Genomic DNA, 57058 nt, shown 5'->3' on the forward strand with positions numbered 1-57058 from the left:
GCGTCAGGCGGAAGTCAGATATGGCAGTGAAAAAAGCAGAATTGATTTCCTGCTCAGAGCAGAGGGCCGACGCAACTGCTATATTGAGGTGAAATCCGTAACCCTTTTACATGAAGGTAAAGGTTATTTTCCGGATGCGGTGACGATTCGAGGACAGAAACACCTGCGCGAACTGGCGACGGTTGCGGCAGAGGGTCATCGGGCCGTTTTGTTGTTTGCCGTTCTGCACTCGGGGATTGAGGACGTTTCCCCGGCACGCCACATTGATGCGGCGTATGCAGAACAACTGGCTCAGGCGCAGCGAGAGGGTGTAGAGGTTTTCGCGTATCAGGCAGACTTATCCGCGGCGGGAATAGTTCTTAAAACGCCGGTTAACGTAACCTTGTAATATCTTTTGCAATTTTATGTGGTAAGAATGCTCAGAATCGGGGGCCAACTACGCTGTTCCTCACAGGCTTGTCAAGGTGTGTTCACGAAGAATTGCCAACCCTGACTGCTTCTGTTATTTATAGCGGCCTGTTTTTTTCCCCAATGGGGGATCGATGTACCCCGCAGATGTCAAATGCAGGCTGGCAGCAACGCCCCTGCGAGACGCAAGTCGAAGGGTATAGTGCGTGTTATCCAGGAGAAGCAACATGCAAGAAGGTCAAAACCGTAAAACATCGTCCCTGAGTATTCTCGCTATCGCCGGCGTCGAACCTTACCAGGTGAAACCGGGCGAAGAGTATATGAACGACGCGCAGCTGACCCATTTTCGCAAGATTCTGGAAGCCTGGCGTAATCAATTGCGGGACGAAGTCGATCGTACCGTATCGCACATGCAGGATGAAGCTGCTAACTTCCCGGACCCGGTAGACCGTGCCGCGCAGGAAGAGGAGTTCAGCCTGGAGCTGCGTAACCGCGATCGCGAACGTAAACTGATTAAAAAGATCGAGAAGACGCTGAAGAAAGTGGAAGATGACGACTTCGGCTATTGCGATTCCTGTGGCGTAGAGATCGGTATCCGCCGTCTCGAAGCGCGTCCTACCGCCGATCTCTGCATCGACTGTAAGACCTTAGCAGAAATTCGTGAGAAACAAATGGCCGGCTGATGCCGCGTCCAGCCTGTTGCCACGCAGCGGTACACCTGTTGTCCTGTCCGCTGCGTGGTCACTTCTGAAACCTATGTCATCCTCCTGTATCGGTCGCTTCGCCCCCTCTCCTTCTGGTGAACTCCATTTCGGCTCGCTGATTGCTGCGCTGGGCAGTTACCTGAGCGCGCGTGCGCAGAACGGGCTCTGGCGGGTGCGGATTGAAGATATCGACCCGCCACGCGAAGTGCCGGGGGCTGCAGATCGTATCCTGCATCAGCTGGCGCACTATGGACTGGCGTGGGATGGTGAGGTGCTGTGGCAGTCGCAGCGTCATGAAGCCTACCGGGAAGCGCTGGCCTGGCTGCAGCAGCATCGTCAGAGCTATTTCTGCACCTGCCCGCGGCGCCGCATTCAGGAGATTGGCGGTTTCTATGATGGCTACTGCCGCGATCGGCATCGCGGGCCGGAGAATGCTGCGCTGCGTTTACGTCAGCATGCCCCGATTTTTGCCTTTGAGGATCGGCTGCGCGGTCACGTTGAGGCGGACAGGGGGCTGGCAGAGGAAGATTTTATTATTCACCGGCGCGACGGGCTGTTTGCCTATAACCTGGCGGTGGTGGTTGACGATCACTTTCAGGGGATTACTGAAGTGGTGCGCGGCGCCGATCTCATTGAGCCGACCGTGCGGCAGATTGCGCTTTATCAGCAGTTCGGCTGGACGGTGCCCGCCTGGCTGCACCTGCCGCTGGCGCTTAATCACGACGGTAATAAGCTGTCGAAGCAGAATCATGCGCCGTCGCTGCCGGATGGCGACGCCCGGCCGCTGTTAGTGGCGGCGTTGCGCTTTCTCGGACAGCCTGTTTCACCCGGCTGGCAGGACTTAACGCAGGACAAACTGCTGTCTGATGCGGTGTCGCAGTGGAATATCGCTTTGATGCCGCAGGAGAACGCCCTGAAACCGGATGCATAGACAACAGCATTCTCAAACGGTTCTCAACAGGCTATGATTAGCCGCTGATTTTACCTACACCCTTTTTATGCCACTGTCGAGGTGTCCCATTTTTACCCGAGTAGCTAATTTTTGCCGGAAAGTCCTGAAGCGTGATGAAGAGGAAGCCCCAGCAGAGGTTGAACCAGAGCGTCTTATGACCATCATCCCTCGTGAAAGCCATACCATCTCACGTAAAGACATCAGCGAAAATGCCCTCAAAGTGCTCTATCGCCTCAATAAAGCCGGTTATGAAGCCTATCTGGTAGGCGGTGGCGTGCGCGATTTGCTACTGGGGCAAAAACCGAAAGATTTCGATGTGACGACCAACGCCACGCCTGAGCAGATGCGCAAGCTGTTCCGCAACTGCCGTCTGGTCGGTCGCCGTTTCCGTCTGGCACACGTGATGTTTGGCCCGGAAGTGATCGAAGTTGCCACCTTCCGTGGACATCATCAGGCGGAAGAGATGGCCGAGGATCGCAACAGCTCGCAGCGCGCCCAGAGCGGCATGCTGCTGCGCGACAACATTTTCGGTTCGATTGAAGATGATGCTCAGCGCCGCGATCTCACCATCAACAGCCTCTACTACAGCGTGGCGGATTTCACAGTGCGTGACTACGTGGGCGGCATCAGCGATCTGGAACAGGGCATCATCCGCCTGATTGGCGATCCGGAAACCCGTTACCGCGAAGACCCGGTCCGTATGCTGCGCGTGGCGCGCTTTGCTGCGAAGCTTAATATGCGCATTGCGCCGGAAACGGCAGAGCCGATCCCGCGTCTGGCCTCGCTGCTGCGTGATATTCCACCGGCTCGCCTGTTTGAAGAGTCGCTGAAGCTGCTTCAGGCGGGCTACGGCTACAGCACCTATCTGAAGCTCTGTGAATATCAGCTGTTCCAGCCGCTGTTCCCGACGCTGGCGCGCAACTTCACGGAAAACAGCGACAGCCACATGGAGCGCATGCTGGCGCAGGTGCTGAAAAACACTGATAACCGCATTCAGAATGACATGCGCGTGAATCCGGCGTTTCTGTTTGCCGCGATGTTCTGGTATCCGCAGCTGGAAGCGGCAGAGCGCATTGCGCAGGAAAGTGGCCTGACCTACTTTGAAGCCTTTGCGATGGCGATGAATGATACGCTGGATGAAGCCTGCCGTGCGCTGGCGATTCCGAAGCGCATCACCTCGCTGATCCGCGATATCTGGCTGCTGCAGCTACGCATGTCGCGCCGTCACGGTAAACGCGCCTGGAAACTGATGGAGCATCCGAAATTCCGCGCCGCTTACGATCTGCTGGCGCTGCGGGCGGAAGTAGAAAATAACCCGGAACTGCTGCGTCTGAGCCAGTGGTGGGGCGAATTCCAGGTCGCCGCGCCGCCGCAGCAGAAAAACATGCTGAACAACCTCGGCGACGATCCGGTGCCGCGCCATAAATCGCGTCGTCCGCGCCGCCGTTCTTCCGCGCCGCGTCGTGACAACCAGAACGCCTCATGACCCGGGTTTACCTGGCATTAGGCAGTAACCTGGCCGATCCGCTGCATCAGGTTGATGCAGCGCTTCGCGCCCTGGATGCGTTGCCGCAGACGCAGCGCATTGCCACCTCGCCCTTCTACCGCACGCCGCCCTATGGCCCGCCTGATCAGCCCGACTTCCTGAATGCCGCCGTGGCGCTGGAGACCGATCTCAGCGCAGAAGCGCTGCTGGACCACACCCAGCGCATTGAGCAGGAGCATGGCCGGGTGCGAAAGGCGGAGCGCTGGGGACCGCGCACGCTGGATATCGATCTGATGCTGTTTGGCGAGGCGGTGATCAACAGCGAACGGCTGACGGTGCCGCACTATGACCTGCTGAATCGGGCGTTTATGCTGGTGCCGCTGCTGGCGATTGCGCCGGATGTTCGCCTGCCGGATGGCCGCGCGCTCAGCACGATTCTGGCCACGCTCGACAGCCGCAGCATCACCCTGTGGCCGCGCTGAGCAGACAAACACAACTCTCTGATTCCGCTCTCTGACGCTATCCAGTAAACTGCGCCCATCAGAATTCCTGAGTTGAGAGCGCCATGAAACCCACCACGATTTCACATCTGCGTCAGGCGAAAGCCAGCGGTAAAAAATTCGCGACGCTGACCGCCTACGATTTCAGTTTTGCCCGCCTGTTTGCCGATGAAGGCATTCAGGTGCTACTGGTTGGCGATTCGTTAGGTATGACGATTCAGGGGCATGACTCAACGCTGCCGGTGACGGTCAGCGACATCGCCTATCACACCGCCGCCGTGCGCCGTGGCGCGCCGCAGGCGCTGCTGCTCGCTGACCTGCCCTTTATGAGCTATGCCACGCCGGCACAGACCTTTGACAACGCTGCGCAGCTGATGCGCGCCGGAGCCAACATGGTCAAACTGGAAGGCGGCAGCTGGCTGGCTGAAACCGTCCGGATGCTGACCGAGCGGGCGGTGCCGGTGTGTGGTCACCTGGGGCTGACGCCGCAGTCGGTCAATATCTTTGGCGGTTATAAAGTCCAGGGGCGTGATGAAGCGGGAGCCGAGCAGCTGCTGGCCGACGCGCTGGCGCTGGAAGCCGCGGGCGCACAGCTGATGGTGCTGGAGTGCGTGCCGGTCTCGCTGGCCCGGCGGATCACCGCCGCCCTCACTATTCCGGTGATCGGCATTGGTGCCGGTAACGTCACCGATGGACAGATTCTGGTGATGCATGACGCCCTGGGCGTGACCGGCGGCCACATCCCTAAATTTGCCAAAAATTTCCTGGCGGAGAGCGGCGATGTTCGCGCGGCGATTCGCCACTATATCGCTGAAGTTGAAGCCGGCACCTACCCGGCGGCCGAGCACAGTTTTCAGTAATTCGGGAGAGTCACCGTGTTGATCATTGAAACGCTGCTGATGCTGCGCCAGGAAGTCCGTCGCTGGCGTCAGCAGGGTAAACGTATTGCGCTGGTGCCGACCATGGGCAACCTGCATGAAGGGCATCTGACGCTGGTGGATGAGGCGCGGGCGCGCGGCGACATCGTGATTGTGTCGATCTTCGTGAATCCGATGCAGTTTGACCGGGCAGACGACCTGGCCCGTTATCCGCGCACGCTGCAGGAAGATTGCGAAAAGCTGAACCGCCATCAGGTGGATGTCGTCTTTGCCCCCTCGCCGGCTGAAGTCTATCCGCAGGGCGCGCAGAATCAGACCTTTGTTGAGGTGCCGGTGCTCTCCTCTCTGCTTGAGGGCGCGACCCGTCCGGGCCATTTTCGCGGCGTGGCCACCATCGTCAGCAAACTCTTTAATCTGGTGCAGCCCGACATTGCCTGTTTCGGTGAAAAGGATTTTCAGCAGCTGGCTATCATTCGTAAGATGGTGGCCGATATGGGCTTTGACATTGAAATTGTCGGCGTGCCTACCGTACGGGCTGCGGATGGTCTGGCGCTGAGTTCGCGCAACGGCTACCTGACGGCCGATGAGCGTCAGCTGGCCCCGGTGCTGAGCCAGGTGATGCGTCAGATGGCGACGCGGCTGGAAAACGGCGAGCGCCATGTTGAAGAGATTATCGAGGCGGCCAGTGAGGCGCTGGTCGCGCAGGGATTGCGTCCTGATGGCCTGGCGATCTGCGATGCGGAAACGCTGCAGCCGCTGACGGTGGACAGCCAGCGCGCTGTCGTGCTGATGGCCGCCTGGCTGGGCAATGCCCGCCTGATTGACAACCAAACCGTTGACCTGACGCTGTAAGCTCACCCGCTACAGATTACTTTATTTCTCTGACAAGGTTTCTGGCTATGATTCGCACTGTTCTGCAAGGCAAATTACACCGCGTGAAAGTGACGCAGGCGGACCTCAATTACGAAGGTTCCTGCGCAATCGATCAGGATTTCCTGGATGCTTCCGGCATTCTGCAATATGAAGCGATCGATATTTATAACGTCACCAACGGTCAGCGTTTTTCCACCTATGCTATCGCGGCTGAGCGTGGCTCAAAGATCATTTCGGTGAATGGTGCGGCCGCCCGCTGCGCCTGCCAGGACGATATTTTAATTATCTGCTCCTATGTGCAGGTTGAAGATGCGGAAGCGCGTCAGTGGCAGCCTAAGGTCGCCTATTTTGAGGGTGACAACCAGATGAAGCGTCTGGCAAAAGCGCTGCCGGTACAGATCGCCTGATAAAAAAAGGGCCGCCCGTGATACGGCCGGCCCTTTTTCTTTGCGGTTATTTCCGTTAAACCGGTTTGGCCGCCAGCGGCTTCGACGGTTTTTTCATCGTAAAGAGGAAATTAAACCAGCCACGTTTTCTCATCAGACAGAGCGTCCAGGGTAACGCCAGCGCCACCAGGAAAGCCGAAATAAACTTCAGATCGTTAACCCAGGCGGACGGGCTTTCAAATTTCACAATCTTGCTGAAGAACTGAATCGCCAGATAATGCGACAGGTAGAAGACGATAGAATTGACGCCGATATAATAAACCAGTTCAGACTTCAGCTTCAGCGCAATCCAGACAAAGAACGGAACCGACAGCAGTGCCAGCGGTGAGAGTAATGCCTGCGAATGACGATCCAGCACAAAAATATTCAGGCAGGAGAGCAGCGCAAAACTGGCCACCGAAATGAGCAGGGTCGGACCGTGCTGCACTTTCTCCGCGATATCCACCTGCTTTCTCACCACGTAATCGCCCAGATAGAAGAAAACAAACAGATAAAGGGATTTATTAATGTGGCTGTTATCGAAACTGGCAAACACGCCGTCCGGGTCAATGGCTGGCAATGCCCAGCTCAGCGCCATACAGATGCCGAACACCAGCAGGAACGGCAGATGGCGGGCAAAGATAATCACAATAAAGAAGATAAACAGCGAATGCAGGAACCAGGTCATATCGCCGCCGCCGGTCAGGTGAGAGAGAATAATATTCATCGGCGATTGCGGCGTATTGGCCATTGAGCTGAACAGAATTTTCAGCCCGCCATAAACTGCCACCCAGACCACGAACGGATAGAGAATACTGCGCACCTTGTTATTAAAAAAAGGACCCAGGCCTTTTCTTAATCCGGCATCGACAAATAAGCCCGACACAAAAAACATCAGCCCCAGCCTTACCGGTGCCAGCATCTCATTTAGCAGGCTGCTGAAGGCGGTAAAATGACCGGCATTGTTATGGACAGCGATAGTACTGTGCAAAAAAATGATTGCGAGAATACTCAATCCCCGCAGATTGTCGATCCACGTTATACGATTCATCTTTTCCTGCCTTTGATTAAAAACTGGCCCTGAATGTGCGACCATTCTTCTTATTACAGACACTCCATTCCCGCCCTTTCGTCCCTGAGCAGAGGAATAACCTTATTCGGCGGTATTCTGATCACTCGCGCTGAAATAAACAACAGTCGGGGCTTAAGGCTAATCTTAAAAAAAATTTAACAGTGGAGAATCATTAAGATAGAAACCGGTTCCACTTTAATATCAGATAATGCTTAGGGTTATTTTTTATCAGGAGGGCGAAAAAGGCGGCTATTTTCCGCAATCGCGTGAAAAAAGAGAGGCGGAGCAGAAGAAAGGATCGTTTTTTAAGGCCAGTGACAACCGGAAAAGGCGGCGATTTTTTATCCAGCAATAAAAAAGCCACGCGCGTTTCGCTGCGTGGCTTCGGTAAAGGTTTCGTCAGGTGCGTAATCCGCGTCCGCGCTGAATCAGCGCATAGACCAGCCCGTAAAAGACCAGAATAAACGCGATCAATACCGAAAGCGTAAAGGCCAGCGGCACGTCATTAATGCCCAGGAAGCCATAGCGGAAACCGCTGATCATATAGACGATAGGGTTCAGCTTCGAAACGGCCTGCCAGAATGGCGGCAGCAGACTCAGCGAATAGAACACGCCACCCAGATAGGTCAGCGGCGTCAGCACAAAGGTCGGGATCAGGCTGATATCGTCAAAGGTCCGGGCAAACACGGCGTTCAGCAGACCGGCCAGTGAAAACAGAATCGCGGTCAGCAGCAGCGTCACCGCCACCATCGTCCAGGAGTGAACGTGAAACGGCACGAAGAAGAGCGAAATGGCCGTGACCAGAACCCCGACGCAGACACCACGCGCCACGCCGCCGCCGACATACCCCGCAATAATGATGTGGGTCGGCACCGGCGCGACCAGCAGCTCTTCAATGTTGCGCTGGAATTTGGCACTGAAGAATGAGGATGCGACGTTAGCATAGGCGTTGGTAATTACCGCCATCATGATCAATCCCGGCACGATAAACTGCATATAGCTGAAGCCGTGCATCTCACCAATGCGTGACCCGATCAGGTTACCGAAGATGATGAAATAGAGCGTCATGGTGATCACCGGCGGCACCAGCGTCTGGATCCAGATGCGGGCAAAACGGTTAATCTCTTTGGCCCAGATACTTTTCAGCGCCACCCAGTACAAATGTGTCATGCTTTTGCTCCTGTTTTTCCCTGCGTCGTCAGGCCAACGAACAGCTCTTCCAGACGGTTCGCTTTATTTCGCATACTCAGTACCTGCACCCCCTGCGCACTCAGCTGGCTGAAGACGCTGTTCAGCCCCTGCTCACGCAGCACTTCCACCTCCAGCGTGGAGGTATCCGTCAGGCGATACTGGAATCCTTCCAGCGCGGGCAGCGGACTGCGCGGCGCCAGATCGAGGATAAAGGTTTCTGATTTCAGCTTGGACAGCAGCCCTTTCATCGAGGTGTTTTCCACCAGCTCACCGCTCTGGATGATGCCGATGTTGCGGCACAACATCTCCGCCTCTTCCAGATAGTGGGTGGTGAGAATGATGGTGGTGCCTTTGGCATTCAGATCTTTCAGGAACCCCCACATTGAGCGCCGCAGTTCGATATCGACCCCCGCCGTCGGCTCATCCAGAATCAGCAGTTTGGGCTCATGCATCAGCGCGCGGGCGATCATCAGACGGCGTTTCATCCCGCCGGAGAGCATGCGCGCCCGTTCACTGCGTTTTCCCCACAGATCGAGCTGTTTCAGGTACTTCTCCGCCCGCTGATTGGCCTCACGCCGTCCGACGCCGTAGTAACCCGCCTGGTTAACGACGATCTGCATCACCGTCTCAAACGGGTTAAAGTTAAACTCCTGTGGCACCAGGCCGAGCTGGCGCTTGGCATTCACCACATCTTTTTGCAGGTCGTAGCCAAACACCCGCACGCTGCCGCCGGATTTATTGACCAGCGAACTGATAATCCCGATGGTGGTGGATTTACCGGCACCGTTTGGCCCCAGCAGCGCATAAAAGTCACCCGCTTCAACGTTAAGATCGATGCCCTTCAGCGCCTGTACGCCGCCGGGATAGGTCTTGGTCAGCTGAGAAAGTTCCAGTGCATATGTCATTCTGCATCCATACCCTGTTTTGGTGGCATCGTAATGCCGTTTAAATTTAGTCAGCCCTGGCATATAGTACGCGCGCGCACCTTGCGCAGTAACCGGTCGCTCAACGCCATGACAGACATTAACACCCTGATCAGTAACAACCGCGAATGGTCAAAATTACTGATTGAAGAAGATCCCGGCTTTTTTGAGCGGCTCGCCCAGGCACAAAAACCGCGCTTCCTGTGGATCGGCTGCTCAGACAGTCGTGTTCCTGCCGAACGCCTGACCGGACTTGAACCGGGCGAACTCTTTGTTCACCGCAACGTCGCCAATCTGGTGATCCACACCGATCTGAACTGTCTGTCCGTGGTGCAGTACGCTATTGAAGTGCTGGAAGTTGAACACGTCATCGTGTGCGGCCACTACGGCTGCGGCGGCGTGCAGGCCGCGATGGATAACCCGGAGCTGGGGTTGATCGACAACTGGCTGCTGCACATCCGCGACCTCTGGTACAAGCATAGCGTGTTGCTGGGGGAACTCCCGCCGGATAAGCGCCTGGACAAACTGTGTGAAATCAACGTGATTGAACAGGTCTATAACCTGGGACACTCGACCGTAGTGCAATCTGCCTGGAAACGCGGGCAGAAAGTCTCACTGCACGGCTGGGTTTACGGCATTCAGGACGGCTGCCTGCGTAACCTTGATGTCACGGCAGACAGTCGGGAGATCCTGGAACAGCGCTACCGCAACGGCATCGCCAGTCTGCAGATGAAGGTCGAAGCCTGAACCGATCGCGGCGCAAAACGCGACATAGCCTACACCAGTCGGAGGGTGCAGGCCTTGGAAGAATGTGCGGTTATGCGCTGTCAGGATTCCAGCGGCACCACTTTGCCGATGTAAGGCAGATGGCGATAGTGCTGGGCGTAGTCGATACCAAAGCCCACCACAAATTCATCGGGAATGGCGAAGCCGACATACTCAACGTTAACCTCGACTTCGCGGCGTTCAGGCTTATCCAGCAGGGTGCAGATCGCCAGTGATTTTGGCTGACGCAGCTGCAGGATCTCCCGCACTTTGCTCAGGGTGTTGCCGGAATCAATGATATCTTCGACGATCAGCACATCCTTGCCGCGAATGTCCTCGTCCAGATCTTTCAGGATTTTCACATCACGTGAGCTGGACATGCCGCTGCCGTAACTGGAGGCGGTCATAAAATCGACTTCATGCGGCACCTCAATGGCGCGACACAGGTCAGCCATGAACATGAATGAGCCGCGCAGCAGCCCCACCAGCACCATATCGCTGCCGCTGTCGCGGTAGTGATCGGTAATCTCTTTGCCCAGTTCAGCGATGCGCGTGGCGATTGCCTGTTCAGGGATCATCACTTCAACAGTGTGTTTCATTGCGTTCAGCCCGGTTACGTCAGAAAAGCCCCGAAGTCTATCACAGACGCCGCCGCGTCGGCTGCGCCGCAGCGCAGGCAAACGATTACGTCGCGAAAATTGTTCACGGCCGTCTGCGGCTGGCTCAAATGCGCATTACCTTAGAACATTACGGCATTTACCAGCATGATTCGCTGCATGGTAGCCTTTATCCAACATATCGTTACCCTACTCGCGCCGCAGGCCGGAGATCACAATGACTTCACCTTCAAGCAAGAAAACGCATATCGGCGACAGGCCGCTGCACCCTGAAACGCAGATGCTGAACTATGGCTACGATCCCCGCCTGTCAGAAGGCGCGGTGAAGCCGCCGGTCTTTCTGACCTCCACCTTTGTCTTCGACAGCGCCGAAGAGGGACGCGATTTCTTCGATTACGTCTCCGGCCGGCGCGAGCCGCCAGAGGGCAAATCGGGCGGGCTGGTCTACTCCCGCTTTAACCACCCTAACAGCGAAATCGTGGAGGATCGGCTGGCCGTCTATGAGCAGGCGGAGAGCTGTTCGCTTTTCTCCTCCGGCATGGCCGCTATCGCCACCACCCTGCTGACCTTTGCCCGTCCCGGCGAGGTGATCCTGCACTCCCAGCCGCTGTATGGCGGCACCGAAACCCTGCTCAGCAAGACGCTGCACAATCTGGAGATTGGCGCGGTCGGCTTCAGCGACGGCAATGATGAGGCCAGAGTGCGTGAGGCGGCACAGCAGGCGATGGCGCAGGGCCGCGTGGCGATTATCCTGATTGAAACCCCGGCGAATCCCACCAACAGCCTGGTCAACATTCGTCTGATGGCGCGTATCGCTGATGAGATTGACCAGCAGCAGGGCTCCCGACCCATTATCGCCTGTGACAACACGCTGCTCGGCCCGCTGTTCCAGCAGCCGCTGACCCTGGGCGCGGATCTCTCGCTCTACTCGCTGACTAAATATGTGGGGGGACATTCGGACCTGATTGCGGGGGCGGCGATGGGCAGCAAAGCACTGATGGCAAAAGTGCGCGCCCTGCGCAGCGCCATCGGCACCCAGCTGGATCCGCACTCAAGCTGGATGCTCAGCCGATCGCTGGAAACGCTGTCGCTGCGCATGGAAAAGGCCTGGCAGAATGCGGAAGCCGTGGCGGCGTTTCTGCGCGATCACCCGAAAGTGGCGAAGCTGCACTGGCTGCCCTATCTCGACGCGGAGAGCGCCGAGGGCAAAACGTATCGCGAGCAGTGCAGCGGCGCCGGTTCGACCTTCTCGTTCGATATCGTCGGCGGCCAGCCTGCGGCGTTCCGTTTCCTCAACGCGCTGTCGCTGTTCAAGCAGGCGGTGAGCCTGGGCGGCACCGAGTCGCTGGCCAGCCATCCGGGCAGCACCACCCACTCCGGCGTGCCGCAGGCGGTGCGTCAGCGAATCGGTATCACTGACGCCACGGTGCGGCTGTCGATTGGCATTGAGAACGCGGGCGACCTGATTGAAGATGTGAAGCTGGCGCTGGAGCAGGCGTAATCAGCTCACGGTAAAGCCCAGCATCATGCCGGTATCTTCATGCTCCAGCAGATGACAGTGGGCCATATAAGCGTGTTCGGCGGCGGCGACATAGTTGAAGCGCACCAGCACTTCACTGCGCCAGCCGTCGACATTGACCATATCTTTCCAGCCCTGGCGATGGGGCGCTGGCGGTTTGCCATTCTCGGAGAGAATGCGGAACTGCGTGCCGTGAATATGAAACGGATGCAGCATCGCATCGCCTTCGCCGGAGATCGTCCACTTCTCATAGTCGCCCAGTTTCACCGCAAACGACGGTTTCATCATATCAAATGCCTGACCGTTGATTTTATTGCCGTTTCGGAAATCATAACCCGCTGGCTGCGCCATACCCGCCATACCGTGCATGCTGTGATCCATTGGCGCGGCGGATGAGCCGTGCGCCTGCGCCATCGCCGGATGGTCGCCCGTCTCCCCGGCTTTTCCCTGCGTCTGCGGCATCGCGTGATGCCCGCCTTTCCCCATCGCTTTCTCGCCATAGCGCTGCATCAGCGCCTGCATCCCCTGCTGGTCCAGCTGCGGGTCCATCATCAGCTGCAGCCAGCGGGTGTGCAGCCCCTCTGTCGCGGGCAGAGCGGGCAGCGTCGCCAGCCGATCCGGCAGCGTGGCACTGGCCATCACCCGCAGCGGCAGGATCTGCACCAGCGGCAGCGGCTGATCGAATGGCGGCAGCGTCATCCCCATCTGATCGGTGGGCAGCGTCACCAGATCAAAGGTTTTGCCGTCGGAGGTGTCGATCATCACCTCAAAGCGCTCGCCCGGCAGGATCGGCAACGCGTCGACGCTGACCGGCTCCGCCAGCAGACCGCCGTCGCTGGCGATCACATAGAGAGGGCGTTTATCGCTGGCGGCAACGTGCAGCGACCGGGCATTACAGCCGTTGAGCAGGCGCAGACGCAGCCAGCCGCGCGGCACCGCATGCTGCGGATAGTGCGCCCCGTTAGTCAGCATCATGTCACCAAACCAGCCTACCGCCGCGCGCATTACGTCGAGCTGATAGTCGATATGGCGGCCATCCTGAGTCAGCTGCTTATCCTGAAAAATCAGCGGCACATCATCCACGCCCCACTGCACAGGCAGCCGCAGTGTGCCGCTCTCTTTATCTTCCAGCAGGATCAGGCCCGCCAGCCCCTGCGCCACCTGATGCCCGGTTTTGCCGTGCAGATGGGGGTGATACCAGCAGGTTGCGGCGGGCTGATCGGGCGTGAAGGAGACCTGACGCGAGCCGCCGGGGGCTATCGCCGCCTGCGGTCCGCCATCCACCGCGCCAGGGATTTCCAGCCCGTGCCAGTGCAGCGTGGTCGCTTCGCTGAGCCGGTTATGAATGTTCACCGTCACCGGCTGGCCGCGCTGCAGCCGCAGTACCGGCCCCAGCAGGCTGCCGTTGTAGCCCCAGGTCGGCACCGCTTTGCCGTTCCACTGCGTGCTCCCCTGCATGGCGGTAAGGCTGTATGTGCCTCTGGCGTCGGGTTCCAGCAGAGAGGGAATCGGCAGCAGCGGACGGGGTGCCGCCATCAGCGAACGGCTCCAGAGCGGTAACGCTCCGGCTGCACTCAGTGCGGCGGTGAGTTTCAGGAAGTGGCGACGTTGCATGGTGATCATCCTTGTGGCATCAGAGCGCACAGCCTAAACCCTGACCTTATGGGAAGGTCAAGCGCTACCCGTGAGAATCTGACGAAAAAAGGCGGCGCAGCGGCTCACCACGGCAAATTAATCGAAAACCTGAGAGCAACTATGCTAACGTCATTAACAATATCCATTGAAGAGAACGACTATGAAGCAAAGCATCAAGATCCTGCTGCTGACGGGACTCCTTGGCTTCTCCTCCACCAGTTTTGCCCTGAGTGAATCCGAAGCGGAAGATCTGGCGGATCTCACGGCGGTTTTCGTCTATCTGAAAAATGATTGTGGCTATCAGGATCTTCCGGACGCGCAGATTCGCAAAGCGCTGGTCTTTTTTGCTCAGCAGAACCGCTGGGATTTAAGCAACTACAGCAACTACAACATGAAAGCGCTGGGCGAAGAGAGCTATCGCGACCTCAGCGGCATCGCCATCACCAACGACAAAAAGTGCAAGTCTCTGGCCCGCGATTCACTGAGCCTGCTGGCTTACGTCAGGTAACGCCCCCCGCCCTCTGCTGCCGGACATTTGACCGTGCAACCACGGTCAGTGTTAGCTATGATGTGCCGCCCATCTTCATGGCGACATCAGAGGAGAGCACCATGGCCCACAATGAAACGTGGCATGAAACCCTTCATGCCGGTTTTGGCCAGTATTTTACGGTAGACAAAGAGCTGTACCGTGAAAAGACTGCGCATCAGGATTTAATCATTTTCGAAAATGCCGCGATGGGTCGCGTCATGGCGCTGGACGGTGTGGTTCAGACGACCGAGCGTGACGAATTTATCTATCATGAAATGATGACTCACGTTCCCCTGCTGGCGCACGGCGCCGCGAAGAGCGTGCTGATCATTGGCGGTGGTGACGGTGCGATGCTGCGTGAAGTGTCGCGTCATTCTCAGATCGAAAAGATTACCATGGTGGAGATCGATGCGGGCGTCGTGACCTTTTGCCGCCAGTACCTGCCGAACCACAGCGCAGGCGCCTATGACGATCCGCGCTTTACGCTGGTGATCGATGACGGGGTAAACTTCGTCAATCAGACGCAGGAAAAATTCGATGTGATCATCTCCGACTGTACCGATCCGATTGGTCCGGGCGAGAGTCTGTTCACCTCTGAATTTTATGCCGGCTGCAAAGCGGCCCTTAATGAAAATGGCATCTTTGTGGCACAGAATGGCGTCTGTTTCCTGCAGCAGGATGAGGCGGTAAACAGCCATCGCAAGCTGGGTCACTACTTTGCGGATGTCAGCTTCTATCAGGCCGCGATCCCGACCTACTACGGCGGCATCATGACGTTTGCCTGGGCGAGCGACAATCCGGCGCTGCGCCACCTGGATACCGCCACGCTACAGGCGCGTTTCGAGGCCGCTGGCCTGGCCTGCCGTTACTACACGCCAGCCATCCATACCGGCAGCTTTGCCCTGCCACAATATCTGTTGAATGCGCTGTCTGCCGCGTGCTGACAGCACATTTCTAAGGGGGTGAATGAAATTGCAAAAGCTAAAACTACATGGCTTCAACAACCTGACAAAAAGCCTGAGTTTTTGTATTTACGATATCTGCTATGCGAATACTGAAGCTGAACGCGATGGGTACATCGCCTATATCGATGAACAATATAACGCGAATCGCCTGACGGAGATCCTGACCGAGACCTGCTCCATCATCGGTGCCAACGTGCTGAACATCGCGCGTCAGGATTATGAGCCGCAGGGAGCCAGCGTCACGATTCTGGTCAGCGAAGAGCCGATCGATCCAAAAGATATCGATAACTCAGAACATCCGGGTCCCCTGCCCAACTCGGTGGTGGCCCATCTGGATAAGAGCCATATCTGCGTGCACACCTACCCGGAGAGCCACCCTGAAGGCGGACTCTGCACGTTCCGCGCGGATATTGAAGTCTCCACCTGTGGCGTGATCTCACCGCTGAAAGCGCTGAACTACCTGATCCACCAGCTGGAGTCAGACATCGTCACCGTCGATTACCGGGTGCGCGGCTTTACCCGTGACGTGAAAGGGATGAAGCACTTTATCGACCACGAGATTAATTCGATTCAGAACTTCATGTCTGAGGATATGAAGGCGATGTATGACATGGTGGATGTGAACGTCTATCAGGAAAACATCTTCCACACCAAGATGTTGCTGAAAGAGTTTGAGCTGAAGCACTACCTGTTTAACACCCGTCCGGAAGATCTCAGCCCGCAGGAGCACAAACGCATCACCGACCTGCTGTGGAAAGAGATGCGTGAGATCTACTACGGCAGAAACATCCCTTCTGTCGGTCTGAAGACGCTGTAATCACCAGGCGCGCAGCGTTACCGGCGGTAACCTGCGCGTACTGTCTCTCAGGCTGTCAGCGCGAGCGCAATGCCGCGCTCGCGCAGCGTGCGGCAGACCGCGTCCTCTAAACCGCTGTCTGTAACCACGTCGGTCAGCTCATCCAGCGGTGCCGCGCAGAACAGCGACCAGGAACCATATTTGCTGCTGTCCGCCAGCAGAACCCGGCGAGCCGCATTGGCCAGCAGGTCATGTTTCAGCCCCGCTTTCTCCTCGGTCGGCGTGGTGATGCCGCGCTCCAGGCTCCAGGAGTTACAGCTGACGAAGGCGATATCGGGATTGATGCTGCGCAGCAACCGGCGTCCATGTTCGCCCACGCAGGACTGACTGGAGTCATCAATCCGCCCGCCGATAATCGTCACCTCAATCTGCTTAAATTCCGACAGAAACAGCGCAATGTGCAGATCGGCCGTGATCACCCGCAGCGGCAGATGCGTCAGCTGACGCGCCAGTTCCAGCATGGTGGTGCCGGCATCCAGCACGATGGCATCGCCTGCCCGGACAAAGCTGGCGGCGCACTCCGCAATGGCCTGCTTCTCCGCCAGGTGACGCTGCATCTTCTCCAGGGTGGTCGGCTGGGCGGGAATAAACCGATTCAGGGTGACACCACCGTGACTGCGGCTGATCACGCCCTCTTTATCCAGCTTGATCAAATCACGGCGAATCGTGGCGGGTGAGGCGGAGATCGCACTGACCAGTTGCTCAACAGTCACCAGATTATGGCTTTTCAGATAATCCATAATCTGGTCAAGACGGCTCTGTCCCTTCATATTTCCCTATGCGAGCTGCATCGCGAGTTTGATGGAGATCGCCATGCTCTCAGACTTCGCTTTACCTGTCCAGGCGATATCAAAGGCGGTGCCGTGGTCCGCGGAGGTGCGGATAAACGGCAGGCCGGCAGTAATGTTGACGCCGTCATAGAAGCCCAGCAGCTTCAGCGGGATATGCCCCTGATCGTGGTACATCGCGACCACCATGTCATAGTGCCCCTCCTGGCATTGCAGGAACACCGTGTCCGGCGGGCACGGTCCGGCGACATCAATCCCCTGCGCTTTCATCGCCTGAATGGCAGGTGCAACGGTGGTGATCTCCTCATCGCCAAACAGCCCGTTCTCTCCGGCATGGGGATTGACGCCCGCCACGGCGATGCGCGGAGCCTGATAACCGACGCGCCGCAGGAAAGTGTCCGCCATACCAATGACCGTTTTAATGCGCGGCTGGTTCAGCGTGTCGAGGAACTTACGCAGGGCAATGTGAGTGGTGACGTGAATCACCTTCAGCTTATCGGTGTAGAGCACCATGGCGTAATCCCGGGTGTCAGTGAGGTGGGCCAGCAGCTCCGTATGCCCCGGGTAGAGATGGCCGGCCGCATGCATCGCCTCTTTGTTCAGCGGCGCGGTGGCAATCGCCTGCACGTCGCCCGCCAGCGCCAGCGCCGTGGCACGTTTCACACAGCGCCACGCCAGATCGCCCGCCTCTTTCTGCACCACGCCGGGTTTCAGCGCGTCGGGGTCAGCCAGCGGCTCGTCAATCACGTTGATGATGCCAGGAGCAAAGCGTGCATCCTGCACCCGGTCAAGCACCCGCAGCTCGGCCTGGGGCGTAATGTTCATCGCCAGAATGCGGCGCAGCGTACTGGCGCAGCCAATCACCACGGCAGGAATGCCATTCAGCTCACCTTCAGAGAGCGATTTAATGATGATTTCCGGGCTGATGCCCGCCGGGTCGCCCATGGTGATCGCAATAATTTTACTCACTCGATTTCTCCTCAATAAAATCAATGGCTGCTACCAGGGTATTTTCATCACCAAAGCCACCCGCTTTGGTCATCACCGGCAGAGTAAATTCACTGTTAAGCAGAACCCCGTGCGGCACACAGCCCGCCACCAGACCCTGAATGGTAAAGCCGCTGGCACCCAGTGCCCGGGCGACGGCCATCGCCACATCCCCTCCCGACAGATAGAGCGCATGCGGCTGCGCGCTGCGGCAGAGCCGGTAAGTAATCTCGCCGAGAAACTGACAGATCGCCTCCCCCAGCTGCTGGCGCGTCATGCTGAAGTGCTGACAGAGCTGCGCAATCTCGTGCCGCTGCGCCTCGTGCTGGCAGGTGGTGATCACCGTATGGCGACCGGCCCGCAGTGCCGCAGCCGCCTCATCGATCCAGCGATCCCGATCGGGCCAGGCGGGCTGCCGGAACAGCTGCCGGATATCGACATCCACTCTCGCTGCGTCACGCCGGCTGATCAGCGTGGCAACCTGCTGCTGCCCGCTCTCGCTCATCGATCCCACCACCGCCAGCACCGGCCGGGGCGTTCGCACCCGGAGCGCGGCGCCCAGCGCATCGCTTAATCCGGCGGCCCCGACCAGCAGCGGCGTCTCGCGCAGCCGCGCAGCCGCGGCGATCAGTCGCGCCAGGTCCGCCCCGGTTTCGGCATCCACGACGACGATGCCGTGCGCCGCCGCCAGCACCGCATCAAGCCGGTCGCTGCGCAGCGTGGCAAGATCGAGCACGCTGCCGGCGATCTGCATCTGTTCAAGAACGCTGGCGCTGGCGATCGGGGTTTTCGGATCGCTGGCAAATTCGGTGTCCGTGAGCAGACGCTGATGGACCCGGACGTGACCTCCGCACGTGGTGCGGCCCAGTCGTGGCACCGCCGGTGCAACCAGCGCCAGCGTTTTCGCACTGGCCTTCAGTGCCGCCGCCGTTTCAGCGCCGATATTGCCGCGCAGCGTGGAGTCGATCTTTTTGAACAGCCAGCCGTGCTGAAACTGCGCCGCGAAGTGGCGCACCGCCTGCGTGACGCGCTCTGCCGCCTGGGTGGCGCTGATCGCCCGACTCTCCGTGCTGACGACCAGCACATCTGCCGTCTCTGGCAACGCGCCCCGGGTGTCGAACAGCACCTGAACGCCTGCGCCGGCCTGCGCCAGTCCGCTTCCCGCATCGTTGGCACCGGTAAAGTCATCGGCGATGACCAGTACCGGCGTTTTCCATAAAGATGAGCCCATCCTCACTCCTGTCACGCAATTGCCGCTGACATTGATTATATTCAATCATAATTGATTATATGTGAGCAACTTCAAATTAATCGAAATCGATATGCCCTATAAAATGAGCCATACAGAGTGACTGACCTCGCATTGATATGAGCAAAGTTAATCATCTGCTCAGACGCGATCGACATAAGGGTATGAAATGAACATTAACAGCACGGTGATCAGCGGCTATCAGGCGTTAAACGACATGCGCTATCTGCTGGAGGGGGTTTCATCCGCGGTAGTGGTAACTGACCGGAACATTGAAGCGATTCCGGCTGTGCAGGCGCTGCTGGGGCAACTCCGGGAGCAGATCCCCCAGATCAGCGTGGTGAACAGTGTTCCCCCCGAGCCGAGCCAGCATGATGTGGCCGCCCTTCTTGCCGCACTCACGTCGCGCAGGGCTGACATGGTGATCGGTATCGGCGGTGGCAGCGTGCTGGATGTGGCAAAGCTGCTGTCGGTGCTGTGCGTGGATGCGGCCCCGTCGCTGGAAGCCCTGCTGGCGGGGGAGAAACCGCAGCACCGCACCCGCTCCATGCTGATTCCGACCACCGCGGGTACCGGCTCAGAAGCCACGCCCAATGCGATTCTGGCGATCCCGGAGAAAGAGACCAAAGTCGGCATTATTTCCCCGATCATGCTGCCCGATGTCGTCGCGCTGGTGCCGGAACTCACCACCAGCATGCCCGCACACATCGCCTCCTCAACCGGTATTGATGCCCTCTGCCACCTGATCGAGTGCTTTACCGCCTGCGTCGCCAATCCGGTCAGCGATAACTATGCGCTGATCGGGATGAAGAAGCTGTTCGCCAATCTCGAAACCACCCTGCGGGAGCCGGAGAATCTGCAGGCACGACTGGAGATGTTGTGGGCCTCTTATTATGGCGGCGCGTCGATTGCCCATGCCGGCACGCATCTGGTGCACGCCCTCTCCTACCCGCTCGGCGGCAAATATCATCTGCCGCACGGCGTGGCGAATGCCATTCTGCTGGCCCCCTGCATGCGCTTTGTCCGTCCGGCGGCGGTGAGTAAATTCGCTCAGGCCTATGACCTGCTGCCTGATGCTGACCACCGTTTAAGTGATGAAGCGAAGTCCCATGCGCTGGTCGACTACTTCACCGCACTGGTGGCGCGTCTGCAGCTGCCTGCCAGTCTGGAAGCGCTGGGCATCGGCCCGGATCACCTGCCCTATCTGGTGGAAGCCGCGCTCGACGTGCAGCGCCTGATGAAAAATGTCCCGATGGCGGTCACCGCTGACGATGTACGCGCGGTCTATCTGACCCTGTTTCCTTCCTGCCAGGCGTAATGAGGATTGTCATGAATAAGAAAATAAGCGGCGTACTGACCGCCATCGTCACCACCTTCGATCGTGACGGCGCTTTTGATCCGGTGAGACAGCGTGAGCAGGTCAGACGACAGCTCCGGGCCGGTAACGGCATCTTCTGCGGCGGCACCAACGGCGAATTCTTTGTGCTGAACGAGCAGGAAAAGCTCGCCGTCACCGCCACCTGCGTGGATGAAGTCAGCGGCCGCGCGGCAGTAGTGGCGCATATCGGCGAAATCTCGACGCGTGAAACGATCCGGCTCGGCACACAGATCGCCCGCCTGGGCGTGGATGCCATCTCCGCGATCACCCCCTGGTTTGTGCCGCTGAAACAGCAGGAGCTGATCGATCACTACCGGCGCGTGGCTGACGCGCTGACGGTGCCGCTGTTCCTCTACAACATCCCGGCGCGCACCGGCAATACGCTGCAGCCGGAGACGGTGCGCACGCTGGCCGCCCATCCCAACATCATCGGCATCAAAGATTCGGCGGGCAGTTATGACAGCCTGCGCGGCTTCCTGCAGGCCACCGCCGACTGTGACGGTTTTGATGTGCTGAATGGCCCCGACTCGCTGATCCATCAGGGGTTTGTTGAGGGCTGCTCCGCCGCCATTTCCGGGCTGGCCAACGTGGCCCCGGAGGCGATTAACGCTATCTGGGCGCGCTTCGCTGCCGGCGATATTGCCGGTTCGCAGCAGGCTCAGGAGAACGTCACCGCTCTGCGCACGGCGCTCTACAGCATCGGTTTCTCACCGGCCGCCGTGAAAAAAGCGGTCAGCCTGCTGGGCTTCGAGGTGGGTGAAAGCCGCTATGCGGTGCAGTTCAGCGCCGAAGAGCAGCAGCAGATCCGTCAGATCGTCACCCACTACCTGCAATAAACGCCATCGCCTTTGTCTCCTACCGGTCAGATGAGAACGAACCTGATGGTCGCCATCTGCCAGCACAATCGAGGTTATGATGAACGCATTTTCAACTGAGAGCACCTTACTGATCGTAGGCATGGTGGTCGCCTATATCCTGTTCACCACCTGGCTGACCTGGCGGCTGCGCAGTAAAAGCAGCGGTGACTTTATGGAAGGCTCCCGCGCCATGCCCGCCTTTATTGTCGGCATCATGCTGATGTCGGAATATATCGGGGCAAAATCCACGATCGGCACTGCGCAGGCCGCCTTTGAAAATGGCTTCGCCGCTTCCTGGTCAGTGATCGGCGCGGCGATTGGCTTCCCGCTGTTTGGTCTGATCCTGGTGAAGCGCATCTACAACACCGGTAAGATCACCATCTCCGGGGCGATTGCCGAAAAATATGGCAGTTCGACCAAAAACATCATTTCGCTGATCATGATCTATGCGCTGCTGCTGGTGAACGTCGGCAACTACATCAGCGGCGCAGCGGCGATCTCTACCGTGCTGAAGATCGACCTGACCCAGGCGGCCTTTATTACCGCGGTGGTGAGTACCTTCTACTTCGCATTTGGCGGCATGAAAGGGGTGGCCTGGGTGACGCTGCTGCACAGCGCCATTAAGTACATCGGGATCCTGATTATCCTCTACGTGGCGCTGAAGATGACCGGCGGCGTGGCCCCGATGATCGAGAAAATGCCCGCCTTCTACTGGACGTGGGACGGACACGTCGGGGCCAGTACCATTGTGGCCTGGCTGATCGGAACCGTGGGCTCGATCTTCTGCACCCAGTTTGTGATCCAGGCGATCTCCTCGACCAAAGATGTCAAATCCGCTAAGCGTGCCACGTGGGTCGCCTTCTTCTTCTGCCTGCCTATCGGCCTGGCGATGGCACTGATCGGCGTGGCGGCGAAGTTTGCTCATCCCGACATCAAGAGCCTCTATGCCCTGCCGGTGTTTTTGCAGGATATGTCACCCTGGCTGGCGGGCATCGTGACGACCTCGCTGGTGGCATCGATTTTCGTCAGCGTCGGCACCGTGGCGCTGGCGATCGCCTCGCTGGTGGTGAAAGATTTTTATGTTCCTTACCGTCACCCTACGCCAGAGCGCGAGTTCAAAGTGACGCGCTGGTTCTCGATTGCCATCGGCTTCTTTCCGCTGCTGTTTGTGCTGTTCTTCCCGGAAGTGCTGAAGCTCTCCTTCTTTACCCGCGCGATTCGCCTGTCGATCACCGTCGTGGCGATCATGGCGTTCTATCTGCCCTGGTTTAAGAGCACTCGCGGTGCCAACGCCGGTCTGATTGGTTCCTGTCTGGTCACCTCCGTCTGGTTCCTGATGGGGAATCCGTTTGGCATCGATAATATGTATGTGGCGCTGGCCACGCCGGCGATCATTATGGTGATTGACCGCTGCATCCCGTCACGCCAGTCTCAGCCTCAACCGCAACGCAATGCACAAAAGAGTGGAGCCTAATATGACTCAGGAAACCGTCACCGCCGAACGCACCGGCCAGCTTGCGCCGCATCCGCAGGATAGCGCGCAGCAGGTTGCGATGCTGCCCTCCTCCTGCCCGCAAAACCATGCGGCTAACCTGCTGCCGCTGCCGGATGGCGATCTGCTCTGCGTCTGGTTTGGCGGCACCCAGGAGGGGATCGCCGATATCTCTGTCTGGTGTTCACGGCTGCAGAAAGGCAGCGATCGCTGGAGTGAGGCGCAGAAACTCTCTGAGGATCCGACGCGGTCCGAGCAGAATCCGGTGCTGTTCCTCGATCCCGATCAGGTCCTGTGGCTGCTCTGGACGGCGCAGAAGTCCGGTAATCAGGACACCGCCATCGTGCGCTATCGTCAGTCTCACGATCTGGGCCGGAGCTGGGGCGCGATCGACACCCTGCTGGATAAGCCTGGCACCTTTATTCGTCAGCCGATCGTGGTGCTGCCGAATGGCAACTGGCTGCTGCCGGTCTTTTACTGCCTGACGCCGCCCGGTGAAAAATGGGTGGGTAACTATGATGTCAGCGCCGTGAAGATCTCGGAGGATAAAGGCCGGAGCTGGCGCGATGTCAGCGTGCCTGACAGTACCGGCTGCGTCCATATGAACGTCACCCTGCTGGAGGATGGCTCGCTGCTGGCGCTCTACCGCAGTCGCTGGGCCGATCACATCTACCAGAGCCGCTCGTTTGATCAGGGAGAGAGCTGGAGCGCACCCGAAGCGCTGTCGCTGCCAAATAACAACTCCTCTATTCAGGTCACGACGCTGCGCAACGGTCATCTGGCGCTGGTGTTTAACGCCATGAGCGCTGAAGGTGCCAGCGAACGTCGCCTGTCGCTCTATGACGAAATTGAAGATGATGAAGAGGACGGTGAGGTGGCGGTGGCCGCCGAAGCGGTGGTACACAGCGGCCGTACCGCCTTCTGGGGTGCGCCCCGAGCGCCCATGACGCTGGCGATCTCAACAGATGGCGGCAAAAGCTGGCCGCTGCAGCGCAATCTGGACGAAGGCGATGGCTACTGTATGACCAATAACTCGCAGCAGAAGTTAAACCGTGAGTTCTCCTATCCCAGCATCAAAGAGGGTCTGCATGGCGAACTGCATATCGCCTATACCTGGTATCGTCAGGCGATCAAATATGTGCGGATTGAGGAGTCATGGGTGCAGGGAGGTGACGCGTGAATGAACGGATGGCGCTGGTGACCGGTGCCAGCTCCGGCATCGGTCAGGCGATTTGTGACCGCTTACTGAGTGACGGCTGGCAGGTGATCGGCCTGAGCCGTTCGGCGGTCTGCCGCACAGAACCGGGCTGGCAGAGTCATCAGATCGATATCAGTGACAGCGCTGCCCTGCAGGTGCTGCTGGAACAACTGCCTGTGCCGCAGGCGGTGATCCATGCCGCGGGTATGATGCAGGCCGCGCCGCTGGGGGAACTGGATTTGGCGACCAGCGCCCGTCTGTGGCAGCTGCACGTGGCCGCTGCGGAACAGCTGGCGAACCATTTTGCGCCGCGGATGGCGGCAGGCGGGAGAGTGCTGCTGCTGGGGAGCCGTACGTCAGGCGGTGCCGCAGGCCGCAGTCAGTACGTGGCGACCAAATCAGCGATGATCGGCATGGTGCGCAGCTGGGCGGCAGAACTGGCTCCGCGTGGCATTACCGCCAATATCGTGGCCCCCGGTGCGACCGAAACACCGATGCTGCACCAGCCGGGCCGCGCCAGTTCACCGCCGCGCCTGCCGCCGATAGGCCGCTATATTCAGCCGCAGGAAGTGGCCGATCTGGTGGCGTTCCTGCTCTCTCCCTCAGCAGCGGCAATCACCGGGCAGCAACTGGTGATCTGCGGTGGCGCCTCGCTGAGCTAACCTGCCCCGGCCGCCGGGCGGTTTCACATCCCGGCCAGACATGAAGCGCCACCTGTCCGGCATTTAGCGCCGGACGGGATTGCCATACTGGTTCACAAACTGGCGGTACGCGGCGATGACCAGCAGAAAATCTTCAATGCCGCAGAATGAGAGGCTCTCTTCGTCGTAGTAGTTCATCCCCTCCTCCATGCCGTCATCTTCCAGCGCCAGCAGGTTGGCGCGAATCATCACCTCCTCCTCATCCACCAGGATGGTGTATTCGCTGCCGATGCGCTGCCACTGTCGCACGCTGCCCTTGACGTCTTCGATAGCAGCTTCGACTTCATCCAGCAGACCCGGATCGTTTTTCACCTCTTCGTTGAACCAGTGGCCGACCGCTTCATGATCCATCGACATGCGGACCTTAATCTGTCCGGTCACATCGCGTAAAAATTCATATTCCATCGCCCGTTCCTCTCAACGTCGTCGCGTCACTCAATGAGTGTCACGGCTGGCTTTGCAGCATAATGTGACACGTCGCGCATTATTACAGGCTGTCAGGCGAAATCCAGCTTTTGATCGTGCCGGTGACCGGCGCGAAGACGAAAAAAAGGGGCGAATCATCGCCCCTTATGCATGCTGACAAGGTGAAGGATCAGACTGCGGTCTGGAAAATCACGCCTTCCGCTTTGTCGGTGTACTGCGCCAGCTGGTCGAAGTTGAGATAGCGATAGGTGTCGCTGGCCGTTTTATCGACCTGCGCCATAAATTGCTGATACTCATCAGGCGTGGGCAGCCGGCCCAGCAGTGACGCAACGGCAGCCAGCTCGGCAGACGCCAGATAGACGTTAGCGCCGGTACCGAGACGGTTCGGGAAGTTACGGGTCGAGGTGGAAACCACTGTCGAACCGTCTGCCACACGTGCCTGGTTACCCATGCAGAGTGAACAGCCCGGGATCTCGATACGCGCACCGCTTTTACCGAAGACGCTGTAGTAGCCCTCTTCAGTCAGCTGTGCGGCATCCATCTTGGTTGGCGGTGCCACCCACAGGCGGGTTGGCAGCTGACCTTTGTGGCTGTCCAGCAGCTTACCGGCAGCACGGAAGTGACCGATGTTGGTCATGCACGAGCCGATAAACACTTCGTCGATCTTCTCGCCCTGAACGTCCGAGAGCAGACGGGCATCGTCAGGATCGTTAGGGGCACAGAGGATCGGCTCTTTGATATCAGCCAGATCGATCTCGATCACGGCGGCGTATTCCGCATCCGCATCGGCTTCCAGCAGCTGAGGATCGGCCAGCCATTTCTCCATGCTCTCCACGCGACGCTCCAGCGTACGACGATCGCCGTAACCTTCTGCGATCATCCACTTCAGCAGCACGATGTTGGAGTTGAGATATTCGATGATTGGCGCTTTATCCAGCTTAATGGTACAGCCCGCCGCAGAACGCTCTGCTGACGCATCGGACAGTTCAAACGCCTGCTCAACTTTCAGATCCGGCAGACCTTCAATCTCCAGGATGCGGCCAGAGAAGATGTTTTTCTTACCTTTCTTCTCAACGGTCAGCAGGCCCTGTTTGATGGCATAAAGCGGAATGGCGTGAACCAGATCGCGCAGGGTAATACCGGGTTCCATCTTGCCTTTGAAGCGCACCAGGACCGATTCCGGCATATCGAGCGGCATGACGCCCGTTGCCGCGGCAAACGCCACCAGGCCCGAACCGGCCGGGAAAGAGATGCCGATAGGGAAACGGGTATGGGAGTCGCCGCCGGTTCCTACGGTATCCGGCAGCAGCATACGGTTCAGCCAGCTGTGAATAATGCCGTCACCCGGACGCAGTGAGACACCGCCACGGTTCATGATGAAGTCTGGCAGCGTGTGGTGCGTGTTCACATCGACCGGCTTAGGATAGGCGGCGGTGTGGCAGAAGGACTGCATCACCAGATCGGTAGAGAAGCCCAGGCAAGCCAGATCTTTCAGCTCGTCACGGGTCATCGGACCGGTGGTATCCTGCGAGCCCACGGAGGTCATCTTCGGTTCGCAATACGCGCCCGGACGCACACCGGTTACGCCACAGGCGCGGCCGACCATTTTCTGCGCCAGTGAGAAGCCACGGGTGCTCTCCGCAACATCTTTCGCCTGACGGAATACGGTGCTGTGCGGCAGACCCAGCGACTCGCGCGCTTTGGTGGTCAGGCCACGGCCGATGATCAGCGGAATACGGCCACCGGCGCGCACTTCGTCAATCAGCACTTCGGTTTTCAGTTCGAAGCTGGCCAGCAGGTCGTTGGTTTCGTGGTTACGCACTTCCCCTTTGTAAGGGTAGATGTCGATCACATCGCCCATGTTCAGGTCGTTGACGTCCACTTCGATAGGCAGTGCGCCCGCATCTTCCATGGTGTTGAAGAAGATAGGCGCAATTTTGCTGCCCAGCACCACGCCGCCGCCTTTTTTGTTTGGCACGTTCGGGATGTCGTCGCCCATGAACCACAGCACCGAGTTGGTGGCGGATTTACGGGATGAGCCGGTTCCGACTACGTCACCGACGTAAGCCAGCGGATAGCCTTTGGCCTGCAGCGCTGCGATCTGTTTGATCGGGCCGATATTGCCCGGCTCATCCGGCTCAATGCCTTCGCGGGCATTTTTCAGCATCGCCAGGGCGTGCAGCGGGATGTCAGGACGTGACCAGGCATCCGGGGCCGGAGAGAGGTCGTCGGTGTTGGTTTCGCCCGTTACCTTGAATACCGTGACCGTGATCTTTTCGGCCAGCTCAGGACGTGACAGATACCATTCCGCATCGGCCCAGGATTGCATGACCTGCTTCGCGTATTCATTGCCCGCTTTGGCTTTCTCTTCGACATCATAGAAGTTGTCGAACATCAGCAGGGTGTGTGAAAGGGCTTTGGCCGCGATGGGGGCCAGTCGGCTGTCGTCCAGCGCCTCGATCAACGGATGAATGTTATAACCGCCCTGCATGGTACCGAGCAGTTCGACCGCTTTTTCAGGAGAGATCAGAGGAGAGGTTGCTTCGCCTTTGGCAACAGCCGCCAGGAAACCAGCTTTGACATACGCCGCTTCATCGACGCCAGGTGGGACTCGGTTGACCAGTAAATCGGTCAGAAATTCTTCTTCACCCGCAGGTGGATTTTTCAGCAGTTCAACCAGCGCGGCCATCTGGGAAGCCTCTAAAGGCTTAGGAACAATTCCCTGGGCAGCACGCTCGGCAACGTGCTTACGGTATTCTTCTAGCACGACGTTATCCTCGCTCTCATTATGTAGGGCTTTCCGACCACCTTGCTCACTTATGGAGAACAACCTTCCCTTTTCTTGTCCAGGTTGAGGTGCCCGGTTTCGCGGAGGGCAGAATAGCAGGATTTCGTCTGTTTGTTAATCTGTTTACAAAAATACAACATAATCGACTACGCCCATTCTGCCCGTCCGGTTCGCCGTCTGCGCGGGCTGACTGTGCGTAAACGGACGGTCCCGAGCGTACCGCATGCCGGGGAAATTAGCCCCGAAAAATGTCAGGTTTATCGCGGTTTAAGAGAAGTATCAGGGCAGAATCGATAACGGGCAGGAATAGAAAGGTGCGGTTTGTGGGGCTGGCCATCGATGCCACCGGCCAGACACAGCGGTGCAGAAGAGGCCTTAATGGCCTCTTCTGCCTGCTATCAGTTTTTCAGATTTTCCGGGAAGTCAGCGGGCAGCTGATCGGGCGGGCAGTCGATCACGCTTTCGTTATTTTCGCCCACATCGCGGATCACGGTCAGCGTCGCGAACTCGTCAATGACTTCGGTTGGGTAAGCCGGACCCGCTTCGCGGAAGGCGGCCATCTCTTCCAGATGGTCATTCTGGAAACAGACGGTTTTTTCCGGATTGTTCATTACCCAGCGCGGGAAGAAGATGGTGCCGTGGAAGATTTTATCCGCCAGGTTGACGGCCAGGCTGACATCGGTGCCGGTAGGTTCAGTCCAGGAAACTTTATAGACATCCTGCGCCAGACGGACGACATAGACATGCTGATTTTTAACCCAGCGATTACCCACCATGCCGCTGTGGATGCGATAGTCGATCGTGCTGGCATTTTTGATGTAGAGCTCGTAATTCCAGCCGTTGTCGTAGGTGTAAACCAGGTGTTTGCCAACGATGCCTGACAGATCATGTTTATCAAAAGTGCTCATGGTCAATTCCTCATTTATTTGCCTTGAGGAGATTATTACGCGTTACAGATGAGATGAATAACGCTATTTTTAGCACTGAATAATCCAATTTTTCGATGAGTTACCATGTATAAAACGACACTGGAACAGTGGGCGCTGCTCGACGCGGTGGTGAATGAAGGGAGCTTTGCGCTGGCTGCAGAAAAGCATCATCGCAGCCAGTCTTCACTGAGCTATCAGCTTAGCCTGCTTCAGCAGCGGCTGGGTCTGACTCTGCTGCAACAGGAGGGGCGTCGCGCCGTCCTCACTGCCGAGGGACATCAGCTACTGGCTCAGGTTCGTCCATTGCTGGAGGGATTCAGCGCGCTGGAAGCTAAGGCACATGCGCTGCAGCGGGGCGAACGTTCGCGCATCGATCTGATGGTGGACGCGACACTGCCTAAACCTCTGCTGTTTGATGTGCTGCAGACCTTTCAGCAGCACTACCCCCATGTCCGCATCTGGTTCAGCGAAATTGTTCGCAGCGAAACGCCGGAAAGGCTGGCTGAGCAGCAGGCCGACCTCTGGCTGGTTGCGCAATATGGCGATGCCCCTGTTGCCGGGGAAAGCCTGATGAGCGTCGATTTCGTGGCCGTTGCCCATCGGGATCACCCCCTGCACAGTGAACCTGCCCCACTGAGTGCCGCCACGCTGGCTCGCTGGCCCTGCATCACCATCCTGGATCGGCAGCAACAGCAGCAATCCGAGGTCAGTGGCGATCAGGCGGAGAACTGGTCCTTCACGACGCTCTCCGCTGCGATTGAAGCAGTCCAGCATCAGCTGGGCTATGGCTGGTTACCGGAACAGAATATCGCCGGGCTGCTGAAGAGCGGTGAACTGCGCCCTCTGCCGCTGTTGCAGGGCCGCCGACGCAGCAGTTCGCTGGTGATGTATATCAATGAAGAGAGACTGCCCGGCAACAGCGCCATTGCGGTCCTGGCGCAGATGTTTGTGGAGCGGGTGGCGCAGGAGAAGCGCATAGCTGAGCGCTAAGGAGGCTGAGTTTGTTTCCATTGACGCGGGGAACACGTAAAAAACACGCATTCCAATGATTAAGCTGCGGTTTATCCCCCTAAAGCGTGGAACACCAGCGTTCTCATACGATCAGATTGCTGGCCCAAAACGGCAATCTTTGGACTATCCGGGACTATACGAAGCAGGTGTCATCAGCAAAGCAACTGCTCGTGAAACCTTTAAGCAAGAAGGCCTCATAGACTTTAGGCAGAGCCTTCACCAGCTTGAGTTTAACCACTGCTATGACCGAGTGGTGGTTTACTCTCTTAGAATCCCTGCTGACAGCAACTTTACTGTATCAAGGGTTGATAAAATCGCAATACAGGACAGCGAGAATCGTTGGCACTTACTCAATATTGAAAGCATTGAGATAGACCGTCTTCCTTACGATGCGGTCAACAGTGGCACAGTCGGCATCAAGGTTGATAGGATAGTGCCGGGAGCAAGGGACTACTATGTAGTCAAAGTAAGCAAGGATAAGGGGCTTAAGGATGCGTAGCTACAGTGAGATCGCGAAGCGTATAGCCAAAATCATTATATCGCCTGAGTCAGCAATAGGATTAATGCATGGAGTCCTGTCTGTGCCTACAGACATTGGCTATCTTGCCTACGGATTTCTTGATACGGACAGCCGCTATCAACGTGAAACAGAAAAAATCAGGATGGTTAGTGCCATCAGGCATGGCATTCTTGAAAATCACAACTTCATGAAGACTATTGAGACTGTGCTCAATATCTTCAACAAGAATGTGCCTGAAGTCAGGCAGAACGCTATCTATAGCAAAACGATGGCTTCAGTTGCTGGCCGGACGCTTACGAACTCATTAATAGCAGGAAGGTTAGCAACTACCATTGCGCAGCGTAGCTCGTTCCTTGTTGCGGTCAGAGGTGGTCTGATTGGTAATGCCCTGCTTATTGGTGGCATGACAGAGAGATGTATCTATACCTCTGAAAAGCTGCAAAAGAGCAATCCTGAAGTCTATAACGCATTACGCGTGAGGAACTATGATTTACTCTACTTCCTACTTGAGCCAGCTCTGAACCCGTTCTTAGAAGCTCTCAATGTGAAGCGAACGCAAGGGCAACCGGCTTTTGAACGGATCATTGAAATGGTAGAGAAGGAGGTAAACGCTAATGCAAGATAATGGGCCTGCTAAGCTGAGCTTAGGTAAACGCATCATGTATAGCCTTATAGAGGTGTCAGGTGCCATCATAGGCGGGTTGCTGCTCCTTCTGTGCTGCTACTGGTTCTTTCACTATGAAACCTGGCATGAGCGGCTGATGGCGATTGGTCTGTCTATCGGAGTTGTCTATCTGATAGGTAAGGTCTTACCTGAACGGCCAAATCAGTAAGCCCCTCATGGGGCCATACTCAGTTTTATCAGCTCAGACTTCATCTGAAAGTTACCCGTTATTTATACAGGTATTTATCAGAGTACATTTGGATTGAATTCTTCTCAGCCCAGAGGCTTTTTCCATCAGGTAATATTTCCATAAGCGTCCGGCCAGGGCACATTTTCCCCTGATGAGTTCGCTGATTATTAAGTGAGCCAGCCAGTCATCAAGATCAGATTGTAATGTGTCGGGTTCACCATACCGCTTTTGCGGAACGTCGCCTGATATAATTCCTGCAATATCGTCATGTGGAAGCGCATCGCAGATGCCGTTAGTCTGTGGTGACATCGCTTTGGTCTTCGTATAATCCAGACCAAAAAAAAGCCTCCATATTGGAGGCTTTTTCGTCAGCAGCGGAAACTTACTTCTTCTTCGCTTTCGCGTTAGGCAGATCGGTGATGCTGCCTTCGAAGATTTCTGCTGCCAGACCGACTGACTCATGCAGGGTCGGGTGAGCATGGATGGTCAGCGCGATATCTTCCGCATCACAACCCATCTCAATCGCCAGACCGATTTCGCCTAACAGCTCGCCGCCGTTAGTGCCGACAATCGCGCCACCGATAACACGGTGCGTCTCTTTGTCGAAAATCAGTTTGGTCATACCGTCTGCACAATCTGAAGCGATAGCACGGCCAGAGGCAGCCCACGGGAAGGTGGAGGTCTCGTAGCTGATGCCCTTCTCTTTCGCTTCTTTCTCGGTCAGACCGACCCAGGCAACTTCTGGCTCAGTATAGGCAATGGATGGGATCACTTTCGGGTCGAAGTAGTGCTTCAGACCGGAGATCACTTCCGCCGCAACGTGGCCTTCATGCACGCCTTTGTGCGCCAGCATTGGCTGACCGACGATGTCGCCGATAGCATAGATGTGTGGCACGTTGGTACGCATCTGCTTGTCGACACGGATAAAGCCGCGATCGTCCACTTCCACGCCCGCTTTACCGGCATCCAGACCTTTACCGTTCGGCACACGACCGATAGCCACCAGCACGGCGTCATAACGCTGCGCTTCACCCGGTGCCTTTTTACCTTCCATTGAAACGTAAATGCCATCGTCTTTTGCTTCAACGGCGGTCACTTTGGTTTCCAGCATCAGGTTGAACTTCTTGCTGATTTTCTTGGTAAAGACTTTCACGACATCTTTATCCGCAGCCGGGATAACCTGGTCAAACATCTCAACCACATCGATCTCTGAACCCAGCGCATGATACACCGTCGCCATTTCCAGACCGATGATACCGCCGCCCATAACCAGCAGACGCTTCGGCACTTCTTTCAGTTCCAGCGCATCGGTTGAATCCCAGACGCGGGGATCCTCATGAGGAATGAAAGGCAGTTCGATTGGGCGTGAACCCGCAGCGATGATGGCATTATCGAAGTTGATGGTGGTCGCGCCGCCTTCACCTTCCACCACCAGGGTGTTAGCACCGGTGAATTTGCCAAGGCCATTAACCACTTTGACTTTACGACCTTTTGCCATTCCTGACAGGCCGCCAGTCAGCTGGTTAATCACCTTCTCTTTCCAGCTGCGAATCTTGTTGATATCAGTAGAGGGCTGACCGAACACAATGCCGTGCTCTTCAAGGGCTTTCGCCTCTTCGATCACTTTGGCAACGTGCAGCAGCGCTTTAGAGGGGATACAACCGACGTTCAGACACACACCGCCAAGGGTGCTGTAACGCTCTACCAGTACGGTTTCCAGACCTAAATCCGCACAACGGAAGGCTGCAGAGTAACCTGCAGGACCTGCCCCAAGTACCACGACCTGGGTTTTAATCTCTGTACTCATCATGACCTCTTATTTGATATCCGGCGGGTCAGACGTTCTTATAATGCCCTTGTTCCACCGGGACTTTCACCGCAAGAGTTTACAGAATTGTTAACAAACTGCCAACCGTGACGCGACGAAACGTTAAAGGAAGGCCGGCATCCGCCGGCCTTCTTCACATTTACATAACTAAACGACGTATGTCAGAGAGCATATTGCCAATAATGGTGATGAATCTTGCACCATCAGCTCCGTCGATCACGCGGTGGTCGAAGGAGAGAGAGATTGGCATCATCAGACGCGGCGCAAACTCTTTACCGTTCCACACCGGCTCCATCGCCGACTTAGAGACACCCAGGATAGCCACTTCCGGCGCGTTAACAATCGGCGCGAAGTGCGTGGTTCCCAGGCCGCCCAGGCTGGAGATGGTGAAGCATCCGCCCTGCATATCGCCCGCAGTCAGCTTACCGTCACGCGCTTTCTTCGACACCGCCATCAGCTCACGCGACAGCTCGGTAATGCCCTTTTTGTTCACGTCTTTGAAGACCGGAACCACCAGGCCATTTGGCGTATCGACCGCCACACCGATGTTGATGTATTTCTTCAGCGTCAGCTTCTGCGCATCTTCGGAAAGCGAGCTGTTGAAGCGTGGCATCTGCTCAAGCGCGGCAGCGACAGCTTTCATGATGAACACCACCGGGGTGTACTTCACATCGAGCTTACGCTTCTCTGCTTCGGCATTCTGCTGCTTACGGAACGCTTCCAGATCGGTGATATCGGTTTTGTCGAAATGCGTAACGTGCGGGATCATCACCCAGTTACGGCTCAGGTTCGCACCCGAAATTTTCTGGATACGACCCAGTTCGACTTCTTCGACTTCGCCAAACTTGCTGAAGTCCACTTTCGGCCATGGCAGCATGCCTGGCAGGCCGCCACCGCTTGCCGCAGCCGGTGCCGCTTCAGCGCGTTTCACCGCCTCTTTCACGTAAGTCTGCACGTCTTCTTTCAGAATGCGACCTTTACGGCCGGTGCCTTTGACTTTCGCCAGGTTCACACCGAACTCACGCGCCAGGCGACGGATCACCGGGGTGGCGTGAACGTATGCATCGTTCTCGGCAAACTCACCTTTGCTGTCCGCTTTGGCTGCCGGAGCAGGCGCCGCAGATTTAGCTTCTGGTTTCGCAGCCGGGGCCGGTGCGGCTTCCTGCTTCGCTGCCGCCGGGGCAGCCGGCGCGGCACCTTCGACTTCAAACACCATGATCAGTGATCCGGTGCTGACTTTGTCGCCGGTCGCCACTTTCAGCTCTTTGACGGTACCCGCGAATGGCGCAGGCACTTCCATTGACGCTTTATCGCCTTCCACCACGATCAGTGACTGCTCAGCGTCAACTTTGTCGCCCACTTTCACGAGGATCTCGGTGACTTCGACTTCATCACCGCCGATGTCCGGGACGTTAACCTCTTTTGCGCCCGCCGCTGCGGCGGGTGCCGATGCCGCTTCTTCTTTCAGTTCTGGCTTCGCGTCAGCGGCCGGTGCAGCCCCTTCCGCTTCAAAGACCATGATGGCAGAACCGGTGCTGACTTTGTCGCCGGTCGCAATGGTGATCTCTTTAACCACACCCGCGAACGGAGCCGGCACTTCCATTGACGCTTTATCACCTTCCACCACAATCAGTGACTGTTCGGCTTCAACTTTATCGCCAACCTTCACCAGAATTTCAGTCACTTCGACTTCGTCACCGCCGATATCCGGCACAGCCACTTCTTTGCTGGCGGTGGCGGCTGCCGCGGCAGGTGCAGGTGCCGCATCCGCTTTCTTCTCTTCGGCGGCGGCAGGTGCCGCTTCTGCGGCCCCTTCTGCGTCAAACACCATGATCAGCGAGCCGGTTTCTACTTTGTCACCGGTGGCGATTTTGATCTCTTTCACTACGCCAGCCTGCGGGGAAGGCACTTCCATTGAGGCTTTGTCGCCTTCCACGGTGATCAGCGACTGCTCGGCTTCCACCTTGTCGCCAACTTTCACCAGAATCTCGGTGACTTCAACTTCGTCAGACCCGATATCCGGTACCTTAATTTCGATAGCCATTACTCTCTTACCTCTTAAGCCAGACGCGGGTTAACTTTATCGGCATCGATGTTGAATTTGGTAATGGCATCCGCCACCACTTTCTTCTCGATCTCGCCGCGTTTAGCCAGCTCACCCAGCGCAGCAACCACCACATAAGATGCATCAACTTCAAAGTGATGACGCAGATTCTCACGGCTGTCAGAGCGACCAAAGCCATCGGTACCCAGCACGCGGTAATCGCTGGCTGGAACATAGCTGCGAACCTGTTCAGCGAACAGTTTCATGTAGTCGGTTGAGGCAACCGCTGGCGCGTCATTCATCACCTGAGCGATGTAAGGCACGCGTGCTTCTTCTGTCGGATGCAGCATGTTCCAGCGCTCACAATCCTGGCCATCACGCGCCAGTTCGGTGAACGAGGTGACGCTGTAGACATCAGAGCCGATACCGTAATCTTTCGCCAGGATCTGTGCCGCTTCACGTACGTGACGCAGGATAGAACCTGAGCCCAGCAGCTGCACTTTGCCTTTGCTGCCTTCTACCGTTTCCAGCTTGTAGATACCCTTACGGATACCCTCTTCCGCACCCTGCGGCATGGCTGGCATATGGTAGTTTTCGTTCAGCGTGGTGATGTAGTAGTAGATATTCTCCTGCGCTTCGCCATACATACGCACCAGACCATCATGCATGATGACAGCCACTTCATAGGCGTAAGACGGGTCGTAAGAGATACAGTTCGGGATGGTCAGCGACTGAATATGGCTGTGGCCATCTTCATGCTGCAGGCCTTCGCCGTTCAGCGTGGTACGACCGGAGGTTCCGCCTACCAGGAAGCCGCGCGCCTGCTGGTCACCCGCCAGCCACATCAGATCGCCGATACGCTGGAAGCCGAACATCGAATAATAGATATAGAACGGGATCATCGGCAGGTTGTTGGTGCTGTAAGAGGTCGCCGCTGCCAGCCAGGATGAACCTGCGCCCAGCTCGTTGATCCCTTCCTGCAGAATCTGGCCTTTCTCATCTTCTTTGTAGTAAGCAACCTGCTCACGGTCCTGCGGAGTGTACTGCTGGCCGTTCGGGCTGTAGATACCAATCTGACGGAACAGACCTTCCATACCGAAGGTACGCGCTTCATCCGCGAGGATCGGAACCAGACGATCTTTAATCGACTTGTTCTTCAGCATCACGTTCAGGGCACGAACGAAGGCGATGGTGGTGGAGATCTCTTTGTTCTGCTCTTCCAGCAGCGCACCGAACTCTTCCAGCGCTGGCATTTCCAGCTTCTCGGTGAACTTCGGCTGACGCGTTGGCAGGTAGCCACCCAGCTTCTCACGCTGACCGTGCAGGTAAGTGTGCTCTTCTGAGCCTTTTTCGAAGGTCACGTACGGCAGTTCTTCGATTTTATCGTCAGCAACCGGCACGTTGAAGCGATCACGGATATAGCGCACGCCATCCATGTTCATCTTCTTCACCTGGTGAGCAATGTTTTTGCCTTCCGCGGTGTCGCCCATACCATAACCTTTGATGGTATGCGCCAGGATCAGCACCGGCTTGCCTTTGGTGTCCTGCGCTTTTTTCAGTGCCGCGTAGATTTTCTTCGGATCGTGGCCGCCACGGTTCAGTGCCCAGATTTCATCATCGGACATGTCTTTAACCAGCGCGGCGGTTTCCGGATATTTACCAAAGAAGTGCTCACGCACATAGGCGCCATCACGGGATTTAAAGGTCTGGTAGTCGCCGTCGACGGTTTCGTTCATCAGCTGAATCAGCTTGCCGCTGGTATCTTTGCGCAGCAGCTCATCCCAGCGACCGCCCCAGATGACTTTGATCACTTCCCAGCCAGCACCGGCAAAGATGCCTTCCAGCTCGTTGATGATCTTGCCATTACCGGTGACCGGGCCATCCAGACGCTGCAGGTTGCAGTTGATGATGAAGACCAGGTTATCCAGTTTTTCACGGGTCGCGATGGTGATCGCACCTTTGGATTCTGGCTCATCCATCTCACCATCACCCAGGAAGGCGTAGACGGTCTGAGCAGAGGTATCTTTCAGGCCACGGTGTTCCAGATATTTCAGGAACTTCGCCTGATAGATCGCTGACAATGGACCCAGACCCATAGAAACGGTCGGGAACTGCCAGAACTCCGGCATTAATTTCGGGTGCGGATAAGAAGAGAGACCTTTACCGTCAACTTCCTGACGGAAGTTGTTCATCTGCTCTTCGGTCAGGCGACCTTCAAGGAACGCACGGGCATAGATGCCCGGAGAGATGTGGCCCTGGAAATAGACCAGATCGCCGCCATCTTTGTCATTGCGCGCGCGGAAGAAGTGGTTGAAGCACACTTCATAAATGGTCGCAGAAGACTGGAAGGAGGACATATGGCCGCCGAGTTCCAGATCTTTCTTCGATGCGCGCAGCACCGACATGATGGCGTTCCAGCGGATAGCGGAACGGATACGACGTTCAAGAGAGGTGTTGCCCGGATAGTCGGGTTCATCTTCAACGGCAATAGAGTTGATATAGTTGCTGATAGCAGACGAACCTGCAGCAACGTTCACGCCGCCTTTGCGGGCTGCACCCAGTACCTGATCGATCAGATACTGTGCACGTTCAACACCTTCTTCACGGATGACCGATTCGATCGCCTGTAGCCAGTCACGAGTTTCAATCGGATCCACGTCATTGTGTAAACGTTCTGACATGGGTGTGTTCCTTATCTGTGTCTAATACGTTGAATAATCGGGAGCCTGTCAAAGCACAAGCAGGCAGGCTCGTCGCACATGTCCGTACGATCTTTGTCGCACGTTATTCCTTACGTTGCTGTAAACGACGCAGGGAGCGTTCTCGACGGCTCTGCTCCCGACTTCTGTCCAGCAAGATTTCCTCTATGAACGCCAGGTGACGGTGTGAAGCCTCGCGCGCTTTTTCTGGCTCACGGGCCACAATCGCCTCAAAGATTCTGGCGCGGTGACCGCTCACTTTTGCCAGCATTTCCCGGCGAGAGTAGAGCAATTCGAAATTCTGACGGACGTTTTGTTCCAGCATAGGGCCCATTGAGCGTAGCAAATGCAAAAGCACCACATTATGGGCCGCTTCTGTGACAGCGATCTGATACTGCATCACGGCGTCCGCTTCGGCGTCTAAATCGCCGCTGTCCTGCGCCTGCTGGATGTGCACATGGCAGTCGCGAATGCGCAGCAGATCTTCTTCTGTGCCGCGCAGCGCTGCGTAATAGGCGGCGATGCCCTCTAAGGCATGACGCGTTTCCAGCAGGTCAAACTGTGATTCCGGATGGTCTGCGAGAAGCTCAACGAGTGGATCACTCAGGCTTTGCCAGAGATGCTCCTGTACGAATGTTCCGCCGCCCTGACGGCGCAGCAACAATCCTTTCGCTTCTAAGCGCTGGATCGCTTCGCGGAGAGACGGACGTGAGACATCGAATTGTTTGGCGAGTTCGCGCTCAGGGAGCAGCTTCTCTCCCGGACGCAGTGTCCCTTCCATAATCAGGGATTCGAGCTGTTGCTCGATAGCATCTGAGAGCTTGGGTTGGCGAATCTTACTGTAAGCCATCATCCCTTCTTATTAAGCCAGTCGTCCGGAGTAAATTGGTAATACCAATTGTACAGAGGTCGCGGTAAAGTAACAAAGTATTCACCTTGTGTCTATATGGTGTCTGTGACATTCCCCTGCCTCTGAAGCCCGCCCTGACGCTAACTTGCGGTTAAAAAAATGAAAAATTCGCGTTGGGCTGAATGTTAAATAAATTCACTTTTACCAAACCTTACACCTGCTTAGCCCCGAAGCGCAGCGGCATCCATAAGTGAAAGCTATTCGTCATGAACCGCATTTCATGGCAGAAATTTCTCTGGCCTGACGTGACCGGGACGGCGTTTTTTCAGTCAACTCTCAGCACGAAAGGCGAAAGCAGGTGCAAAGCGATTCGCTTATCACTATTCTTGTCGCCAGGGTAGCGCATGGCAGCACTCAGCACGCCAGATACCGTAAAATAATCAATACGTTAATGTAACTACTTCCTTACAGCGAACCGCGCTGGGAACGAAGAATAAAAACATCACGAGGTTTGTATGGAACAACAGCAAGGCGAGGCGCTGAAACGTGGTCTTAAGAACCGCCATATTCAGCTCATCGCGCTGGGTGGAGCAGTAGGAACCGGCCTGTTTCTGGGCAGCGCATCGGTCATTGAATCCGCCGGTCCGGCCGTTATTCTGGGCTATGCCATTGCCGGTTTTATTGCCTTTTTAATCATGCGCCAGCTGGGCGAGATGGTCGTTGAGGAGCCGGTTGCCGGCAGCTTCAGCCACTTCGCCTACAAATACTGGGGCAACTTTGCCGGCTTCGCCTCGGGCTGGAACTACTGGGTACTTTACGTGCTGGTCGCCATGGCAGAGCTCACTGCCGTCGGCAAATATATTCAGTTCTGGTGGCCCGACTTTCCGACCTGGGCCTCGGCAGCCATCTTCTTCGTCATGATTAACGCCATCAACCTGACCAACGTGAAAGTCTTTGGTGAGATGGAGTTCTGGTTCGCCATTATTAAAGTAGTGGCGGTCATTGGCATGATCCTGTTCGGCGGCTGGCTGCTCTTCAGTGGCAACGGCGGCCCACAGGCGACGGTGCGTAACCTCTGGGAACAGGGCGGCTTTTTCCCGCACGGCATTGGCGGTCTGGTGACGGTCATGGCGATCATCATGTTCTCATTCGGTGGGCTGGAGCTGGTGGGGATCACCGCCGCTGAAGCCGATAATCCGGAAGTCAGCATCCCGAAAGCGACCAACCAGGTGCTGTGGCGCATCCTGATTTTCTACATTGGTTCACTGGCGGTGCTGCTGTCACTGATGCCGTGGAGCCGTGTCACCTCTGAAGTCAGCCCGTTTGTCTTTATCTTCCACGAGCTGGGCGATGCCATGGTGGCGAATGCGCTGAACGTGGTGATCCTGACGGCCGCCCTGTCGGTCTACAACAGCTGCGTTTACTGCAACAGCCGTATGCTGTTTGGTCTGGCTCAGCAGGGCAACGCGCCCAAATCGCTGCTGAAAGTTGACCGTCGCGGCGTTCCGGTCTTAACCATTCTGGTTTCTGCGGTCGCCACGGCGCTCTGCGTGCTGATCAACTACCTGATGCCCGGTGAAGCGTTCGGCCTGCTGATGTCACTGGTGGTCTCTGCACTGGTCATCAACTGGGCGATGATCAGCCTGGCGCACCTTAAGTTCCGTCGTAAGAAAGATCAGCAGGGCGTGACCACCCGCTTCAAAGCGCTGCTCTATCCGACCGGTAACTGGATTTGCCTGATCTTCCTGGCGGCAATTCTGGTGCTGATGGCAACCACGCCGGGCATGGCCATCTCTGTCTGGCTGATCCCGGTCTGGCTGGTGATTCTGGCGCTGGGTTACTTTATTAAGAACCAGACGCAGAAAGTCTGATCCCTTCTCTTATCCGGTGCGCCTGCTCAGGCGCACCGGCCACTTTCGTTCTGTTACTATTTTTATTGCTGACGGGTAGTGATAATTTTTTCCTGCTTCTCACCCATTAAAGGAAAAAATAACTATGCGTGAACTCGCACCTTCAGAAATTATGGCCGTCAGCGGATGTGGCCTGATTCAGGATATCACCACCGCCGTCGGCCAGCAGGCCGGTTCGCTTTTGGGCAGCGTGATGGGTTCCCTGATACCGATTCCCTTTCTTAACGGCGTGATCTCCTCGGTGGCCAGTACGCTTTTCAGCACCATTGGTGGCTGGATTGGCAGTCTGCTCGGTGGCCTGGTTGAAGGGCAGAATAACAGCGCAGCTTAACGATTCTCTGCCACCCTGCCCCGCTTAATGTGATGTGAACGGGCCCGCGCCTGCGTGCCAGTTCACATTTTTTTGCGCCCGCCCGTTTTGTCCATCTCTGTGACTCAATACTGCCACGCCGTGAATGACTTAAGCGCTGATAATCATTAGCTTCATGGTTTGCAGGAGAAGCACAATGAAGCCCGCGGCACTCACATTCAAAGAAAAACTGGGTTATGGCATGGGCGATGCCGGATGCAACATGATTGGCGGTGCCATCATGCTGTTCCTCAACTACTTCTATACCGACGTGTTCGGCCTGGCTCCGGCGCTGGTGGGCACGCTGCTGCTCTCGGTCAGGGTGCTGGATGCGGTCACCGACCCGATTATGGGCGCGATTGCCGATCGCACCCAGAGTCGCTGGGGCCGTTTTCGTCCCTGGCTGCTGTGGGTCTCCGTTCCCTACGTGTTGTTCAGCGTACTGATGTTTACCACGCCAGACTGGACCTATCACAACAAGGTGATCTGGGCATTTGTCACCTACTTCCTGATGTCACTGACCTACACCGCCATTAATATTCCTTACTGTTCACTGGGCGGCGTGATTACCAGCGATCCCGGCGAGCGCGTCTCCTGCCAGTCCTACCGCTTTGTTATGGTCGGCATCGCCACGCTGACCCTCTCCCTGTCACTGCTGCCGATGGCGGAGTGGTTTGGCGGCGCGGATAAGGCGCGCGGCTATAAGATGGCGATGGCGGTGCTGGCCACCCTGGGCCTGGCGATGTTTCTCTTCTGCTTTGCTACGGTGCGTGAACGCATCCGCCCTGCCGTTCCCAGCAATGATGACCTGAAAAAAGATCTGCGTGACGTCTGGAAGAATGACCAGTGGGTCCGGATCCTGCTGCTCACCTTCTGCAACGTCTGTCCCGGCTTCATTCGCATGGCAGCGACCATGTACTACGTAACCTGGGTCATGGGTCAGTCAACGCACTTCGCCACCTTGTTTATCAGCCTGGGGGTAATCGGCATGATGGTGGGCAGCACGCTGGCGAAAGTGCTCACCGACCGCTGGTGCAAACTCAAAGTCTTTTTCTGGACCAATATCGCGCTGGCCCTTTTTTCCAGCGGCTTTTACTGGATCGATCCGCACGCCACCCTGATGGTCGTGGTGGCTTATTTTGTGCTGAATATTCTGCATCAGATCCCCTCCCCCCTGCACTGGTCGCTGATGGCCGATGTGGATGACTACGGCGAATGGAAAACCGGTAAACGCATTACCGGCATCAGCTTCTCCGGCAACCTCTTTTTCCTCAAGGTGGGTCTGGCTGTCGCAGGGGCGATGGTCGGTTTTCTGCTCTCAATGTATGGCTACAACGCGGGCGCAAAACAGCAGTCAGCCGAGGCAATTAACGGCATCATGCTGCTGTTTACCGTTATTCCGGGCGTCGGCTACCTGATCACCGCCGGCGTGGTACGGCTGATGAAGGTTGACCGCAAAATGATGCTCACCATCCAGCAGGATCTGGCGCTGCGTCGCGAAAACTTCCACGACTTACACACTGTTCGTCTGCACAACCGTGCTGCCACGCCAACCGGAGATGTAAAATGAGCTCAACCTGGCCGAATCCTTTTATTGAGCAGCGCGCTGACCCGTTTATTCTGCGCCATGAACAGCACTACTATTTTGTCGCCTCAGTACCGGAATATGACCGGCTGGAGATTCGCCGCGCCACCACGCTGGCTGACCTGCGCAGCGCAGAACCGGTGGTAGTCTGGCACAAGCCGGAGAGCGGCCCCTGCAGCGAACTCATCTGGGCACCCGAGCTGCACTATATCGACGGGCTGTGGGTGATCTATTTCGCGGCGGCACCGACGCGCGACATTAAAGAGGGATTATTCCAGCATCGGATGTACGCACTGGTGTGCGAGGCCGACGACCCGCTGCAGGGTGAATGGCAGCCCTGCCGGCGCGTCTTCAGCCAGCTTGACAGCTTTTCACTGGATGCCACCCACTTCGTGCATCAGGGTAAAAACTGGTATCTCTGGGCACAGAAAGATCCCGCCATTCCCGGTAACTCCAACCTCTATCTGGCGGAGCTGCTTAATCCCTGGACACTGAAAGGCACGCCGGTAATGCTGAGCCGGCCTGAATATGAGTGGGAGTGTGCAGGATTTAGCGTGAATGAAGGACCGGCGGTCATTCGTCATGGTGACAGGCTGTTTGTTACCTACTCCGCCAGCGCCACCGATGAGAATTACTGCCTGGGCATGCTGTCGATTGCCGCAGAGGCGGACCCGCTCGATGTGACCGCATGGCAGAAATCGGCGCGGCCGGTGTTTGTGTCCAGCTGGGACAATCATCAGTATGGGCCGGGGCACAACAGTTTTACGCAGGATGAGTCGGGGCGGGACGTGCTGGTCTACCATGCGCGAAACTACACGGAGATTGAGGGCGATCCGTTATGGGACCCGAACCGCCATACCCGACTGAAATATTTCAGCTGGCGCAGCGATGGCACGCCCGATTTTGGCGTGCCCCCTGCTGATCACACCAGCGTGCCATAAATCGTCAGCAGCGCTACGGCCACCACCAGCACCAGTGAGGTCCGTTTCGCCAACGCCACGGCCACCCGTGGCGTTTCAACTTTATCCGTGTGCGGATCGCGGGACAGCGAGAACTGCGCCAGGGTGGTCAGCACCTGATACTGAGAACGGTGACGATCGGTCAGTGAGACAAACCAGGCGGGCAGCGCCTTTTCACCGTGGCCCAGCAGAGCGTAAGCCACCCCCGCCAGCCGGACCGGTATCCAGTCGAGCAGATGCAGAATACCGTCGACCCCCGATTGCGCCCGCGCCATCGGTGTGCCGTGCTTTGCCAGCCAGCCCTGCCAGGCTCGCAGGAAGGCGTAACCCACCAGCAGCACCGGTCCCCAGGGGCCACCCACCACCAGCCAGAACATCGGTGCCAGATAGAAACGGAAGTTTATCCAGATCAGCGCATTCTGCAGCTCGCGCAGAAATTCGCGTTCGCTGCACTCCACCGGCACACCATGAATCAGCGTCAGCTCCGCCGCCATCGCCTGATGCGCCGCATCGTCGTCATGACTGGCCGCCTTCAGATAGTGATGGTAGTGCTGCCGCACTGAACCGGCCCCGATACAGAGCAGCCCGACCACAATCCAGAACAGCAATAGCACCACGCCAAACAGCACGCCTTTCAGCGTCACCAGCACCAGTGCCGTCAGCGCCATCGCCAGCACGGTCATCAGCAGCGTCCGCATCATGGAGAAGTGGCGGCGATGGCGAAAAATCGGCTCCAGCCGGTGTTCAAGCTGCCAGTGCTCGCCCAGTTTAAACAGGCGTTCCCAGCCCAGAACCAACAACAAGGTAAACAACGTCATACTGACCCCGCAAAAATCAGGATTTTTGCTGCGTTAACAGCTCTCTGTAGTACTCCCAGTCAAAAGCAGGACCAGGATCGGTTTTGCGCGCCGGAGCGATGTCACTATGCCCGGTAATACGTGCAGGCGTGACCGGATAGTGCTGCAGCAGCAACTGCGTAACCTGCTGCAAAGCCCGATATTGCGCCCCGGTATAAGGCTCGCTGTCAGTTCCTTCCAGCTCGATGCCAATAGAGAAGTCATTGCAGTTTTCCCGGCCCTCAAACTGCGAAACCCCCGCATGCCAGGCGCGCTTATCAAAGGGGACATACTGCACAATCTCGCCGTCACGGCGAATCAGGCAGTGTGCCGCCACTTTCAGTGCCGCGATATCGGCAAAATAGGGATGCGCATCCGGCGGAAGCGTGCCGGTGAACAGCTTATCGATCCACGGTCCGCCAAACTCTCCCGGCGGCAGGCTGATATTGTGAATCACCAGCAGCGACGGCGCCTCATTGTCAGGTCGTTCATTGCAATGTAATGAGGGCACCTGACGTACGCCGGTCAGCCAGCCCTGTTTGATTTTCATACCGGATTTCCTTGTTCTGCCTGGCTGAGAATAGCATGAATAATAAAGGATTCTTGCCCCTTAGTGTGTCGGCAGCGTGACATTATCTGATTTCCTGTTAAGGATACTAAACAAAATACGGTTTATGGCTGGCACCGCGTGGCAGTTCAGGCTATTGTGACCGCCTCAGACATCCCCTTTTCTGGAGTGTAAGCCTATGTCTTCTCGTGGTTATGATCCCGACAGCCGCCGTCAGGCGCTGATTAAACGCATTGAAAGTGACATCCCGGATGCCGTTGCGCTGGCGTTAAAGGAGGATCTCGGTGGAGAGATCGACGCCGACCGCGATATCACCGCACAGCTGTTACCGGCCGATACCCAGGCCCATGCGCAGGTCATCACCCGCGAAGCCGGTGTTTTCTGTGGTAAACGCTGGGTCGAAGAGGTGTTTATTCAGCTGGGCGCGCACGCCACCCTGAACTGGCACGTCAGTGATGGCGATCCGATCAAGGCTGACCAGCTGCTGTTTGAAATTGAAGGCCCGGCCCGCCTGCTGCTGACCGCCGAGCGGACGGCGCTCAATTTTGTGCAGACGCTCTCCGGCGTGGCGACCGAAGTCAGCCGCTATGTTGCACTGCTGGCAGGCAGCCAGACCCAGCTGCTGGACACGCGCAAAACCCTGCCCGGCCTGCGGACGGCGCTGAAATATGCCGTGCTCTGCGGTGGCGGCAGCAATCACCGGCTCGGCCTCTCTGACGCCTATCTGATCAAAGAGAATCATATTATCGCCAGCGGGTCGATTGCTCAGGCGGTGGAAAGAGCGCAGTGGTTACAGCCAGACGTGCCGGTTGAAGTTGAGGTGGAATCGCTGGAGGAGTTACGCCAGGCGCTGAAGGCCGCCGCTGACATTGTCATGCTGGATAACTTCAGCCTGGAGGAGATGCGGGCCGCCGTCGAACTGAATCAGGGGCGGACGCTGCTGGAAGTTTCTGGCAACGTTACCGAAGCCACCCTGCCGCAGATCGCCCTGACCGGCGTGGACTACGTTTCGGTTGGCGCACTGACCAAACATGTCCGGGCGCTGGATCTCTCGATGCGTTTTCAGCAAAAGTAAACCGCAGCGGCACGGTCAGTGCCGCAGCCTCTGTCCGCGCATTCTGCTGACCCGCCCGCGCGGCCACACGTTTTGCGACCTCGCTTACAGCGCCATTGCTACTGCGCTGTAACGACGCACAATCTTTCGGTGATCCTTTCCAGCCTGAAAACTCGCCACTGTTTTTCACCGCCCCCGCTTTCTACCCTGTCGACTTCTTAATCAGGAGACGATGGAATGAACTATCAACGTGGATTTACGCTGGTTGAACTGATGATTGTGGTCGGCATTGTGGCGATTCTGAGTGCCATCGGCCTGCCCGCCTATCAAAACTATCTGCAGCGCGCCGCGCTCACCGACATGCTGCAAACGATGGTGCCCTATAAAACCGCCGTCGAACTCTGTGCCATGGAGCGCGGCGGCCCGACGCAGTGTCAGGCCGGACAGGCTGGTATCCCTGCTGCGAAAGGATCGCGCTACGTTTCGGCACTGAGCGTCACTAACGGGGTGATTACGCTGACCGGCCAGGAGAGTCTGAATGGCCTGAGCGTTGAAATGGTGCCGATTCATGATGCCACGGATGGCAGCATCAGCTGGCAGCGCAGTTGCACCAGCAGCAGCAACAATCTGCGCGACAATTGCCTGGAACAGTTCCGCTTTGCGGATAAAGGGGCCAGCGATGAATCCGCCTGACGACGCAATAACAGCACTCTGCCAGCGCTATCGCGCGCTGATTTTGCAGCATGATGCCGATCGGTTACGCGTTGCCGTGGCGGAGAGCGTTCCGCCCGGACTCTCTGAAGCGCTTCACTTTGCCAGTCAGTGTCAGATTGACATTGAATGCTGGCCTCAGGCCCGCCTGGATCAACGTCAGCATGCCGACACGGGGCGGGTCGCGCGCGAAGAGACACCCGCTGAATCGGCGATTGAAGCCGCCGAGCTGATTCTGCGCCAGGCGCTGGAACGTCGCGCCTCGGATGTGCATATCGAACCCGGCGCTGAGGGGATGCGGGTGCGGCTGCGTATTGACGGTGTCCTTCACCCGCTCTCTTCCCTGCCTGTGACCCAGCCTGCGGCGCTGCTGGCGCGCCTGAAAATCCTCGGCGGACTGGATATTGCCGAACGCCGGTTGCCCCAGGATGGTCAGTTCAGTCTGGCGATCGCCGGTCAGTCAGCCTCCTTTCGTCTGGCAACGTTACCCGTGTATGGCGGTGAAAAAGCGGTCATCCGGCTGTTGCAGAGTGAAAGTGCGGCGCTGTCACTGGATAAGCTCGGCCTCCCCCCTGCGCAGCTGCGCCTCTTCACGGCGGCGCTGGCCCAGCCGCAGGGGCTGATCCTGGTCACCGGGCCGACCGGCAGCGGCAAGACATTTACCCTCTACAGTGGACTCAGCGCCCTGAACCGGCCAGAAAAAAACCTGTGCAGCGTGGAAGATCCGATTGAGATCCCGCTGTCCGGCATTAATCAGACGCAGATCCATAACCGCAAGGGGCTGGATTTTAACCGTGTGCTGCGGGCGTTACTGAGACAGGATCCGGACGTCATTATGGTCGGAGAGATCCGCGATGCCGAAACGGCAGAGATTGCAGTGAAGGCAGCGCAGACCGGCCATCTGGTGCTTTCAACTCTGCACACCAACTCCACCGCCGAGACGCTGACGCGGCTGCGGCAGATGGGCATCCCCGGTTATCTGCTGGGCCCGGCGCTGAAGCTGATCGTGGCTCAACGCCTGGTCCGGCGCCTCTGCCCCCATTGCCGTCAGCCGGCCCAGGCGGTGGCGCACTACCCCCCAGAAATCTGGCCCGGCACGCTGCAAACCTGGCGGGCGCCCGGTTGCGATCACTGTTTCTCCGGCTACTTTGGCCGGCTGGCGCTGTTTGAACTGCTGCCGATCAATGCCAGGCTACAGAATGCCATTGCTGCTGAGATGCCGCTGGAGAATCTGCTCACTCTGGCAAAACAGCAGGGATTGCGCACCCTGCTGGTTTCCGGTCTGGAAGCCGTAAGCCGGGGCGACACCTCGCTGGAAGAGATGCAGCGGGTCATCGGGCTGGACGATGGCTGATGCAGCGCTGTTCCGCTGGCAGGCGGTAGATAGCCAGGGGCAGTTGCGCAGTGGTCAGCTGCTGGCGGTTGACAGTGAAACCCTGCTGCGGGTGCTGGCGCAGCGCGACCTGCTGCCCGTGAGCTGGAAGCGGGAAAAGGGCTGGCGTCAGTCGGAATGGAAGTGGCAGCAGAAGAGCGATCTGATACGCCAGCTGGCCACCCTGCTCAAAGCCGGTCTGCCGCTGGCAGAGAGTCTGGCGTTGCTGGCAGAGGGGCATCCGCATGCAGGCTGGCGGGCATTGCTGCTCGCCCTGCATTATCGTGTGCTCAGCGGTGCCCCTTTTTCTCAGGCATTACGTGAATGGCCACAGATTTTTCCGGCGCTCTATCCGGCACTGATGGAGGTGGGTGAACTGACCGGTCAGCTCGATGTCTGCTGCGAGGAGCTGGCCCGCCAGCAGATCCGGCAACAGCAGTTAGGTCAGCAGGTGGTGAAAGCATTGCGTTATCCGCTGTTCATCCTGCTGGTGGCCCTCGCTGTCACCTGCGGCATGCTGCTGTTTGTGCTGCCTGAGTTCGTTGCCGTTTATGACGCCTTTGACGCGCCCCTGCCCACCTTTACGGCAGCGGTGATGCAGCTATCAGCCCTGCTTCAGGCATGGGGAGGCGTCCTCGCTTTCGGCGTAACGCTGATACTGGCGATTGTGTTTCAGTTGCGACGACGCTCTGCGGAGTGGCAGCGCCGCGAACAGGCTCTTTTGCTGCGCCTCCCGCTGCTTGCCGGATTATGGCGGGGGATGCAGCTGACGCAGATCTACACCATCCTGACGCTGACGCAGCGTGCCGGGTTGACCCTGTTGCAGGGACTGGCCGCCGCAGAAGTGACGCTCTCTGCCCTGCTCTGGCGGGAGGCCATCGCCGCCCTCCAGCAGCACATTGCTCAGGGTCATCCCCTGCATCAGGCATTGATGCATCATTCGCTGTTCACGCCGTTATGTGGTCAGCTGATTCGGGTCGGCGAAGAGGCGGGAGCACTGGATGTGATGCTGGCGCGTCTGGCGGAGTGGCACGAGGCAGAGACCCGCAAACGTGCTGATACCCTGGCGGCGTCGCTGGAGCCGGTGATGATGGTGGTCATTGGCGCTATCGTCGGCTCGCTGGTAGTCGCGATGTATCTGCCCGTATTCGGTCTGGGTGATGCGATGCATTAAGGGGCGCCGGATGCGCCCCGGACGATTACCGGTTGAATACGCGGTTTTCCTGCTCATTGACCCGGATGAAGGTCGTGCGCTTGGTCAGCTCTTTCAGACGCTCAGCCCCGACGTAGGTGCAGGCGGACCGCAAACCTCCCAGAATATCCCGTGCAGTATCAGCCACCGGGCCACGTAGTGGCAGCTTCACCGTTTTACCTTCGGCAGCCCGATACTGGGCGACACCGCCGACATGACGTTTCATCGCCGATTCAGAACTCATGCCGTAAAACAGCATGAAGCTTTCGCCATTTTCTTCGACGACCTGCCCTTCACACTCATCGTGTGCCGCCAGCATGCCTCCCAGCATCACAAAGTCCGCTCCGCCGCCAAAGGCTTTCGCAATATCGCCTGGCACCGAACAGCCGCCATCACTGACAATCTGTCCACTTAAGCCATGGGCCGCATCGGCACATTCAATGACGGCAGAAAGCTGCGGATAGCCCACGCCGGTTTTCACCCGGGTCGTGCAGACCGACCCCGGACCGATGCCAACCTTAACGATATCCGCGCCCGACAGAATCAGCTCTTCCACCATCTCTCCTGTCACCACATTACCGGCACAGATGGTTTTCGCCGGGAACATCTCACGAGCGCGCTGCAGAAAATCAACAAAATGCTGCGAGTAACCGTTGGCCACGTCGATGCAGATAAACTGCAGATCGTCGGACAGCGCCATAATGGCGACCAGCTTGTTCAGATCGTTTTCAGAGGTGCCGGTTGACACCATCACATGCTTCAGAACCGTGGCGGGGACGCGCTGAATAAACGCCCGCCACTCCTCCACGCTGTAGTGCTTGTGAACGGCGGTGAGAATATCAAAACTGGCCAGCGCCTCAGCCATTAAAAAGGTGCCGACGGTATCCATGTTGGCCGCGATAATCGGGATGCCGCTCCAGCTCAGGCGGGAGTGCCGGAAGGTGAAGCTGCGTTCCAGCTCGACCTGCGAGCGGCTTTGCAGCGTGGAGCGTTTGGGCCGGATTAAGACATCTTTAAAGCCCAGTTTCAGATCTTCTTCAATACGCATAAACAGTGTCCTGGTAGGTGGCAACAACTCGCCGTTCGCGAAATAAGCACGGTTCCAGTGACGTTATATTACGCGCCTCTGGCGACGCGACAAGACTGCGAATTTCACTTTATTTACGCTACAATCCGTAAAATTTATTGCTGCTTTATTGGTGTGATCTGTCGCTCATTTTTGCGTTTTTTGTTCAGATCATTACCCTGAACCTATGTCCATATGAGAAGCCAGGTGAGAAACATGCCCTATACCGTCGCGCTCACAGGAGGAATCGGCAGTGGTAAAAGCACGATAGCCGGAGCCTTTGCTGCGCTTGGTGTGGAAATTATTGATGCTGACCTGATCGCACGCGAAGTGGTCGAGCCGGGCACTCCCGCTCTGCAGGCCATTGAGGCGCGCTTCGGCGCATCGATCGTGACCGGACAGGGAACGCTTGACCGTGCCCGCCTGCGCGAAATTATTTTTCAGCAGCCCGAAGAGAAAAGCTGGTTAAACGCGCTGTTGCACCCGCTGATTAACGCCCGGACGCGACAGCTGATCGCCCAGGCGGCCTCACCTTATGTGCTCTGGGTGGTGCCACTACTGGTAGAAAATCAGTTACAGCACCAGGCTGATCGGGTGCTGGTCGTGGATGTTGATGAGGAGACGCAGTTAGCCCGTACCCGACAGCGCGATGGGCTCTCCCTGGAGCAGGCGCAACGTATTCTTTCCGCACAGGCGACGCGCCAGCAGCGCCTCGCCTGTGCCGACGATATTATTTATAACAGTGGCGAGCCCGATGACGCCTTGCCACAGGTTGCCGGACTTCACCAGCGCTACCTCCGGCTGGCGGCAACGAAACAGGATTAATAACATGAGCACACCCGTTCTGTTTGAACACCCACTGAATGAAAAAATGCGGACCTGGCTACGGGTTGAGTTTTTAATTAATCAGTTAGACGAAACGACCCCGCTGGATAAAACCGTCAATGCACTGACCTTTTTCCGCCTCACCGGCGAGTTGCTCGACATTTTCGAGCGGGGCGATATTCGCACAGAGCTGCTGAAAGAGCTGGAGCGTCAGCAGCAGAAATTACGCGCCTGGGCGGATGTGCCGGGTGTCGATATGACGCGGGTTGATGCCCTGAGCGATAAACTCAAAAGTCAGTCAACCCGGTTGATGAATGCGCCACGGATGGGGCAGCAACTCCGCGAGGATCGTCTCATTGCCCTAGTGCGCCAGCGTCTGAGCATTCCTGGCGGCTGCTGCAGTTTTGATTTGCCGGGTCTGCACATCTGGCTGCATCTGCCACAGGAAGTCCGCGATGCGCAGGTTGAAGCCTGGATGCAGACCCTGGAGCCACTCCATCATGCCCTGGCGATGGTGCTGGATTTGATCCGCCAGTCGGGTTCGTTCCATACGCAAACCAGCCTCAATGGCTTTTATCAGGATAATGCCGAGGATGCCGATCTGCTGCGACTGCAGCTGTCGCTGGACGATGCGCTCTATCCACAGGTGTCCGGCCACAAAAGCCGCTACGCCATTCGTTTTATGCCGCTGGACAGCGAGCGCGGCGAAGTGCCCGCCCGCCTTAACTTCCAGCTGGCCTGTTGTTAGAGGTAACTATGCAGCAAGAAGTCATGACCGTCTCCTGTCCGCAGTGCGGCAAAGAGGTGATCTGGGATGAACTCAGCCCGTTTCGGCCGTTTTGCAGTAAACGCTGTCAGCTTATCGATTTAGGGGAATGGGCTGCCGAAGAGAAACGCATTCCCAGCAGCGATGATATGAACGACAGTGAAAACTGGAGCGAAGAAGATCGCTGACAGAAGGATGGGGCGCACTGCCCCATCTGCTCAGAGCTCGCCGGCGACCAGACGCGCAATCAGTTGATGATTCGCGGCCGGAAATTCGTCGGCGACCAGCGCCTGCTGATCAACCCAACGCTGCGGCTGCCCCTCTTTACCCCACGGCTCTCCCTTCCAGCCTTCGACCAGAAAGAAATGCAGCGTCACGCGCAGATCGTCATAGGTGTGGTCGGCATGACCAATCGGGCGCGCATCGGTCACTTCAATACCGGTTTCTTCGTGGAGTTCTCTGACGAGCCCCTCTTCCGCGCTTTCGCCCGCTTCAATCTTACCGCCGGGAAACTCCCATTTGTTCGCCATGTAAGACGTTGACGCGCGCTGGGCAAGGAAAATTTGTTTACTGGCATTGCGAATGATGCCAACCGCAACCTGCAGGTGCTTCATGGAAACTGTCCGGTCGTAATGAGTGAGGGCTGATTTTAGAACATGCTATAGCGGAAGTTAACCGCTTTACGTCTGCTCTGGCGAGATGGGCCGCGGGCATAAAAAAAGGAGCCAGCGGCTCCTTTTTCATCAGCATTGCGTATCAGGCGATACGGCCATGACACTGCTTGTATTTCTTACCGGAACCACACGGGCAGGGATCGTTGCGGCCGACTTTACGTTCACCGCTCTGCTCTGCCGCCGGTTCTGCCAGCGCATCCTCTTCTACGTGGCTCAGCTGCTGCTGCTGCGCCAGACGCTCGGCTTCTTCACGACGCTGCTGCTCCATCGCTTCAACCTCTTCAGGCATACGCACCTGAACCTTGCTCAGGGTACTGATCACTTCATACTTCAGTGATTCCAGCATCGCAGCGAACATGGCGAAGGATTCACGCTTGTACTCCTGCTTAGGATCTTTCTGCGCATAGCCACGCAGATGGATGCCCTGACGCAGATAGTCCATCGCAGCCAGATGCTCTTTCCACAGCGAATCCAGCGTCTGGAGCATCACGCCTTTTTCGAAGTTACGCATCATCTCGGCACCGACGATCTCTTCTTTGGCAGCATAGCTCTCGGTCGCGTGGGTCATGATGCGCTCACGCAGCACTTCCTCGTGCAGATCCGGCTCTTTATCCAGCCATTCCGCTATCGGCAGGTTAAGGTCGAAGTCGGCGCGCAGACGCTCTTCCAGCCCTGGCACGTCCCACATCTCCTCCAGTGACTGCGGCGGAATGTAGGTATCGATGGTCGCTTTGTAGACATCGTGGCGAATGCTGTTAATGGTTTCGCTCACATCAGAGACATCCAGCAGCTCATTACGCTGGCTGTAGATAGCGCGACGCTGATCGTTTGCCACATCATCATATTCCAGCAGCTGCTTACGAATATCGAAGTTACGGCTTTCAACTTTGCGCTGAGCATTGGCGATAGCTTTGGTGACCCATGGATGCTCAATCGCCTCGCCGGGCTTCATGCCCAGTTTACGCATCATATTCGACACGCGATCGGAGGCAAAAATACGCATCAGCGCATCTTCCATTGAGAGGTAGAAGCGTGAGGAACCGGCATCACCCTGACGACCTGCACGACCACGCAGCTGGTTGTCGATACGGCGGGACTCGTGACGCTCGGTACCGACGATGTGCAAACCCCCTGATGCCAGAACCGCATCGTGACGAACCTTCCAGGCCGCTTTGATCTCTTCGATCTGCGCTTCGGTCGGATTCTCCAGCGCCGCCACATCGGCATGCCAGCTGCCGCCCAGCATAATGTCTGTACCACGGCCCGCCATGTTGGTGGCGATCGTTACCGCACCCGGCTGACCCGCCTGCGCCACGATATCCGCTTCGCGGGCGTGGAACTTGGCGTTCAGAACGTTGTGTTTAATACCCGCACGGGTCAGTTCGTTAGAGACCACTTCCGATTTTTCAATCGAGATCGTCCCCACCAACACCGGCTGACCGTTAGCAGTACGCTCACGGATATCTTCGATAATCGCGTCGATCTTCTCTTTCTCGGTCATGTAGACCAGGTCAGCCAGATCTTTACGTACCATCGGACGGTTGGTCGGCACCACGATAGTGTCGAGTTTATAGATGGAGCTGAATTCAAACGCTTCAGTGTCTGCAGTACCGGTCATACCGGCCAGCTTCTCGTAAATACGGAAGTAGTTCTGGAAAGTGATAGAGGCCAGCGTCTGGTTCTCGTTCTGAATCTCTACCCCTTCTTTCGCTTCAATCGCCTGATGCAGACCATCGGACCAGCGACGACCCTGCATGGTACGGCCGGTGTGTTCATCAACAATCACGACCTCGCCATCTTTGACGATATAGTCCACGTCGCGGGTAAAGAGCGCATGAGCACGCAGCGCCGCCGTAACGTGATGCATCAGCATGATGTTGGTCGGTGAATAGAGTGACTCACCCGCTTCCATGATGCCCTGGCTGACCAGCAGCTCTTCCACCTTAACCAGACCGCGCTCGGACATGTGAGCCTGACGCGCTTTCTCATCGACCCAGAAGTCACCTTCACCCTGATGAGTTTCGTTATCTTCCTTATCCTGACGAACCAGATGAGGGATGATTTTGTTCACTTTGGTGTAGAGGTCAGAACTGTCTTCTGCCGGACCGGAGATAATCAGCGGCGTACGCGCTTCATCGATCAGGATGGAGTCGACCTCATCCACCAGCGCGTAGTGCAGTTTACGCTGTACGCGCTCTTCCGGGCTGAAAGCCATATTGTCACGCAGGTAGTCGAAACCATACTCGTTGTTGGTGCCGTAGGTGATGTCTGCAGCGTAGGCTTCGCGCTTCGCTACCGCAGGCAGGCCCGACATGTTGATACCAATGCTCAGGCCAAGGAACTCGAACAGTGGACGGTTGTTTTCCGCATCGCGCTGAGCCAGATAGTCGTTGACGGTCACCACGTGAACGCCTTTGCCGGAGAGGGCGTTCAGGTAGGCTGGCAGGGTCGCGGTCAGGGTTTTACCTTCACCGGTGCGCATCTCAGCGATGCAGCGGTCGTTCAGCACCATGCCGCCGATCAGCTGAACGTCGAAGTGACGCATGCCAAACACACGTTTACTGGCTTCACGCACCGTCGCAAAGGCTTCAGGAATCAGGCTCTCCAGCGATTCGCCTTTTTTCAGGCGCTCGCGGAACTCGTCCGTTTTGGCTTTCAGTTCATCATCAGAGAGCTTCTCGAAATCAGGCTCCATCTTGTTGATGACATCTACCACTTTGCGCATGCGGCGCAGCGTACGATCGTTGCTGCTGCCAAAAACCTTGGTCAATATTTTGCTTAACATAATCAATAGTTTCTCAATTCAGCCGGCGCTTGCCGGACTGCGAAATCTTAACAGAGTGAATAAAACCAAAAATATTAGCAGAACAATCGGGCAGGTCCGGCGCGAATGCCATGCACGCTGGCATGCCACTCAACCCATGAACGGGTTACGGCGGTGAAAAGCGGGGGTGCCGTCATCAGCTGCGGGGCGGTATGCCGCGCAGAATGAGACGTCAGTAAGTTATGCAGTGAATCAATCAGCGCCAGCTTTTGTGCCGCCAGCGGTAAAATCTGTGGCTCCGCCTGGGCCTGTGGCGCCAGCGTGAACGAAAGATGACGGATAACCGTACGGATGGCGTGCTGATGCCAGTAATCCACGCTGAAGCTGGGACGGCGGGACGCTTCCTGAAGCCGTATCAGGTGGTCAAAACGTGCGGCACTGCCCAGAAAAAGGCTGCTGGCCGGAGATTCTGAAGAGGTGCTGAGTTCGGAGTTTTGCGCACAGGCTGGCAGGCCAAAGCTGGCCGCGACCATCCCTAACAGGAGATGGGGCCAGAAATAGCGTCTACCCAATTGTCGCCAGCGCTGAAGAATCCCGATCACACCCTTTCCATTGCGCATGCTCCTGCGCCTTTGTTTTCGTTCAACCGCTGCATGCTGCAACGGATTTCGGCCTGTAAAAGCGCCACAGATAGTATCATTAATGTGGGGCATCCACACCTGAGATTAAAGTGGCGGTGTGAGAAAAGGCGAGCGATTGTTCAGCAATTCAGCAGAACAGACAAGGCGTTACGAGAGCGGTCACACTATTGCGACGGATAAGATGGGGGCAATAAAAAACGGCTGGCGCCGCTGACCGGAGAGGGTGTCAGCATAACCAGCCGTTTCGCGTTCCGGGGTAATTAAGCCAGAACCAGATTCGGTGCTTTGAATGCCAGCGGCAGTTCAGCTTCGTCTTCGAAGGTTGCCCATTCCCAGGCTTCCTGCTTAGCCAGAACCGCTTGCAGCAGCTTGTTGTTCAGTGCGTGACCTGATTTGAATGCAGTAAATGCACCAATGATGTTGTGACCACACATAAACAGGTCGCCGATAGCGTCCAGCATTTTGTGACGGACAAACTCGTCTTCAAAACGCAGGCCTTCTTCATTCAGTACGCGGAAATCATCCAGACCTATCGCACAATCTAAGCTACCGCCCAGGCACAGGCCTTTAGACTGCAGGTATTCGATTTCACGCATAAAGCCAAATGTACGCGCCCGGCTGATCTGACGAACAAAGGCATCAGCAGAGAAGTTCATCGCATAACGCTGTGAGCTGGAATCGATAGCCGGGTGTTTGAAGTCGATGGTGAAATCAAGCGAGAAACCGTTGTACGGTTTGATCTCGGCCCATTTATCACCCTCTTCCACACGCACGGTCTGCTTAACGCGCACGAATTTCTTCGCGCTGTTGAGCTGCTCGATACCCGCATCCATCAGCAGATAGATAAACGGTGCTGCGCTGCCATCCATGATCGGAATTTCCGGAGCAT

The 57058-nt window shown here is 57.0% G+C and carries 55 protein-coding genes and 1 pseudogene (2 of these 56 only partly in view); 33 read left to right on the forward strand and 23 right to left on the reverse strand.

The features are described from left to right. The 8 genes from sfsA to panD all read left to right on the forward strand — a co-directional run. Window positions 1-388: the 3' portion of a DNA/RNA nuclease SfsA gene (gene sfsA, locus HFD92_RS13945; RefSeq protein WP_058957914.1), read on the forward strand. The gene continues 317 nt to the left of window position 1, outside the view; 388 of the gene's 705 nt are visible here — the last part of the coding sequence; the start codon falls outside the window, past its left edge; it ends in the stop codon at window positions 386-388. A 247-nt stretch (window positions 389-635) separates the two neighbouring features. Continuing rightward, the gene (gene dksA, locus HFD92_RS13950; protein ID WP_008925615.1) at window positions 636-1091 is read left to right on the forward strand and encodes an RNA polymerase-binding protein DksA; all 456 of its coding nucleotides are present in this window, start codon (window positions 636-638) and stop codon (window positions 1089-1091) included. Window positions 1092-1164: 73 nt separating this feature from the next. Next, window positions 1165-2043: a tRNA glutamyl-Q(34) synthetase GluQRS gene (gluQRS, locus tag HFD92_RS13955; protein WP_111208510.1), complete on the forward strand. Its 879-nt coding sequence runs from the start codon at window positions 1165-1167 to the stop codon at window positions 2041-2043. 88 nt (window positions 2044-2131) lie between these two features. Continuing rightward, window positions 2132-3550: a polynucleotide adenylyltransferase PcnB gene (gene pcnB, locus HFD92_RS13960; RefSeq protein WP_208971008.1), complete on the forward strand. Its 1419-nt coding sequence runs from the start codon at window positions 2132-2134 to the stop codon at window positions 3548-3550. Then, window positions 3547-4032 carry a 2-amino-4-hydroxy-6-hydroxymethyldihydropteridine diphosphokinase gene (gene folK / locus HFD92_RS13965; protein WP_046101246.1) on the forward strand — a complete coding sequence of 162 codons (486 nt, stop codon included), beginning with the start codon at window positions 3547-3549 and terminating at the stop codon, window positions 4030-4032. Before pcnB ends, folK begins: the two co-directional genes overlap by 4 nt. A gap of 83 nt (window positions 4033-4115) precedes the next feature. Beyond that, the gene (gene panB / locus HFD92_RS13970; RefSeq protein WP_046101245.1) at window positions 4116-4910 is read left to right on the forward strand and encodes a 3-methyl-2-oxobutanoate hydroxymethyltransferase; all 795 of its coding nucleotides are present in this window, start codon (window positions 4116-4118) and stop codon (window positions 4908-4910) included. A gap of 15 nt (window positions 4911-4925) precedes the next feature. Beyond that, window positions 4926-5780 (forward strand): pantoate--beta-alanine ligase, encoded by an 855-nt coding sequence (gene panC, locus HFD92_RS13975; RefSeq protein ID WP_046101244.1) that lies wholly within the window; start codon window positions 4926-4928, stop codon window positions 5778-5780. 47 nt (window positions 5781-5827) lie between these two features. Further along, the gene (gene panD / locus HFD92_RS13980) at window positions 5828-6208 is read left to right on the forward strand and encodes an aspartate 1-decarboxylase (protein WP_167429125.1); all 381 of its coding nucleotides are present in this window, start codon (window positions 5828-5830) and stop codon (window positions 6206-6208) included. A 55-nt stretch (window positions 6209-6263) separates the two neighbouring features. Here the strand turns inward: panD and HFD92_RS13985 are convergent, their stop codons facing one another. From HFD92_RS13985 to HFD92_RS13995, 3 genes are all read right to left on the reverse strand, one after another. Next, complete coding sequence (locus tag HFD92_RS13985; protein ID WP_009092052.1) at window positions 6264-7277, reverse strand: acyltransferase family protein; 1014 nt, start codon at window positions 7275-7277, stop codon at window positions 6264-6266. Between the two features lie 420 nt (window positions 7278-7697). Further along, complete coding sequence (locus HFD92_RS13990) at window positions 7698-8468, reverse strand: ABC transporter permease (RefSeq protein WP_009092055.1); 771 nt, start codon at window positions 8466-8468, stop codon at window positions 7698-7700. Beyond that, entirely contained in the window at window positions 8465-9394 is a 930-nt protein-coding gene (locus HFD92_RS13995; protein WP_009092057.1) for an ABC transporter ATP-binding protein, read from the reverse strand. Before HFD92_RS13995 ends, HFD92_RS13990 begins: the two co-directional genes overlap by 4 nt. A 108-nt stretch (window positions 9395-9502) precedes the next feature. On the opposite strand from HFD92_RS13995, the gene can reads away from it, so the two are divergent. Further along, window positions 9503-10159, forward strand: coding sequence for a carbonate dehydratase (can, locus tag HFD92_RS14000; protein ID WP_033736612.1), 657 nt, complete (start codon window positions 9503-9505; stop codon window positions 10157-10159). Window positions 10160-10239: 80 nt separating this feature from the next. Here the strand turns inward: can and hpt are convergent, their stop codons facing one another. Next, window positions 10240-10776: a hypoxanthine phosphoribosyltransferase gene (gene hpt, locus HFD92_RS14005; RefSeq protein ID WP_009092060.1), complete on the reverse strand. Its 537-nt coding sequence runs from the start codon at window positions 10774-10776 to the stop codon at window positions 10240-10242. 235 nt (window positions 10777-11011) lie between these two features. Here hpt and HFD92_RS14010 point away from each other — a divergent pair, with 235 nt between their 5' ends. Next, on the forward strand, window positions 11012-12295 hold the full coding sequence (locus HFD92_RS14010; protein WP_009092062.1) for a cystathionine gamma-synthase family protein: 1284 nt from the start codon (window positions 11012-11014) through the stop codon (window positions 12293-12295). On the opposite strand, the gene cueO is transcribed toward HFD92_RS14010, so the two are convergent. Further along, window positions 12296-13927: a multicopper oxidase CueO gene (cueO, locus tag HFD92_RS14015; RefSeq protein WP_167429126.1), complete on the reverse strand. Its 1632-nt coding sequence runs from the start codon at window positions 13925-13927 to the stop codon at window positions 12296-12298. A gap of 181 nt (window positions 13928-14108) precedes the next feature. Between cueO and HFD92_RS14020 the strand changes: the two genes are divergently transcribed. From HFD92_RS14020 to speD, 3 genes are all read left to right on the forward strand, one after another. Continuing rightward, window positions 14109-14456, forward strand: coding sequence for a YacC family pilotin-like protein (locus HFD92_RS14020; protein WP_009092068.1), 348 nt, complete (start codon window positions 14109-14111; stop codon window positions 14454-14456). A 101-nt stretch (window positions 14457-14557) separates the two neighbouring features. Next, entirely contained in the window at window positions 14558-15421 is an 864-nt protein-coding gene (speE, locus tag HFD92_RS14025; protein ID WP_046101240.1) for a polyamine aminopropyltransferase, read from the forward strand. Window positions 15422-15443: 22 nt separating this feature from the next. Next, the gene (gene speD, locus HFD92_RS14030; protein ID WP_009092072.1) at window positions 15444-16259 is read left to right on the forward strand and encodes an adenosylmethionine decarboxylase; all 816 of its coding nucleotides are present in this window, start codon (window positions 15444-15446) and stop codon (window positions 16257-16259) included. Window positions 16260-16306: 47 nt separating this feature from the next. Here speD and HFD92_RS14035 read toward each other — a convergent pair whose 3' ends face one another. The 3 genes from HFD92_RS14035 to HFD92_RS14045 are packed head-to-tail and all read right to left on the reverse strand — an operon-like array spanning window position 16307 to window position 19304. Next, entirely contained in the window at window positions 16307-17068 is a 762-nt protein-coding gene (locus HFD92_RS14035; RefSeq protein WP_046101239.1) for a DeoR/GlpR family DNA-binding transcription regulator, read from the reverse strand. Between the two features lie 6 nt (window positions 17069-17074). Beyond that, window positions 17075-18055, reverse strand: a complete 981-nt coding sequence (locus HFD92_RS14040) for a D-threonate 4-phosphate dehydrogenase (protein ID WP_009092077.1) — start codon at window positions 18053-18055, stop codon at window positions 17075-17077. Further along, window positions 18048-19304, reverse strand: coding sequence for a four-carbon acid sugar kinase family protein (locus tag HFD92_RS14045; RefSeq protein WP_167429127.1), 1257 nt, complete (start codon window positions 19302-19304; stop codon window positions 18048-18050). The genes HFD92_RS14040 and HFD92_RS14045 overlap by 8 nt, the downstream gene beginning before the upstream one ends. 187 nt (window positions 19305-19491) lie before the next feature. Between HFD92_RS14045 and HFD92_RS14050 the strand changes: the two genes are divergently transcribed. From HFD92_RS14050 to HFD92_RS14070, 5 genes are all read left to right on the forward strand, one after another. Beyond that, window positions 19492-20640 carry an iron-containing alcohol dehydrogenase gene (locus HFD92_RS14050; protein WP_167429128.1) on the forward strand — a complete coding sequence of 383 codons (1149 nt, stop codon included), beginning with the start codon at window positions 19492-19494 and terminating at the stop codon, window positions 20638-20640. Between the two features lie 11 nt (window positions 20641-20651). Continuing rightward, window positions 20652-21536, forward strand: a complete 885-nt coding sequence (locus HFD92_RS14055; RefSeq protein ID WP_167429129.1) for a dihydrodipicolinate synthase family protein — start codon at window positions 20652-20654, stop codon at window positions 21534-21536. Window positions 21537-21615: 79 nt separating this feature from the next. Beyond that, window positions 21616-23031, forward strand: coding sequence for a sodium:solute symporter family protein (locus tag HFD92_RS14060; RefSeq protein WP_009092082.1), 1416 nt, complete (start codon window positions 21616-21618; stop codon window positions 23029-23031). Between the two features lies 1 nt (window position 23032). Beyond that, a complete protein-coding gene (locus HFD92_RS14065; RefSeq protein WP_009092083.1) occupies window positions 23033-24229 on the forward strand; it encodes an exo-alpha-sialidase in 1197 nt (398 codons plus the stop codon). 8 nt (window positions 24230-24237) lie between these two features. After that, a complete protein-coding gene (locus HFD92_RS14070) occupies window positions 24238-24909 on the forward strand; it encodes an SDR family NAD(P)-dependent oxidoreductase (RefSeq protein WP_185185204.1) in 672 nt (223 codons plus the stop codon). A gap of 63 nt (window positions 24910-24972) precedes the next feature. On the opposite strand, the gene yacL is transcribed toward HFD92_RS14070, so the two are convergent. The 3 genes from yacL to HFD92_RS14085 form a co-directional block, all read right to left on the reverse strand. Then, window positions 24973-25353 carry a protein YacL gene (gene yacL, locus HFD92_RS14075; protein ID WP_009092085.1) on the reverse strand — a complete coding sequence of 127 codons (381 nt, stop codon included), beginning with the start codon at window positions 25351-25353 and terminating at the stop codon, window positions 24973-24975. Window positions 25354-25543: 190 nt separating this feature from the next. After that, window positions 25544-28141, reverse strand: a complete 2598-nt coding sequence (gene acnB, locus HFD92_RS14080) for a bifunctional aconitate hydratase 2/2-methylisocitrate dehydratase (protein ID WP_009092086.1) — start codon at window positions 28139-28141, stop codon at window positions 25544-25546. Between the two features lie 419 nt (window positions 28142-28560). Beyond that, window positions 28561-29070 (reverse strand): phenolic acid decarboxylase, encoded by a 510-nt coding sequence (locus tag HFD92_RS14085; protein ID WP_009092087.1) that lies wholly within the window; start codon window positions 29068-29070, stop codon window positions 28561-28563. Window positions 29071-29175: 105 nt separating this feature from the next. Between HFD92_RS14085 and HFD92_RS14090 the strand changes: the two genes are divergently transcribed. Genes HFD92_RS14090 through HFD92_RS14105 form a run of 4 tightly spaced genes read left to right on the forward strand, consistent with a single transcriptional unit; the run spans window position 29176 to window position 31455 of the window. Beyond that, window positions 29176-30081 carry a LysR family transcriptional regulator gene (locus tag HFD92_RS14090; protein WP_167429130.1) on the forward strand — a complete coding sequence of 302 codons (906 nt, stop codon included), beginning with the start codon at window positions 29176-29178 and terminating at the stop codon, window positions 30079-30081. Between the two features lie 55 nt (window positions 30082-30136). Beyond that, on the forward strand, window positions 30137-30601 hold the full coding sequence (locus HFD92_RS14095) for a hypothetical protein (RefSeq protein WP_167429131.1): 465 nt from the start codon (window positions 30137-30139) through the stop codon (window positions 30599-30601). Beyond that, entirely contained in the window at window positions 30594-31247 is a 654-nt protein-coding gene (locus HFD92_RS14100) for a hypothetical protein (protein WP_167429132.1), read from the forward strand. Before HFD92_RS14095 ends, HFD92_RS14100 begins: the two co-directional genes overlap by 8 nt. After that, a complete protein-coding gene (locus HFD92_RS14105) occupies window positions 31237-31455 on the forward strand; it encodes a hypothetical protein (RefSeq protein ID WP_167429133.1) in 219 nt (72 codons plus the stop codon). The genes HFD92_RS14100 and HFD92_RS14105 overlap by 11 nt, the downstream gene beginning before the upstream one ends. 58 nt (window positions 31456-31513) lie before the next feature. Here the strand turns inward: HFD92_RS14105 and HFD92_RS14110 are convergent. The 5 genes and pseudogenes from HFD92_RS14110 to pdhR form a co-directional block, all read right to left on the reverse strand. Continuing rightward, a pseudogene (locus tag HFD92_RS14110) lies at window positions 31514-31809 on the reverse strand (integrase core domain-containing protein); the annotation flags it as partial. Window positions 31810-31858: 49 nt separating this feature from the next. After that, window positions 31859-33283 (reverse strand): dihydrolipoyl dehydrogenase, encoded by a 1425-nt coding sequence (lpdA, locus tag HFD92_RS14115; RefSeq protein WP_167429169.1) that lies wholly within the window; start codon window positions 33281-33283, stop codon window positions 31859-31861. A 160-nt stretch (window positions 33284-33443) separates the two neighbouring features. Further along, window positions 33444-35348: a pyruvate dehydrogenase complex dihydrolipoyllysine-residue acetyltransferase gene (gene aceF / locus HFD92_RS14120; protein WP_167429134.1), complete on the reverse strand. Its 1905-nt coding sequence runs from the start codon at window positions 35346-35348 to the stop codon at window positions 33444-33446. 14 nt (window positions 35349-35362) lie between these two features. Continuing rightward, the gene (gene aceE, locus HFD92_RS14125) at window positions 35363-38029 is read right to left on the reverse strand and encodes a pyruvate dehydrogenase (acetyl-transferring), homodimeric type (RefSeq protein ID WP_111208293.1); all 2667 of its coding nucleotides are present in this window, start codon (window positions 38027-38029) and stop codon (window positions 35363-35365) included. A 103-nt stretch (window positions 38030-38132) separates the two neighbouring features. After that, the gene (gene pdhR, locus HFD92_RS14130) at window positions 38133-38897 is read right to left on the reverse strand and encodes a pyruvate dehydrogenase complex transcriptional repressor PdhR (protein WP_009092096.1); all 765 of its coding nucleotides are present in this window, start codon (window positions 38895-38897) and stop codon (window positions 38133-38135) included. A 515-nt stretch (window positions 38898-39412) separates the two neighbouring features. Between pdhR and aroP the strand changes: the two genes are divergently transcribed. From aroP to HFD92_RS14150, 4 genes are all read left to right on the forward strand, one after another. Beyond that, window positions 39413-40768, forward strand: coding sequence for an aromatic amino acid transporter AroP (aroP, locus tag HFD92_RS14135; RefSeq protein ID WP_167429135.1), 1356 nt, complete (start codon window positions 39413-39415; stop codon window positions 40766-40768). Between the two features lie 124 nt (window positions 40769-40892). Beyond that, a complete protein-coding gene (locus HFD92_RS14140; RefSeq protein ID WP_009092098.1) occupies window positions 40893-41138 on the forward strand; it encodes a hypothetical protein in 246 nt (81 codons plus the stop codon). Between the two features lie 175 nt (window positions 41139-41313). Then, window positions 41314-42726 carry a glycoside-pentoside-hexuronide (GPH):cation symporter gene (locus HFD92_RS14145; protein WP_167429136.1) on the forward strand — a complete coding sequence of 471 codons (1413 nt, stop codon included), beginning with the start codon at window positions 41314-41316 and terminating at the stop codon, window positions 42724-42726. After that, window positions 42723-43682, forward strand: coding sequence for a family 43 glycosylhydrolase (locus HFD92_RS14150; RefSeq protein ID WP_167429137.1), 960 nt, complete (start codon window positions 42723-42725; stop codon window positions 43680-43682). The genes HFD92_RS14145 and HFD92_RS14150 overlap by 4 nt, the downstream gene beginning before the upstream one ends. On the opposite strand, the gene ampE is transcribed toward HFD92_RS14150, so the two are convergent. After that, a complete protein-coding gene (gene ampE, locus HFD92_RS14155; RefSeq protein WP_058957895.1) occupies window positions 43664-44518 on the reverse strand; it encodes a beta-lactamase regulator AmpE in 855 nt (284 codons plus the stop codon). The genes HFD92_RS14150 and ampE overlap by 19 nt on opposite strands. A 16-nt stretch (window positions 44519-44534) precedes the next feature. Beyond that, complete coding sequence (ampD, locus tag HFD92_RS14160; RefSeq protein WP_009092102.1) at window positions 44535-45086, reverse strand: 1,6-anhydro-N-acetylmuramyl-L-alanine amidase AmpD; 552 nt, start codon at window positions 45084-45086, stop codon at window positions 44535-44537. Window positions 45087-45282: 196 nt separating this feature from the next. On the opposite strand from ampD, the gene nadC reads away from it, so the two are divergent. The 4 genes from nadC to hofC all read left to right on the forward strand — a co-directional run bounded on the left by nadC (window position 45283) and on the right by hofC (window position 49415). Beyond that, window positions 45283-46179, forward strand: coding sequence for a carboxylating nicotinate-nucleotide diphosphorylase (gene nadC, locus HFD92_RS14165; protein ID WP_167429138.1), 897 nt, complete (start codon window positions 45283-45285; stop codon window positions 46177-46179). A 216-nt stretch (window positions 46180-46395) separates the two neighbouring features. Further along, window positions 46396-46851: a prepilin peptidase-dependent pilin gene (gene ppdD, locus HFD92_RS14170; RefSeq protein ID WP_046101220.1), complete on the forward strand. Its 456-nt coding sequence runs from the start codon at window positions 46396-46398 to the stop codon at window positions 46849-46851. Next, window positions 46838-48223, forward strand: a complete 1386-nt coding sequence (gene gspE / locus HFD92_RS14175; protein WP_167429139.1) for a type II secretion system protein GspE — start codon at window positions 46838-46840, stop codon at window positions 48221-48223. Before ppdD ends, gspE begins: the two co-directional genes overlap by 14 nt. After that, a complete protein-coding gene (gene hofC / locus HFD92_RS14180; protein ID WP_167429140.1) occupies window positions 48216-49415 on the forward strand; it encodes a protein transport protein HofC in 1200 nt (399 codons plus the stop codon). The genes gspE and hofC overlap by 8 nt, the downstream gene beginning before the upstream one ends. A 25-nt stretch (window positions 49416-49440) precedes the next feature. On the opposite strand, the gene HFD92_RS14185 is transcribed toward hofC, so the two are convergent. After that, on the reverse strand, window positions 49441-50481 hold the full coding sequence (locus HFD92_RS14185; RefSeq protein WP_167429141.1) for a GMP reductase: 1041 nt from the start codon (window positions 50479-50481) through the stop codon (window positions 49441-49443). A 234-nt stretch (window positions 50482-50715) separates the two neighbouring features. On the opposite strand from HFD92_RS14185, the gene coaE reads away from it, so the two are divergent. Genes coaE through yacG form a run of 3 tightly spaced genes read left to right on the forward strand, consistent with a single transcriptional unit; the run spans window position 50716 to window position 52278 of the window. Then, on the forward strand, window positions 50716-51324 hold the full coding sequence (gene coaE, locus HFD92_RS14190) for a dephospho-CoA kinase (protein WP_167429142.1): 609 nt from the start codon (window positions 50716-50718) through the stop codon (window positions 51322-51324). A 4-nt stretch (window positions 51325-51328) separates the two neighbouring features. Beyond that, window positions 51329-52072: a cell division protein ZapD gene (zapD, locus tag HFD92_RS14195; RefSeq protein WP_009092116.1), complete on the forward strand. Its 744-nt coding sequence runs from the start codon at window positions 51329-51331 to the stop codon at window positions 52070-52072. Window positions 52073-52080: 8 nt separating this feature from the next. Further along, entirely contained in the window at window positions 52081-52278 is a 198-nt protein-coding gene (yacG, locus tag HFD92_RS14200; RefSeq protein WP_009092117.1) for a DNA gyrase inhibitor YacG, read from the forward strand. 30 nt (window positions 52279-52308) lie between these two features. Here yacG and mutT read toward each other — a convergent pair whose 3' ends face one another. The 4 genes from mutT to lpxC all read right to left on the reverse strand — a co-directional run. Further along, the gene (gene mutT, locus HFD92_RS14205) at window positions 52309-52704 is read right to left on the reverse strand and encodes an 8-oxo-dGTP diphosphatase MutT (protein ID WP_009092119.1); all 396 of its coding nucleotides are present in this window, start codon (window positions 52702-52704) and stop codon (window positions 52309-52311) included. Window positions 52705-52846: 142 nt separating this feature from the next. Further along, window positions 52847-55549 carry a preprotein translocase subunit SecA gene (gene secA / locus HFD92_RS14210; RefSeq protein ID WP_009092121.1) on the reverse strand — a complete coding sequence of 901 codons (2703 nt, stop codon included), beginning with the start codon at window positions 55547-55549 and terminating at the stop codon, window positions 52847-52849. A gap of 74 nt (window positions 55550-55623) precedes the next feature. Further along, window positions 55624-56130: a secA translation cis-regulator SecM gene (secM, locus tag HFD92_RS14215; protein WP_223812705.1), complete on the reverse strand. Its 507-nt coding sequence runs from the start codon at window positions 56128-56130 to the stop codon at window positions 55624-55626. A gap of 299 nt (window positions 56131-56429) precedes the next feature. Continuing rightward, a protein-coding gene (lpxC, locus tag HFD92_RS14220; RefSeq protein ID WP_009092125.1) for a UDP-3-O-acyl-N-acetylglucosamine deacetylase crosses the window boundary here: on the reverse strand, window positions 56430-57058 show its 3' portion. Its footprint extends 289 nt past the window's final position; 629 of the gene's 918 nt are visible here — the last part of the coding sequence; the start codon falls outside the window, past its right edge; it ends in the stop codon at window positions 56430-56432.

The sequence above is a fragment of the Pantoea sp. EKM101V genome (genome assembly GCF_011800325.1).
Classification (GTDB): Bacteria; Pseudomonadota; Gammaproteobacteria; order Enterobacterales; family Enterobacteriaceae; genus Pantoea; species Pantoea anthophila.

Coding starts and splice junctions, on each gene's coding strand:
- dksA (WP_008925615.1), top strand. CDS start 636: ATGCAAGAAGGTCAAAACCGTAAAACATCGTCCCTGAGTATTCTCGCT.
- gluQRS (WP_111208510.1), top strand. CDS start 1,165: ATGTCATCCTCCTGTATCGGTCGCTTCGCCCCCTCTCCTTCTGGTGAA.
- folK (WP_046101246.1), top strand. CDS start 3,547: ATGACCCGGGTTTACCTGGCATTAGGCAGTAACCTGGCCGATCCGCTG.
- panB (WP_046101245.1), top strand. CDS start 4,116: ATGAAACCCACCACGATTTCACATCTGCGTCAGGCGAAAGCCAGCGGT.
- panD (WP_167429125.1), top strand. CDS start 5,828: ATGATTCGCACTGTTCTGCAAGGCAAATTACACCGCGTGAAAGTGACG.
- HFD92_RS13985 (WP_009092052.1), bottom strand. CDS start 7,277: ATGAATCGTATAACGTGGATCGACAATCTGCGGGGATTGAGTATTCTC.
- HFD92_RS13990 (WP_009092055.1), bottom strand. CDS start 8,468: ATGACACATTTGTACTGGGTGGCGCTGAAAAGTATCTGGGCCAAAGAG.
- HFD92_RS13995 (WP_009092057.1), bottom strand. CDS start 9,394: ATGACATATGCACTGGAACTTTCTCAGCTGACCAAGACCTATCCCGGC.
- can (WP_033736612.1), top strand. CDS start 9,503: ATGACAGACATTAACACCCTGATCAGTAACAACCGCGAATGGTCAAAA.
- hpt (WP_009092060.1), bottom strand. CDS start 10,776: ATGAAACACACTGTTGAAGTGATGATCCCTGAACAGGCAATCGCCACG.
- HFD92_RS14010 (WP_009092062.1), top strand. CDS start 11,012: ATGACTTCACCTTCAAGCAAGAAAACGCATATCGGCGACAGGCCGCTG.
- cueO (WP_167429126.1), bottom strand. CDS start 13,927: ATGCAACGTCGCCACTTCCTGAAACTCACCGCCGCACTGAGTGCAGCC.
- HFD92_RS14020 (WP_009092068.1), top strand. CDS start 14,109: ATGAAGCAAAGCATCAAGATCCTGCTGCTGACGGGACTCCTTGGCTTC.
- speE (WP_046101240.1), top strand. CDS start 14,558: ATGGCCCACAATGAAACGTGGCATGAAACCCTTCATGCCGGTTTTGGC.
- speD (WP_009092072.1), top strand. CDS start 15,444: ATGAAATTGCAAAAGCTAAAACTACATGGCTTCAACAACCTGACAAAA.
- HFD92_RS14035 (WP_046101239.1), bottom strand. CDS start 17,068: ATGAAGGGACAGAGCCGTCTTGACCAGATTATGGATTATCTGAAAAGC.
- HFD92_RS14045 (WP_167429127.1), bottom strand. CDS start 19,304: ATGGGCTCATCTTTATGGAAAACGCCGGTACTGGTCATCGCCGATGAC.
- HFD92_RS14050 (WP_167429128.1), top strand. CDS start 19,492: ATGAACATTAACAGCACGGTGATCAGCGGCTATCAGGCGTTAAACGAC.
- HFD92_RS14055 (WP_167429129.1), top strand. CDS start 20,652: ATGAATAAGAAAATAAGCGGCGTACTGACCGCCATCGTCACCACCTTC.
- HFD92_RS14060 (WP_009092082.1), top strand. CDS start 21,616: ATGAACGCATTTTCAACTGAGAGCACCTTACTGATCGTAGGCATGGTG.
- HFD92_RS14065 (WP_009092083.1), top strand. CDS start 23,033: ATGACTCAGGAAACCGTCACCGCCGAACGCACCGGCCAGCTTGCGCCG.
- HFD92_RS14070 (WP_185185204.1), top strand. CDS start 24,238: ATGGCGCTGGTGACCGGTGCCAGCTCCGGCATCGGTCAGGCGATTTGT.
- yacL (WP_009092085.1), bottom strand. CDS start 25,353: ATGGAATATGAATTTTTACGCGATGTGACCGGACAGATTAAGGTCCGC.
- HFD92_RS14085 (WP_009092087.1), bottom strand. CDS start 29,070: ATGAGCACTTTTGATAAACATGATCTGTCAGGCATCGTTGGCAAACAC.
- HFD92_RS14090 (WP_167429130.1), top strand. CDS start 29,176: ATGTATAAAACGACACTGGAACAGTGGGCGCTGCTCGACGCGGTGGTG.
- HFD92_RS14095 (WP_167429131.1), top strand. CDS start 30,137: ATGATTAAGCTGCGGTTTATCCCCCTAAAGCGTGGAACACCAGCGTTC.
- HFD92_RS14100 (WP_167429132.1), top strand. CDS start 30,594: ATGCGTAGCTACAGTGAGATCGCGAAGCGTATAGCCAAAATCATTATA.
- HFD92_RS14105 (WP_167429133.1), top strand. CDS start 31,237: ATGCAAGATAATGGGCCTGCTAAGCTGAGCTTAGGTAAACGCATCATG.
- lpdA (WP_167429169.1), bottom strand. CDS start 33,283: ATGAGTACAGAGATTAAAACCCAGGTCGTGGTACTTGGGGCAGGTCCT.
- aceF (WP_167429134.1), bottom strand. CDS start 35,348: ATGGCTATCGAAATTAAGGTACCGGATATCGGGTCTGACGAAGTTGAA.
- aceE (WP_111208293.1), bottom strand. CDS start 38,029: ATGTCAGAACGTTTACACAATGACGTGGATCCGATTGAAACTCGTGAC.
- pdhR (WP_009092096.1), bottom strand. CDS start 38,897: ATGGCTTACAGTAAGATTCGCCAACCCAAGCTCTCAGATGCTATCGAG.
- aroP (WP_167429135.1), top strand. CDS start 39,413: ATGGAACAACAGCAAGGCGAGGCGCTGAAACGTGGTCTTAAGAACCGC.
- HFD92_RS14140 (WP_009092098.1), top strand. CDS start 40,893: ATGCGTGAACTCGCACCTTCAGAAATTATGGCCGTCAGCGGATGTGGC.
- HFD92_RS14145 (WP_167429136.1), top strand. CDS start 41,314: ATGAAGCCCGCGGCACTCACATTCAAAGAAAAACTGGGTTATGGCATG.
- HFD92_RS14150 (WP_167429137.1), top strand. CDS start 42,723: ATGAGCTCAACCTGGCCGAATCCTTTTATTGAGCAGCGCGCTGACCCG.
- ampE (WP_058957895.1), bottom strand. CDS start 44,518: ATGACGTTGTTTACCTTGTTGTTGGTTCTGGGCTGGGAACGCCTGTTT.
- ampD (WP_009092102.1), bottom strand. CDS start 45,086: ATGAAAATCAAACAGGGCTGGCTGACCGGCGTACGTCAGGTGCCCTCA.
- nadC (WP_167429138.1), top strand. CDS start 45,283: ATGTCTTCTCGTGGTTATGATCCCGACAGCCGCCGTCAGGCGCTGATT.
- ppdD (WP_046101220.1), top strand. CDS start 46,396: ATGAACTATCAACGTGGATTTACGCTGGTTGAACTGATGATTGTGGTC.
- gspE (WP_167429139.1), top strand. CDS start 46,838: ATGAATCCGCCTGACGACGCAATAACAGCACTCTGCCAGCGCTATCGC.
- hofC (WP_167429140.1), top strand. CDS start 48,216: ATGGCTGATGCAGCGCTGTTCCGCTGGCAGGCGGTAGATAGCCAGGGG.
- HFD92_RS14185 (WP_167429141.1), bottom strand. CDS start 50,481: ATGCGTATTGAAGAAGATCTGAAACTGGGCTTTAAAGATGTCTTAATC.
- coaE (WP_167429142.1), top strand. CDS start 50,716: ATGCCCTATACCGTCGCGCTCACAGGAGGAATCGGCAGTGGTAAAAGC.
- zapD (WP_009092116.1), top strand. CDS start 51,329: ATGAGCACACCCGTTCTGTTTGAACACCCACTGAATGAAAAAATGCGG.
- yacG (WP_009092117.1), top strand. CDS start 52,081: ATGCAGCAAGAAGTCATGACCGTCTCCTGTCCGCAGTGCGGCAAAGAG.
- mutT (WP_009092119.1), bottom strand. CDS start 52,704: ATGAAGCACCTGCAGGTTGCGGTTGGCATCATTCGCAATGCCAGTAAA.
- secA (WP_009092121.1), bottom strand. CDS start 55,549: ATGTTAAGCAAAATATTGACCAAGGTTTTTGGCAGCAGCAACGATCGT.